Source organism: Albidovulum marisflavi (genome assembly GCF_025751435.1).
GTDB lineage: Bacteria > Pseudomonadota > Alphaproteobacteria > Rhodobacterales > Rhodobacteraceae > Albidovulum > Albidovulum marisflavi.
This window is the reverse complement of record NZ_JAOWKY010000004.1, coordinates 110,216-166,196: the sequence shown is the minus strand read 5'-3', so window position 1 is coordinate 166,196 and position 55,981 is coordinate 110,216. Positions and strand designations below refer to the sequence as shown.

Below are 55,981 nucleotides of genomic sequence, written 5' to 3'. Positions count from 1 at the left end.
TCGTCGACGTCGTGGAACAGGCCGGCGAGCGCTTGGACCTGATCATGATTCCGAAGGTCGGAACCGCCGCTGACGTCTACGCCGTGGACATGCTGGTTACGCAGATCGAGGACGCCAAGGGCTACAAGAAGCGGATCGGATTCGAGCACATCATCGAAACCGCGCTTGGCATGCAGAACGTCTCGGAGATCGCCGCGGCCTCGAAACGGAACGAAAGCCTGCACTTCGGCGTAGCCGACTACGCGGCTTCGACCCGCGCCCGCACCACGATCATCGGGGGCGTCAACCCCGACTATTCGGTTCTGACCGACCCCCTGGCGGATGGCACCCGCGCGGTCCACTGGGGCGACATGTGGCACTATGCACTGGCCCGGATGGTGGTCGCGGCGCGCGCCAACGGGCTGCGCCCGATCGACGGGCCATTCGGCGACTTTTCCGACCCAGATGGCTACCGTGCGGCGGCCAAGCGCGCGGCGGTTCTGGGTTGCGAAGGCAAGTGGGCCATCCACCCAAGCCAGATCGCGCTTGCAAACGACGTCATGAGCCCGTCCGAGGCAGAGGTGACCAAGGCGCAACGCATTCTGAAAGCGATGGAGGAGGCCGCCGCTGCCGGCAAGGGTGCGGTGTCTCTGGACGGCCGGCTGATCGACTACGCGTCGATCCGTCAGGCGGAAGTGCTGGTGCAGAAAGCGCGCCAGATTGCCGGAGCGTAACTGATGGACGGGTTGCGCGACAGGGCGAGGGCGCTTTTTTCGGTCGCCTGCACGGCGGCCGATCCGGCCCGCGCACTTGAAAAGGCCTTGCTGCGCAGCCCACCTGAAAAGCCCGGCAAGAACGGCCGGTATGTTGTTGTATCGATTGGGAAAGCCGCGGCTCCGATGGCAGAGCGCCTTTTGGCGCGGCTAGGCGGCGCTCCGGCGACGGCCCTGGTCGTTACCAACTACGAGAACGCCCGGGATGTTGCCAATGCGACTGTGATCGCCGCCGGCCATCCCGTTCCCGATGAAAACGGCAGGCACGGCGCCGACGAGGTGATCCGCAGGCTATCGGAGGCGACGGAGCAGGACAGCGTGATCGCACTGATCTCGGGCGGGGGCTCCGCGCTCCTGCCTGCACCGGTCGAAGGCATCAGCCTGTGCCACAAGGCCGAGGTGAACCGCATCCTCTTGGCCAACGGCTTCGAGATCGGAGACGTGAACCTTGTGCGCCAGCATCTTTCACGCCTGAAAGGTGGCGGAATGCTGCGATACGCGGAACCGGCCCCGGTCACCGCCTACATCCTGTCGGACGTGATCGGCGACGACCTTCGGGTCATCGCGTCTGGCCCTACCGTGGCGCCTGTAGGAAGCCGGGATGAGGCACGGGACCTTCTGCGCCGCCGCGGATTGTGGGACCGCCTGCCAGTGTCCGTGCAGACCCATCTTGTGGCCCCAGAGACACCGGCACCGCAGGTGCCGTCCGCGCGTAACCATTTGATCGGTTCGAACCGGATCAGCCTCGAGGCGGTGGCCGAGTCATCATCAGACCTGCATGGCGAGATCGTCAGCGACAGCCTGACAGGTGACGTTGCAGCGGCGGCTGCGCGCATTGTTTCGGCGGCCAAGAGCACTGAAGACACTGGTCGCAAGTGTCTGATATTTGGCGGAGAAACCGCTGTGACTCTCAAGGGTTCCGGTCGCGGCGGCCGAAATCAGGAACTTGCGCTTCGTGTCGCAATGACAATGCCCGACATCGGGCGTGACTGGGTGTTCCTGTCGGCGGGAACCGATGGTCGGGACGGCCCCACCGAGGCTGCGGGGGGCATTGTCGATGCCGGAACGGTGACGCGGATACGCAACGCCGGAGCAGACGCTGAGGCGCTGCTGGCGAACAATGACAGCAACGCAGCCCTCGCCGCCTCGGGCGATCTGCTGATCACCGGAGCGACGGGTACGAATGTCGCCGATGTTCAGATCCTGATTATTGGGACGCGCGCCTGACAGCTGTCCGTTGCGTCCGCCGTGCCCCTCGGGGCGGGCGATCCGCGATAACCTGGCTACCTGTCAGATTCTGGTGGGTCGTGAGAGACTCGAACTCCCGACATCCTCGGTGCAAAGAAGGCAGTCGGCGTCCAAGCCATTGATTCTTCGTCAACAGAGCGCTTTTTATAAAGGCCCTGTTTCCGGTTTGTCCAAGGCTTTCCGGTTCAGCCAGGTTCAGTGAACCGAAGCACTCCTCGTAAATGTTACAAGGAGACAGTCTTCGAATAGTCTGCCGTCCCTCTTTCCGTGGCCACTACGTACAGTCTACGAGTCTTACCTCTCGAAGCCTTCTAGTACCGGAATCGCACCCTGTTCCAAGGCGTTGGCAATCATCACTGAATTGCCAAACGGCCACATGATCGTTCTCTTTCGCCTCAGAAAGGCGAAAACCAAACCTCGTCGCATCGCGGACAGCACCGTGTCCGTGCCATTGCCGCCTCCCTTGAAGTCGAGCCCGAGCGATTAACGAGGAGCGCCAGCTTGAGATGGCCCTCGGCCGGTATTTGCGGGCGTAGATCAATGCGAACCCTGTGGCCGTCGGCGGCGAGGACAGCATCGCTGAGCTCTGCCTGCGCGAGGGGATCGCAACGAGCCTCTATCACAGCTGGTCGAAGGAGTTCCTGGAAGCCGGCAAGAAGCGGCTTGCGGGCAACACGGCGCGGCAGGTGTGAGGAGGATCAGGGAACGGTCCGGGGGATCGTTTTCCCGACGATCGCAGCCCCGAGGTCAAGGATCTGCGGCAGGAGGCCGCCGCGCTGAAGGAGGTGGTGGCCGATCTCACCCTGGAGAACCACCTGCTCAAAAAAAGCATGCTCGGGGATGGGGGAGACGAGGAATGAGGTATCCCGCAACTGAGAATCTCGAGATCATCCGGTTGGTGGAGCAGTCGCATCTGCCGGCGAAGCGGACCCTCGACATGATCGGCGTGCCGCGCACGACCTTTTATCGCTGGTATGACCGCTATCTGTCGCTCGGCGCCGCCGGGCTCGAGGACCGGCCGTCGCATCCGGGCCGCGTCTGGAACCGGATCCCCGACAAGGTGCGCAAGCAGATCGTCGATCTGGCCTTGGAGCAGCCAGAACTGTCGCCCCGGGAGCTTGCCGTCCGGTTCACCGACACCCGGCGCTACTTCGTCTCGGAAGCCAGCGTTTACAGGGTTCTGAAAGCGCAAGACCTGATCACCAGCCCGGCCTTCATCGTCATCAAGGCTGCGGATGAGGTCCACGAGAAGACAATTCGACCGAACCAACTCTGGCAGACCGACTTCACCTATCTGAAGGTCGTCGGCTGGGGTTGGTTCTATCTCTCGACGATCCTCGACGACTACGGCCGCTACGTCATCGCCTGGCGGCTCTGCGCGACGATGAAGGCGTCGGACGTGACCGCCACATTGGAGGATGCCCTGGTCGCCTCGGGCTGCGACCGAGCCACCGTCGTTCACCGGCCCAGGCTGCTCGGCGACAATGGCAGCAGCTACATCTCCGATGAGTTGGCCGACTGGCTTGCCGGCGTGGGCATGGATCACGTCCGTGGCGCTCCACGGCATCCTCAAACCCAGGGCAAGATCGAGCGCTGGCACCAGACCCTCAAGAACCGCATCCTGCTCGAGAACTATTACCTGCCCGGGGCACTTGAGGAAGCCGTGGGGACCTTCATCGAGCACTACAATCACCACCGCTATCACGAGAGCCTGGGCAACCTCACCCCCGCGGACGTCTACCTCGGCAAGGCCGAAACCATCCTCGAACGACGAAAGGAGATCAAAGCCAGAACCATCTCGAAACGCCGCTTGTTGCATCGTCAGACCGCAGCTTAAACTGCAACCTCAACGAGCCGAGCCCTCCGTTCGAGATCTGGCGCTCCTGTTCCAAATCATCTGACGACGGACATCATGCAGACCGAGCGGCCTCAACCCGATTAATGGGTCCCCCTAAAGTTCCGGGGAAAGGGCGAAGCTCGTCTCAACGACGACTTCTGCAACAATGCCGATTGGATCCCAATCGGCCATCATCTGGTTGACGAAAGGCGACAAATCGGTGTCGCATGGGCGACAAGCATCCCGTTCCGACAGAGCGAGTTCGAGTTGGTCTGACTTTTTGGAAAGATTGTTCGTAGGAGAATCCCTTGGGCGAGCACCGAGTTGAAGGTCCGGAAATCAAGAAACTGCTCAAGATTGCGCGTCGGCAGCCGCTCAATTTCGCGTTCAACCCAGCCAAGTCGGACGAGGATGGCTACTTCGCTTTGCACCGAAAGAAACCGGCGCCGATCCTTGCAAAGGAGGTGAGGAGCGAAGGCGAGGGAAACAAGTTCTCCTTCGGAACAGCCACGCTGGAAGGCAAGTTGCTCAAGCTTCAGGTCGAACGTGAGTTGCCGCAACTGGCAAAGAAGATGAAGCGTTTCCTGAAGGCGAACAAGGTGCTTCTAAACGTCCAGATACTGGATAGCGACGGCAACGTCCTCGACGCCGATATCGAAGACGACCTGCCCGACGATCCGGACTTCGACGGCGAGGAGGATGGCGCTCGGTCTGATGCCACGGCGGCAAATTCGATCGAACCCGAGGCCGACGCCGCATCGCCGTACGGCGCTCAGGACCTGGTGCAAAGGCTGGCCAGGGCTAAAGCGAAGCTGGCCGAATTGCCGGACGCAGCCCGAAAAAAGCTCGAGTCCGCCATTGGCCAGGTTGTGACCCTGATCAAGGCTGCGGATATGGAAGCGGCCGAGCGTGGGGTTGCCGCCATCGAGGCGGCCCTCGCAAAGCTTTCCGGGCCATCGGCTCCGCCACCACCACCGCCACCGCCGGGTCCCGACGGGCAGATGCAGAAACTCGTTCAGGTGCTCCGCACCCTGAAAGAGCGGGCCGACCAGATCGACGACGCCGGCATCAGGCAGTCCCTTCTGCAGGAGATCGCGGCCGCCGCAGCGCTCATAAAGGCCGGCGATGTGAATAGCACCGCCACGAAACTGGCGCAGATACGCGATGCCATTTCCGGTGTCGCCGGTTCTGCCTCGAAAGAAGCAGAGCCCGCTGACGGTCCGGCTGCCGAGCCCGGCGAAGTTGGCGCGGCCGGGAACGGTTGGCAACAGGCGCGGGATGCCTGGCTTGATGCTAACCTCAGCCTCGATAGCCAGCTGAACGCCCTTCGCGCGGCGATCCTCGCCGAGCAGGAGCATCCGGAGTTCGCCGACGCCCTCAAGACCGTCGCAGAGGTCGGACTCAACGCTCTGACCGGCGATCATCGGGTGAAACTGATGGGGGCCATCCAGATGCTTGGCCGGGGCGATGCCGTCAGCATGAAGAAGCACGGCGGAAAGGCCTTGGCGGCGATTTCTGCCTTACGCACCTTCCTCGACGGCAATGAACGGGTGGACGCATGCGAGGGCAACCCGTGGGATGTCGACGTCGCTATCCGCGACACGTTGTATCCGCCGCTGGATCAGATGATGGGCATCCTGCAAAAATCACAGGCGACCACCTGAAGAGCCAACCCGGGGAGGGCAACTGATGGGCAAGGACAAGTTTACAGTCGCCAGTTTTGTCAAGGTGATGACAGGCGGCAAGGTGGAGTTGGACGAAAGCAGCAAGGTCGCACGGTCGAACGCGGCAGCAGACCTCCAGGTGATCGACGGTATGATCGCAAAGCTGGCCAGCCTGGGAGTGTCAAGCACGCAGCTGGCCGAAGCCAGGCAATGGTATTCCATCCAGTTCAGCGCGGCCTCGACGATCACGAAAAAAGCGGATCAGGCCAAGGCCTTCAATACGCTAGCGAAGGCAATGGAGCTTCACGTCAAGGCTGCCAAAGGGCCCTTCCCGTCATGGCTTGCCCTTGCGCAGGAGCAGCAGCGACTCAAAAAGGCCATTGACCAGACGCTCAATGAAAAGCAAGGCCTTGTGGACAAGCTGCCGTTCGCCGCAGTGAAGACCGGGCTGACCAATCGGATTAAGGGCTGGCGCGGCAACATCGTGCTGGCGACCGACGTTGCCGGCGTACCCAGGGCCGTGGCGGAACTGAAGCGACTTCAAGTCGAACTGGGTGAAGGGGACATAGATCGGTATTTTGCCCTGGCCGCGCAACTCGATTCCCTCAAGAGCAGGTTGGCGAGTGAAATCTCCGCCGCCGAAGGCAAGGTCGATGCCGTGAAACCGCCGGAGCTGGCCAAGTTCGTGGCAAAGCGGCTTGCGGAGTTCAAATCACGCCAGGCGGCCCTGAATGCGCCCATCACTGACCTGTTCGACCTGGTGAACAAGTGCCAGGGTATTGGCGATCTTTGCGACGAGGTCGCCCAGACCGATTTTGCCGAGATCGGGAACATGGTGACACGCTACACCACAGTCGAGAAAGAGCTGCGCACACAGCTTCAGGTGGACGCGGCGAAGCTCAGCAAACTGCCCAATCTGCCCTTCGCGAAAGAGATACGCCAGAAGATAGTCGATTGCCTAAACAAGATCCAACCACAGAGCCAGATCACCGGACCCTCCGAACTTGCGACAGCACTGAAAGGTATCGAGAAACTAGTAGCTGACTACAAGGACGCCCCCGGGAGTGTCGACGCAAGCATTCGCGAAGCGAACGAATGCCAGGAGTGGTTCGACAAGATGCAGGCGGCCTACGTTGCCAAACGCAAGGAGGCGGAGGCCCTCCCGAAATCGCTCGTTCGCGACCAGATCCTGGGCAGCCTTTCGTCGCTTCTTAAGCAAGCCAAGCCCTTGGCGGGGATGCAGTCCATGGCTGAAGTCACCGCCGCCGCCTCGACAAACCAACTTTTTGCCAAGCAAATGGATGGCTTCGACATAGGCGGTTACGATTCCGTTGCGAAACCATACCAGGCGGCATTGAGCCGGTTTCTCGGGGCCCATGCCCAGAAAGCAAGAGAGGTCGAGAAACTGCCGGACGGGCCCACCAAGGACGCGTTGCGCAAGTCCCTTAAGTTGCTGGAAAACGACGCCGTGCCAGTTGACCAGGTCACGCAAGTCAACTTCTTTCCAGATCTCACGACGAAGGTGACAGAATTGGAGGAACGTGTTCGGTCAATCGATGTCGCAAAGGCCGCCAGAGACGTTGCGTCATATGACCAGGAACTCGCCGCACTAAAGGACAAGATGGACAAGAAGCTTGCCGAATTGGGCAAGGGTCTGAGCCCCGACGCACAGCAACTTCTGCGCGACGAGTTCGCCGACACGCTTACCCCGCTGACACAGCTCTCTTCCGCGCAGGACGCAGTGAGTAAGATTAAGCAGATTAGGGAAAAGGCGGCGGAGATCGAGCGACGAAAGGTCGAAATCGACACGGAACTGGGGTTGCGCCTCAAGAAGGCCGACGATCGGGTCGCGAGCACCCAGAAACAGATCGACAAGCTGCCGACGCCGGAATTGAAGAAGGCCGCGCAAACAGCACTCGACGACCTGAAGAAGAGGCTGAATCAGGTGAAAATCGGTTCCGTGCCCAAGGGAATGGCAGAACCCGTACTCGTCGGTGATCCCGGGAAATCCGGAGTCCTGTCGCTTTCTCCGAAGCCGAGTGAGCAAACGCGAGCGATCGACATGGCGATCAATGCCCTGGGCAGCGCGCTTGCGGACAAGTCAGGTACCGGCGTGAAAATGCTGGAGTTCCTGGGTGGCGAGGAGTTGGCTAACGGCTTTTGTAGCATGTATGCCACGATGACCCTTAGCGGTTCCAGCCATGCCGGTATTTCCCCCGCCGAGGCCCTCGCGGTGAACCGATACACCGGCAAGGATTACAAGGCCATGAACTTGAATCGCCGGGGGATCTCGGTGGAAAACAAGACCGAAGACGCTCGCCTGACCTTTCTCAACAAGACCTGTGACGAGGCGCTTGCGAAAATGCCGCCCTATCCAGCAGTCGCCAGGCCAACGTTTCGCATTGAGACGGCCTGGAGCCAGGAGGTTGTGGACAAACGGTACGGCCGTGGCCGGCAGTTCGTGTGCGGGGTTCTCTGGAGCACCGGGGCCCGTGGTGTCGCTGCCATCGGCCTTACAGGGTCTCCTATCTTTACCCACGTGATCTACGGCAACAAGGGGCGCGACGTTGCCGCGTTGTCGGCGAATTCGCATGAAGGCGCGACCCAGATTGAGGGGCATGATTTCAATCCGAGAGCTGGTCGGGGCGAGGTCCTGTTCCCTGCCGATACCTCTTTTGTCGTCAAAGATCGGGTCGATCCCGTCGATAGCACGACCAATGCGCCCAAGGTGCTGATCTACGACCCGAAGGGGTTCGGCGATCGTGTCACGACCACATTGAAGGAAGTCAGCAATGGTTGATGCGACTGGATCCTGGCAGCTGCACGACACTGCCGATCCTGAAGCGCTCGAGGGCAAGTTCGAGCGGAACAGGCATTTGCTTCCTGCATTCGCAGCCGATGCGCCCGAAGATGAATACCTGCCCGAACTGAACGAAGCGAAGGCGCTCGACCGGGCACAGGGATGCCTGCTCGGGCTCGCGGTGGGAGAGGCCATAGGATCCGCCGTCGAATACCTCCCTCGCGACGGCTTCGACGAAGTGACAGGCCCGGCGGGAGGTGGCCCGCTGGACATCACGGCAGGTGAATGGACCGATGGCATGGCGATGGCGCTATGCCTTGCTCGGACGATGATCGCCACCGGGACCGTCGAGCAGTATGACTTCATGCAGCGCCTTCAGGCTTGGCTCACAGCGGGAGAGAACACCGTACACGGCAAGTGCGTTGCCATAGGGGACACGACCCGGACCGCGATCGAGAGCTTCATCGAGACCGACGAGCCGTCCGCCGGGCTTCAGGACCCCGACAGCGCCGGAAACGGTTCGCTCATTCGCCTCGCCCCGCTTGCGATCCTTGCGGCGCGGCACGCAGAGATTGCGCGATTTCTTTCGAGCAAGCAGTCGCGAGCAACGCATGCGACGCACGAATGTCTGGATGCTTGCGAATTGTTCACCGCCCAGCTTGTCGACGCGCTGAACGGCGCCGACAAGGCAAAGGCGCTGCGGCCTCGCGTCATGCAACTCGCGCCGAATTCGCTGGCAATAAACGGCGGGGAATTCAAGGAAAAGTCCCGCGAGGATGTCCGTTCGAGCGCCTACGTGATCGACACCCTGGACGCCGCGCTTTGGGCGATCTGGACGACGGATACGTTTGACGAGGCCGTTTTGCGCGCGGCCAACCTGGGCGGAGATGCCGCCGGCGTTGCGGCGGTGGCGGGTCAGCTTGCCGGTGCTCTCTATGGGTTCCGGTCGATCCCGACCGAATGGCGGGACTGCGTTGCCATGGGCGACGACATCAAGGATTTGTCCGCCAAGCTTCTCACCATGAGCGCCACCGCGTTCTGATGGGCGATGACACGGGAGGGTGAGTCGGGTCGTGCCAAAAGAACTTGGCTTGCGGATGGGCGGGGGGCTGACCAGGTGTTCAGCCCGGGCATCTGGTGGATTGGGTCGGAATTGAATCGATCCGGCTCTGATGTCCAGATTTTGCAGATGCACTCGTAGCCGACATTGAAAGCTTGGGTGTTTGGGTCCCAACGGTGGTCTGCGTCGCCCCAACGGGTGCCCCAGTGGGTGCTCCGTGGCCCGAAGCAAAGGCCAAGGGGACCCAGAAGGTTTGAGGCTTTCATCCAAGTCGGCGTTGTTGCAGAAACGCTGCCTGAGGCGTGACCTCCCCTTTCCCCTTCAGGTTCAGGCCACGCGAACGATCTCGGCTGTGCCGAGGGCATTGAAGCGGTTCATGAGGGCTACGCGGATGTGAATTTCGGCGGTTTGGCGGTCAGGGTCTCTTGCCGCGATGCGCTCGCCGAAAGACTTGAGGCAGCGCATCTTGGCCTCGGCGCGGCTGCGGGCGTGGTATCCGGTCAAACGCTTCCAGAACGCGCGGCCGTAGTGGCGTGTGGCGCGGAGGGTTTCGTTGAGGGCTTGGGCGGCTGGGCAATCCTCCTTCCACGGTCGACCATTCTTGCGGATCGGGATGATTGCGGTGCCACCGCGCGCGATGATGGCGCTGTGGCAGCGTCGTGTATCGTAGGCGCCATCTGCGGTCACGGTGCCGATGTCTTCGTCGTCTGGGATCTGGTCCAGCAGGTCTGGCAGGACGGGGCTGTCGCCTCCCCGGCTGGGGGTGAACTCGACCGCGCGGATGTCGGATGTGGCGGTGTCCATGGCCAGATGGACCTTGCGCCATTGGCGTCTTCCCTGGACACCATGCTTGCGGGCCTGCCACTCGCCGTCGCCGAGGAACTTGATGCCGGTGCTATCCACCAGCAGGTTCAGCGGCCCGTCGGCACGGCGATAAGGGATCTGCACCTTCAGGGTCTTCTGTCTGCGGCACAGCGTCGAGTAGTCCGGAACGGGCCAGTCCAGCCCCGCCAGCCGCAGCAGGCTTGCGACCATCCCGGCGGTCTGTCTGAGCGGCAGCTTGAACAGTACCTTGATCGACAGGCAGAACTGGATCGCCGCGTTCGAGAAGACCGGCGGGCGCCCCGTACGGCCCTCATGCGGCGCGTGCCAGGCCATCTCCTTGTCCAGCCAGATCGACAGTGACCCGCGCTTCCTGAGCGCGGCGTTGTAGGCGGACCAGTTGGTGGTGCGGTAGCGGGCGGGCTTGGGCTTGCTCATGCTGCCCGTCTAACCGCATGGATTCACAATGTGAATCCTACACGGCGAGAGTTCTGCAACAACGCCCACGGTGCCCATCAACAATACCCTGCGTGCGGCCCTGGTCTCTGCCCGGGAAGCGGCCCTCTCCGAATATGTCGTCGAATGGGCCGGACATCGCGTCCAGTCGATCCGTCGAGGCTTCATGACGGCGGTCCACAATTCGGGATTGAAGAAGGTCACGCAGCACACGCTCCGTCACACCGCCGCTGTCCACATGGCCGAGGCCGGGGTCGACATGGAGCTCATCGCCCAGTACCTGGGCCACTCCAACACCCAGATCACCCGCTCGGTCTATGCCCGGTTCTCGCCCGATTACATGGCCAAGGCCGCTGCTGCCCTGGAGTTCGGTTCAGTGAGTCAGGTTCAATGAACCCACGCACTCCTCGTAAAAACCAGCTAAGTCCCTGAAAACATTGGTGGGTCGTGAGAGACTCGAACTCCCGACATCCTCGGTGTAAACGAGGCGCTCTACCAACTGAGCTAACGACCCTGCGGATGCCGACATAGCGCGCCTTTTGCGGCTGGGCAAGAGGTCACCGAAGCTGACGAAACGGCGCCGAGGCGCAGTCGGCGTAGAGGTTTTTGCTGGACTCCGGCCAGACCAGCGGACCGCTAAAGCACGAAGGCGCGCCGTGCGGGGCGCGCCTTCGGTAATGATGGTGGGTGATAACGGATTTGAACCGCTGACATCTTCGATGTGAACGAAGCGCTCTACCGCTGAGCTAATCACCCGATGGGCCGGGTAGGTAACGCTATTCGCCCTGCGCCGCAAGGGGGCCCTTGACGGTTTTTTCAGCCCCGGCGCGACGCAGTTTCAACGTCAGGACCTCACCCTTCGGGGTGTCCTTGCGTTTTGCCAGTGTCAGCTTTCCAAGTGGCGGCAGATTCAGGGTTTCCTCCTGTCCCAACCGTTCCGCAATAAAGGCGAGCGCGGCCTCGACCACCTTCTTGACGTCGCCGGGTTTGGAACCTGATGACGCAGCGACGCGATCGATCAGGTCCTTCTTGCGCAACTGATCGCCCCCCCCGGATTCCGGGACCTGCTTGTCGGCGCGCATTTTCATTTCGGGTTTTGGTTTGGGCATGATGATCCGCCAGAGTGCTTCACGCCCGTGATAGCCCGGTGCACAAGACCACGCCATGGAAAACTGGGGACGGCCGGGCAAGGTCCCCGGCCGCCGCCATCTTGCATCAGTGCGCGACCGCGCCCGTCGAGTCGTTCTTGTCCGAAATCGACTTGGCAGCCGCCGCCTCTTCTGCCGCTTCGTCCCACTCCACCGGTTCAGGCTTGCGAACCAGCGCGAGCTTCAGGACCTCCCGTACGTGGGACACCGGGATGATCTCAAGTCCCGATTTCACGTTGTCCGGGATTTCGGGCAGATCCTTGGCGTTCTCCTCGGGGATCAGCACGGTCTTGATGCCCCCCCTCAGAGCCGCGAGCAGCTTTTCCTTCAAGCCACCGATGGCCAGCACGTTGCCGCGCAGCGTCACCTCGCCCGTCATCGCGATGTCCTTGCGGACGGGGATGCCGGTCAGGACGGAAACGATCGACGTCACCATGGCGACGCCTGCCGAAGGTCCGTCCTTCGGCGTGGCGCCCTCGGGGACGTGCACGTGGATGTCGACCTTTTCGAACTTCGGAGGCTTCACGCCGATTTCCGGGCTGATCGACCGCACGAAGCTTGATGCCGCGTCGATCGACTCCTTCATCACGTCGCCCAACTTGCCCGTGGTCTTCATTCGCCCTTTGCCGGGCAGCTTAAGCGCCTCGATCGACAGCAGATCGCCACCAACCGACGTCCAGGCAAGACCGGTCACGACTCCGACCTGGTCTTCCTTTTCGGCCAGACCGTAGCGGAACCGCTTCACGCCCAGGAATTCCTCAAGGTTTTCCGGCGTGACCTCGACCCTGTCGGCATCCTTGCGCACGATCCTGGTCAGCGCCTTGCGCGTCAGCTTGGCGATCTCGCGTTCAAGGTTCCGCACACCCGCCTCTCGGGTGTAGGTGCGGATCATTTCCTGCAGTGCCGCGTCGCTCAGGGCGAACTCCTTCCTCTTCAGGCCGTGGTTCTTGACCTGCTTCGGAATGAGATGCTGCTTGGCGATCTCGCGCTTCTCGTCCTCGGTATAGCCGGCAAGCGGGATGATCTCCATCCGGTCCAGAAGCGGCCCAGGCATGTTGTAGCTGTTGGCCGTGGTCAGGAACATCACGTTCGAAAGGTCGTACTCCACCTCAAGATAGTGGTCCATGAACGTGTTGTTCTGTTCCGGGTCCAGGACCTCAAGCATCGCCGAGGCCGGGTCGCCGCGGAAATCCTGCCCCATCTTGTCGATTTCATCGAGCAGGATCAGCGGGTTCGTGGTCTTCGCCTTCTTCAGCGCCTGGATGATCTTGCCGGGCATCGAGCCGATATAGGTCCGGCGGTGGCCGCGGATCTCGGATTCGTCACGCACGCCGCCCAGCGAGATGCGGATGAACTCCCGCCCCGTGGCCCTTGCCACCGATTTGCCAAGCGAGGTCTTGCCGACGCCCGGAGGCCCGACGAGGCAGAGGATCGGCCCCTTCATCTTGACCGAGCGCTGCTGCACGGCCAGGTATTCGACGATCCGCTCCTTGACCTTCTCAAGCCCGTAGTGGTCGGCGTCCAGCACCTCCTGCGCCTTGCGCAGGTCCTTCTTGACGCGGCTCTTCACACCCCAGGGCAGACTCAGCAGCCAATCCAGGTAGTTGCGCACCACCGTCGCCTCGGCCGACATGGGAGACATGGACTTGAGCTTCTTCAGCTCACCTTCCGCCTTGTCACGCGCCTCCTTCGAAAACTTGGTGGCATGGATCTTTTCCGCCAGCTCGTTGAGCTCGTTCTGGCCATCTTCGCCGTCGCCAAGCTCGCGCTGAATGGCCTTCATCTGCTCATTCAGGTAGTATTCGCGCTGCGTGCGCTCCATCTGGCTTTTCACGCGGGACTTGATCTTTTTCTCGACCTGCAGAACCGACATTTCGCCCTGCATCAGGCCGTAGACCTTCTCGAGCCGCTCCGCGACTTCAAGCGTTTCCAGCAGATCCTGCTTCTGCGCCACCTCAATGCCGAGGTGCCCGGAAACCAGGTCGGCAAGCTTGGCGGGGTCGCGGCTTTCCGCGACTGTCGCCAGCGCCTCTTCTGGGATGTTCTTCTTGATCTTGGCGTATTTCTCGAACTCCTCGGCGACCGAGCGCACAAGCGCCTCGATAGTGGCCGCATCGCCATCGGATTCCGCAAGGGTTTCTGCCTCGGCCTCGAAGAAGGCTTCGTTCTCGATGAAGCTCGTGATGCGCACGCGCGCCTTGCCCTCAACCAGCACCTTCACGGTGCCGTCGGGCAGCTTCAGAAGCTGCAGAACGTTGGCCAAGACCCCGAAACGATAGATCCCCTCTGTCGTCGGCTCATCGACCGACGGGTCGATCTGTGACGACAGCAGGATCTGCTTGTCATCAGCCATGACCTCTTCCAGCGCGCGGACGGATTTTTCCCGCCCGACAAACAAGGGCACGATCATGTGCGGGAAGACCACGATGTCACGCAGTGGCAGCACCGGATAGGTCTGGGTCATTTGCTCGCTCATTAACTTTCCTTTCCTGCAGAATGGCGCCGGCCCCATCGTGGCAGCTCCGGCCATCCCCTGTTCCGGACCATTAGATGGGGCCGGAAAGGTCCTGCTTCAACTCTGTCCGGGACTGTCCTGCTTTCGAAAGGCGAAGGCAAGAGGATGGCGTATGAAACGCGCGCCATTGCGACCGATCGCAGGACCGATTCCCCGGTTTCGACCCCGCTTGGACACAATTCGGGCCTATTGCCCTGCCTTTCTGCATGAAAGGGGGCGGCTGCAGATGATCTCAAGCTTCGAACACACGCTGCGACGGATCTACCGGGAACGCCGGAGGTTGGGTGTGGTTTCACTTCTGGTCTTCGCGGCGGGCTACCTGCTTTACGCCCGTTACGGCGGAATTCGGGTCTGGGGGCTGCCTGCGCCGCTATTCGCAGCCCTGCTCTACACCTTCGCCATCGGCGCGACCACGCTTGCGATGGCGCTGTTCCTGCCGCGCCTGCGCTTCACGATCGAGGCGATGGCCGTCGCCCGCCTGATGTTCGCAGGCGTCGCGGCGATGACCGCGCCCGGCGTCCTGCCAGATGCCCGTTCGCCGGCACTGCAGGCGACACTGGTCATCGCGCTTGCAGTCATCCTGGTCCGGTTGTTCTTTGGCGCCTGGGCCGCGCGCAGCTTTCCTGTGCATGGCCACGTCGCGCAGGCAACCCGGCTGAGCCTCGAAAGCTGCGAAACCCTTCTTCGCGCGTTCAACGCAAGCGGAACCGGCTACGGGGCCCACGACTGGACCGGCAGCCTGCGCGGCCTTGGCAGCCCTGACCGCGTTCTTGACCGCATCATCGAAGGCGCAGCCGATCCCGCAACGATCGCCCGAACCGAAGATCTGGCGGATCGCGACGGGTGCCGGATCCTCTACCGCGACGATCGGGGTCCCGCGCCGTTGTGGAAGGAAGTGATCGTCAGCGACCATGGCACCTACCGGCGCGTGACGCTGAGGGTCGCACATGGCCCGCTTCCGCTTTCGGCGGTCGTGACCGCTTGGCTTGACGACAGCTACGGACGCCTGTGCGACAACCTGATCGCCCGCGCCCATCGCCCGGTGCAGACAGAGGTTCCCTCAGGCGCACCGGCGAAGGCGGCCGCCGCCTGATCGGGATCAGATCGGCTCGATATCGCCCTCGGCCCTCAAGGCGTGGAAGTCACGCACGAAGTCCCTCAGGCGCGCGCCGGCGATGGCGTCGCGCAGACCCTGCATCAATTCCTGGTAGTAGTGCAGGTTGTGCCAGGTCAGCAGCATTCCCGAAATCATCTCTCCAGCGCGGAAGACGTGGTGCAGGTATGCGCGCGAATAGCTGCGGCAGGCCGGACAGGTGCAGTGTTCGTCCAGCGGGCGCGGATCGTCCATGTGGCGGGCGTTCTTGATGTTGACCTGCCCGCGGCGCGTCCAGGCCTGCCCCGTCCGCCCCGAACGCGAGGGAAGGACACAGTCCATCATGTCGATGCCGCGTTCGACCGCGCCAACGATGTCGTCGGGCTTGCCCACGCCCATAAGGTAGCGCGGCTTGTCCGCGGGAAGCATGTCCGGGGCGTAGTCAAGGACACCGAACATCGCCTCCTGCCCCTCTCCCACGGCAAGGCCGCCGACGGCATATCCGTCAAACCCGATCGCGCGCAGCGCCTCGGCGCTTTCGGCACGAAGGTCCTGCGTCACGCCACCCTGCTGGATCCCGAACAGCGCGTGCCCCGGCCGGTCGCCGAACGCCGCCTTCGAACGTTCCGCCCACCGCATCGACAGCCGCATGCTATCCGCCACCGTCTCGATCGAAGCGGGTAGCGCGGGGCATTCGTCGAAGCACATCACGATGTCCGAGCCAAGAAGCCGCTGTATTTCCATCGACCGTTCGGGGCTGAGCATGTGCTTGGACCCGTCGATATGGGAGGAAAAGCGCACGCCCTCTTCGGTCAGCTTCCTGAGCGCGGCAAGGCTCATCACCTGGAACCCGCCGGAATCAGTCAGGATCGGGCGATCCCAGTTCATGAACTTGTGCAGGCCGCCCAGACGCGCGATGCGTTCCGCCGTGGGGCGCAGCATCAGGTGGTAGGTGTTACCAAGCAGGATGTCGGCCCCGGTCGCACGCACACTTTCGGGCAGCATGGCCTTGACGGTGCCGGCCGTTCCCACGGGCATGAAGGCGGGTGTCCGGATCTCGCCGCGCGGGGTTCGGATGATGCCGGTGCGGGCCTTGCCGTCCGTGGCTTCCATGGTCAAGGAAAAGGTCTGGGTCATGGCCCGCGCCTATAGCGCAAGCCACTCGCCTTGCCTATTCACCTTTGCAAAAATCGCCACGCCTCAGGCCGCTCGACCGTAAAATCCGATCTGCTCTTCTGCCGTGAAGCGCGCGCCGGGGCGTTCGTAGTAGGTCAGGACCGCGATGATCCGGTCCTTGCCCCCCTGGACAGGCGTGACGCGATGCGCCGTGTTCTTGCCGCGAAAGACGTTCAGGGTGCCCGCGCTCAGCGACAGGCGGCGTAATTCGGGGTCCGCGCCGTTCAGCAGCCGCGCCACGCCGTCATAGTTCGGATCGTCGTCGGTTCGAAGATCGCTTCGGTATTCGAAGTCTCCGCCCGCATCAGGCGCCTGCAGCAGCAGCGTTACGGTGAACTCGGACCGGTCGAAATGCCAGTTCAGCCCCTCGCCCGCCTGGTAGCACATGACGTTGTGCGCAGCGAGCGGATCGACCATAGGGTAGAGCGCCGGCTTGTCCATGGTCGCGGCAAGGAAGGCTGCGAAGGCGGGCCATTCGTACAGCGCCTTGATCGCGCCGCCGACCTGATCTGCGCACAGCGTGCGATTGATCGTTTCGACCTCTCGCAGCGCCGGATGATCGGGGGCAAGACCTTCGATCGTCTTGCGAAAATAGATGTTGTGACGGCGCTTATGGGTGAAAGCCTCGGCCGCGAACTTCGGCGAAAGCTCGGCAACCGCGTCGCGCAACATGTCGGGACGGACGAAACCATCCAGGTTGAACATGCCTTCGCGCGCCAGATCGGCCTTCGCGCGATCCACGAGGGCCAGCCACTCTGGGCTTTCCTGATGGTCAAGGGGATAGCGATGAAGATCGACGATGGATTGCATGGCGTCCTCTCTGTTTGATCCAGCATTTGTTCCGTGACAGCCAGTTTGCAACCGTATTTAATTTCGATGTCCAAAAGAAAATATGCGGTCAATCCCATGCGCACTCTTCCTCCCCTCAACGCGTTGCGCACGTTCGAAGCTGCGGCCCGACACCTGAGCTTCGTTCAGGCTGGCGCCGAGCTGGGCGTGACCTCGGCCGCAGTCAGCCAACAGGTGCGCAATCTGGAGGATTTCCTTGGCAAGCGGCTGTTCGTGCGGCAAGGCAACCAGCTTTTCCTGACCGACGCGGGACGAGAGATCTATCCGCGGCTTGAACAGGCGCTTTCCGATGTCGCGGCACTGGCCGAGCAGGTCCGCGAAGGCAACACGCGCCCGCGTCTGGTTCTTTCGGTCCTGCCCTCGGTGGCGGAAAACTGGCTGGCCCCGGCGCTTGAGGGGTACCGAACGCCGGGCGGGCTCGACATCCGCATCGAGGAAGATCCGGTCGCCTTTGCACGCGACGGGGCCGACCTTCGCCTGACCTACGGCGCCGCCTACTATCCGGGCCATCACATTGAAGAACTGTTCACCGACGCGATCATCGCCGTGGCGGCCCCGACCCGCGCAATCCAGGCGATCGAGGACCTGGAAGAGTCGGATTTCATCCACACCCACTGGGGCCCAAACTACGTGACGCAGCCTTCGTGGGCCAGGTTCTTCGCGCACGCCGGCATCCCGCGTATCGCCAACCCGGCGCACGGCACCCGCGTCGGTCAGTCCGGCATGGCGCTTGCCGTCGCCCGCGCGGGCCTGGGCGTCGCGCTGATCCAATACCGGATGGCGGCACCGGACATCGAAAACGGCAAACTCACGCAGATTCACCCGTCACAAATGCCGATGCAAATGCCCTATGTCGTGGTGCTGCCGCACGGTCGTGCGCGCCGCGTGGACATGCAGAACTTGATCGCGCATCTGCGGCACAAGGCCACCACGCCGTGACCCCGGCCTTTCGCCTCTGGACCTGATCCGCTCCATTCCTTATATATTTGCTCAGGAACCGAGCGAGAGACCATGACAGTCGAACCGAAAGAGCCCATCGAAGGCGCGCCCCTGATCAAGCCCTCGACCACCGACCACCCGCTTTACGACAGCGTGGTTGAGGCTTGCCGGACCGTTTACGACCCCGAAATCCCGGTCAACATCTTCGATCTTGGCCTGATCTACACGATCGAGATTTCGCCCGAGAACGAGGTCAGCATTGTCATGACACTGACGGCGCCGGGATGCCCCGTGGCGGGCGAGATGCCGGGCTGGGTTGCCGACGCGGTCGAACCGCTGGACGGCGTCAAGCAGGTTGATGTCGAAATGACCTTCGAACCGCAGTGGGGCATGGACATGATGTCGGACGAGGCGCGTCTGGAACTCGGGTTCATGTAGGCATCCAACCGGACCGCATCATCAGCCAGGCAAGGTGAAGCTCGCTGCGCCCGAATCTGTGAACGGGATCACATGATCGGTGCGCCCTACCCCGCTTGAGATCGGTCGTCCCGGCCATTAGATTGGTTCAAGAGGAAATGGAGACGGACATGTTTGGCATTCCCGGCAAGCCCCCGGTCACGCTCACGCCCCGCGCGGTCGCCCAGATCACGCGGCTGATGGCGCGCGACAATTCCTTCGGGCTCAAGCTGGGCGTCAAGAAGGGCGGCTGCGCGGGCATGGAATACACCATGGAGTTTGCGGCGGAAGCCGGCCCCATGGATGAGGTCGTGGAACAGGAAGGTGCGCGGGTGATGATCGCCCCGATGGCGCAGATGTTCCTGTTCGGCACCGAGATCGACTATGAGTCATCGTTGCTGGAAAGCGGTTTCCGGTTCAACAACCCCAACGTTGCCGAGGCCTGCGGTTGCGGCGAATCCATCAAGTTCAAGGACGCGCCGGGCAGCGCCGACGCATGAGCGTTTCGGACGCCGACATCGCCTTCGCGCTTGACCTTTTCCACCAAATCGGTCCCCTGACGACACGCAAGATGATGGGTGGGCTCTGCCTTTACAGGGGCGGCGTGATCTTCGCCCTGCTCCACTCGGACGGCTCGCTGTGGCTCAAGGCCGCCGGACCCTTCTCGGATCGGTTGACCGCCGAAGGGTGGGAGCGCTGGTCATATCAGCGTCCGGGCCGCAAGCCGGTCGACATGCCTTATTTCCGTTTGCCCGATGCGGCGCTTGACGACCCGGCGCTGGCCTGCAATCTGGCGACCGAAGCTTTGAACCATCTGGAGTAAGGGGCAGCGGATGCGGCGGAAACTGGCGGCGGGGAACTGGAAGATGAACGGCACAAAGGGCAACCTTGCCCAGATCGAAGCCTTGGCGTCTGCCTTTCCCGACCCTGCCTGCGACGTCCTGATCTGTCCGCCCGCGACCCTTGTCGCTGCTGCGGCGGCGCTTCCGGACAGGCGCTCGGTCCGGATCGGAGGTCAGGATTGCCACACCGGCGTTGCGGGCGCGCACACCGGGGACGTGTCCGCCGCGATGTTGGCTGACGCGGGTGCGACTCATGTGATCCTCGGTCACTCCGAACGCCGCGCCGATCACGGAGAAACCGACGCGCTCGTTCGCGCAAAGACCGACGCCGCGCACGCAGCCGGATTGATCGCCGTCGTCTGCGTAGGTGAGACCGAGGCTGACCGTGACGCGGGCCGCACGCTTGATGTCGTCGCCGTGCAGGTCACCGGATCGGTGCCCGATACCGCGACCGCAGCCAACACGGTGATCGCCTACGAGCCGGTCTGGGCCATTGGCACGGGCCGCACGCCAACTTTGGAACAGATCGCAGAGGTTCACGATTTCCTGCGCGCGCAACTGGTCGCGCGGTTCGATCAGGGCAGCGATATCAGCCTGCTGTACGGCGGGTCCGTCAAACCCGGAAACGCGGCAGAGATCTTCGCGGTTTCGAATGTGGACGGCGCGCTGGTTGGCGGCGCAAGCCTGAAAGCCGAGGACTTCGGCCCGATCGTCGCGGCGCTTTCGGCGGCTTCAGCCTGACATTTGCGTCACGCACGCGTCGTGAACGGACGCGCCCGTGACAGGCAAAGGCGGGACCATCCCCGGGCCTTTTCCGGAACCCGAGGGCCCGACCCAAATGCTCGCAAGCCATCCACGACCCACGGCACCCGGAGTCCAGGGCAACGTGATTGCCGCCGGTTCCATGCTGATCTGGGCCGCCGGGTTTCCCGCAGGCGACGTTCTGCTGGAACAGGTTGCCCCGCTGCACCTTGCAACGCTCCGGATGTTGCTTGCTGCTGCCTTCCTTCTTCCGCTTTGGCTCGCGTTTGAGGGGCGCAGGGATTTTCCGCGCATCCACTGGCGCAGGGTCGCCCTGATCGGCGCCGTCGGCTTCGGTGCGACCAGTTTCCTGCTGACCTTTGCGCAAAGCCGCACCGACGGCGTGACCGTCGCGATCGTATCGGCCACGACACCGGTGATCGGCATCGCGCTTGAATGTCTGCTTGACGGCCGGCGCCTGACCCGACGGCTTGTGGCGGGCCTTGTTCTGACGCTGACGGGCGGAACCGCGGCCTACGCGGCGGGGCTTGGCAGCCTTAACCTGGGTCTTGGCGCGCTTGCCATGCTGGCGTCCGTCATCATCTATTGCTGGGGATCGCGGGCGGCCGTCGTGGATCTTGCGCCGCTTTCACCGCTCGGACGCGCGGCCTTGCCCTTCGTCGCGGCAGGCCTGACCATGACCGTGATCAGCAGCGCCGCCGACGGATTTGGCGCGGCAGCGGGCGTTCTGCTGACCGATCCTGATGCGCTGACGATCGCGCTTTTCTACGGCATGGGATCGATCGGCCTGTCGCACCTGCTGTGGCTGATGGGGGTCGAACGGCTTGGGATTGGCATCGCCTCGATGCACTTCAACGCAGCCCCCTTCTACGTGATGATGATCGCGTGGGCCCTGGGCGGCGGCTTCAACTGGGCACAGGCCCTGGGGGCGCTGGTCGTGCTTGCCGGCGTGCTGATCGCCCAAGGGCGCGCCGCCCGGTCAAACCGGGCGGCGGCAGAGGTTACCTGACCACGGTTTCCGGCCCCATCACCTCGGTCGGAAGCCAGGTGGACAGGATCGGGACATAGGTCACGATGATCAGGAAGATGAAAAGGATGCCAAGGAACGGCAGTGCTGCCTTGACCACCCGCATCATCGACATGCCCGCAACACCCGAGGTCACGAACAGGTTCAGGCCCACGGGCGGCGTGATCATCCCGATTTCCATGTTCACCACCATGATGATGCCCAGGTGGATCGGATCGACGCCAAGGTTGATGGCGATCGGAAAGACCAGGGGCGCCACAATCAGGATCAGCCCCGAGGGTTCCATGAACTGCCCGCCGATCAGAAGGATGACGTTCACGATCACCAGGAACATGATCTTGCCGAACCCCGCGTCCAGCATTGCCGCCGCGATCTTTTGCGGGATCTGTTCGTCCGTCAGAACGTGCTTGAGGATCAGCGCGTTGGCGATGATGAACATGAGCGTGATGGTCAGCTTTCCCGCCTCGAACAGCGTGTTCTTGGTGTCGGGATGGACCAGGGCGGTGATCAGCGCCTGCGGTTTTCTCCACAGGCTGATGTTGCCGCCTTCTTTCGACAGCGGCCCCATGTCGCGATAGACAAATGTCGCGACGATGAAGGCCCAGATCGAGGCGACGGCCGCGGCCTCTGTCGGCGTGAAGATCGCTCCGGTTATGCCCGGAATGCCGTAAAGCCCAACCATGATGATGACGATCAACATCAAGCCCCAGAACGCCTCGGCGAAGCTTTCGGCGACTTCGCCCCAGCCCTGCCATTCGCCCTTGGGCAGCTTCTTCCATATCGCGATGCCAAGGATTGCTACCATCAGCATGCCGCCAGCCAGAAGCCCTGGGAACACCCCCGCCAGAAACATGCGCCCGACCGAAACATCGGTGGCCGAGGCATAGACGACCATGACGATCGACGGCGGTATCAGGATGCCAAGCGTGCCTGCGTTGCAGATCACTCCGGCGGCGAAGTCCTTGGAGTATCCGACCTGCCGCATGGCTGCGATGACTATGGAACCGATGGCGACCACAGTCGCGGGGCTGGACCCCGACAGCGCGGCGAACAGCATGCAGGCAAAGACCCCGGCGATTGCCAGCCCGCCCGGAAGATGCCCAACGCAGGCGATCGAAAAGCGGATGATCCGCTTGGCCACGCCGCCCGTGGACATGAAGCTGGATGCGAGGATGAAGAACGGGATCGCCAGAAGGGTCGCGTGCCCCTCCATCGCCTGGTAAAGCGTCTGCGCGATGGACGCCAGCGAGGTGTCGGAAAACCACAGCAGGAACAACGTCGAGGCAAGGCCAAGCGAGACGGCGATCGGCACGCCGACCAGCATGAACCCGACGACCATCACGAAAAGAAGAACAACTTCCATATCTTATTCCTCGTAATTCATGTGGCGGACGTCTTCGATCGCGTCCTCGGCCTCGTGGCTCACGATCAGGCTGCTGCGGGTGCCGCGAACGATTTCCACGGTTGCCTGAACCAGACGGAACAAGAGCAGAGCACAGCCGATGGGAAGAATGGCGTAGGGGATGAAGCGGGGCAGCTTTTCATAGACTTCGCCCTGGTTGAACACCGGCTCGATGAAGCGCAGCCAGTCCAGCATCGGGATCGTTTCGGTCACGTACCAGGCTTGATCCCGCGTCTTTATGAAGCCCGTCGGGAACCAGCGCCCGCCGGTCTGCTGGTATCCGCCAAAGGGCGCCCAGTAATCCCACGCACCCTTCAGCAGAAGGAGGGCGTAGGCCAGGCAAAGCGCCGCCGACACCAGTGCAAGCACGCGCCGGCCGCGATGGGGAAGGATGTTGATGATCGCGTCGACACCCAGATGGGCCGTGACCTTCACGGCATAGGACATCCCGAAAAGCACCAGCCAGGCGAAAAGGATGGAGGTCGCCTCAAGTCCCCAGATCAGGGACGAATTGAATACGTAGCGCAGCACGACGTTGACGAAGGTGATCAGCGTCATCGCACCAAGGATTATCGCGATGAAGGTTTCCTCGAAGCCGTGCACGAACCGGCCAAGCCGCGATTGCGGCACATATCGGGTGGTCATCCCCGTCTCCTCCCCCGGAAACGCCGGGCCCGGCCTGATGCCGGACCCGGATTGAGTTCACTGTGCGGCCTTCGGATCAGCTTCCGCCGTTGAAGGACTGCGCGACGTCGATGTTATCCTGGCCCACGCCCTCGGCGAACTGGTTCCAGACGGGCTTCATGGCGTCGACCCAGGCCTGACGCTGTTCGTCCGTCAGTTCGCGGATCACGCCGCCGGCGTCGAGGATCGACTGGCGTGCCTCGGCGTCGACCTGGTTGACGGCCGCGTTACGCTCGACCGTCACTTCGTTCAGGATCGTCGAGAGCTGGGTCCGCACGTCTTCGGGCAGGCTGTCCATCCAGTCGACCGAGGTCACGACGAGGTAGTCAAGAACGCCGTGGTTGGTCTCGGTCGTGCCATCCTGCACCTCGTAGAACTTCTGGCCGTAGATGTTCGACCAGGTGTTTTCCTGGCCATCGACAACTCCGGTCTGAAGCGCGCCGTAGACCTCGGCAAAGGCCATCGGCTGGGGCGAGGCGCCAAGCGCTTCCATCTGCGCCACGATCACGTCCGAGGGCTGAACGCGGATCTTTAGGCCCTGCATGTCCTCGGGAAGCGTGAGCGGCTTGTTGGCCGACATCTGCTTCAGGCCGTTGTGCCAGAATTCCATCCCCAGAAGCCCGCGGCGGACCATCGATTCCTTCATCTTCTGGCCGGTTTCCGAATTCTGGAATCCGTCGACCGCCTCGATGTCCCTGAACATGAAGGGAAGGTCGAAGATCTGGAACTGCTTGGTGAAGGTCTCGAACTTGGACAGCGACGGCGCGGCGAACTGGACGTCGCCCTGCAGCATCGCCTCAAGCACCTGATCGTCGTCATAAAGCGTGGAGTTCGGGTAGACCTCCATGCAGGCCTTGCCGTCCATCTCGTTGTTCACGCGGTCCGCGAAAAGCGAGGCGGCGATGCCCTTGGGATGCTTGTCGGTGTTCGTCACGTGGGCGAACTTGATCACGATCTCGCCGTCGTCGCAGCCGGACGAGGCCAGAGCCGCGCCAGCAGACAGGGCGACGGCCATGGCGGTCATGGTGGTCAGGGTCTTAATCATCGGTTCCTCCCGTATGTATTCCATTGCCCCACGGAGCGATCCGTGGACCCAAGCCAAGGATGCGCGTGAGGGCGATGCAATCAACGATTTCGATAAAGCGGCTGTGAATTGCATTTTTATTATTTATTTACAACACACTAGGGACAGAACCGCGACTTCACGCCTTGCGTGGTTGGCGAAACTTCACACAGAGCATGGTGCCCAATGTGCGGATTTCCGCACACTAACTGCGATAGTCCTCAGGCCGAATCGAGTGCCGGGCAAGCTTGTCGTAGAAGGTCTTGCGCGGAAGCCTTAGCTCGGCGGCGGCTTCTGTCGCGTGGCCGCCGTGGCGACGCAAGGCGTCGATGAGAAGCGATTGCTCGACCTGCGCCATCTGTTCGGCAAGCCCCAGCACGGGCTTGCCCTCGGGCGCTTGTTCGACCCCCATCGCAAAGCGCATCGCCGCCCCCATCAAAGCCCGCGCATTGCCCGGCCAGTCCTGCGCCATAAGCCGGGCGATGACAGCGGGTGTGATTTCGGGCGGCACCAAGCCCGATTGTTCGCAGGCGAGCGAAACGTAGTGACGGAACAGCACCGGAATGTCCTCTGGCCGCTCTTTCAGAGCGGGGATGCGCACCCGCACCACATCCAGCTTCCAATAGAGGTCGGGGTTGAAACGGCCCTCCTGGGCCTCGGCGGCAAGATTCCGATAGGTGCCCGCGATGACGCGGGTTCCCGCGTGACCATCCAGCAGATCCAGCAGCGCGAACTGCGCAGCCGCCGGCAAGGCCGCGACCTCATCCAGAAAGATCGTTCCGCCATCGGCCTTTTCGAAGGCCGCCGTCAGCAACTCGGCCGTCAAATTCACCGCCGCCAGCTTCAGGAACGGCCGCATCGCGGCGGCGGAAAGCAGGTGGATCACCTCGGCCACCTTCGAAGTACCCGCTCCCGCCGGGCCCGAGATCAGCACCTCGGCCGAGGTGCGCGCAGCGGCCCGGGCGGCATCCCGCATCTGCTCGGCAAGGGCCGAAGTTCCCACCAGCATCCGGGCGGCGGCATCGCCGCGTCTGAGCTCGCGTTTCAGCGCGCGGTTTTCCATCACCAGCGCGCGGGTCCTGAGCGCTTTTTCGACGATGGACAGCAATGCCTTCGGATCGCAAGGCTTTTCAAGGAAGTCAAAGGCTCCGGCTGCCATCGCCCGGACAGCCATGGGAATATCGCCTTCACCCGTCAGCAGAATGACGGGAAGCTCGGGGTCCACTTCGCGGGCGTGGTCCAGAAGGGCAAACCCATCCTTGCCGGGCATCCTGATGTCGGTCACGACGATGCCGTCGAAATCCGGCCCGATATGGTCCTTGGCCTCGATGTAGCTGCCCGCAAGCGTCGGCCTCAGATCCGCCAGCTCCAAGGTCTGCCCAAGCGCCTCGCGCACCGCGCGATCGTCATCCACCAGAAGCACGCGCCCTGCCCGGTTCACCGTCATGCCGCCACCTCGACCTCTGCCGCGTCCAGCTCGACCGTAAACTCCGCCCCGCCTTCGGCCCGGTTGCGCCCGGCTATCGCGCCGCCAAAGCTATGCACGATGCCGTAAGAGATCGACAGCCCCAACCCCATACCCTCGCTGTGCCCGACCTCCTTGGTCGAATAGAACGGGTCGAAGATGCGTTCCGGTTCGACGATACCGGGACCGTTATCGGCCACGCTCAGCCTGATCCGTCCGCCATCTCGAACGATGCCGATCGAGATCACACCATCCGGTTGTCCCTGCAAGGCGTCGGCCGCGTTGGAAAGCAGGTTCACTGCGACCTGCTGCAACCTCACTTCGCCGCCACGCACCATCACCGATTGCGCCGGCGGCTGCCAGTGCAGCGCGACACCAGCCCCCCTGAGCTTCGCTTCCGTGAGTTCAAGCGCCGCATCAACGACACCGACCAGGTCGACGTTGCCGATCGCCTCGCTTTCCTGCCGTGCGAAGGCGCGCAGGTTCTTGATGATGCGCCCCATCCTGCGCGCAAGCTCCGAGATCCGCGCAAGGTTGTCGGCCGCCCGGGCCGGCTCTTCTCGCTGAAGGAAAAGCCCCGCGTTTTCGGCGTAGGATCGGATCGCCATCAGTGGCTGGTTCAGTTCGTGGCTGATCCCGGCGGACATCTGCCCCAGGGCCGAAAGCTTGCCGGCCTGGACCAGCTCGGCCTGTGTCTGGCGCAGTTGCTGGTTGGCCTCGCTCAGCGCGCGGGTCCGCTCTTCCACCCGCGCCTCCAGCTTGGCATTGGCCTCGGCCTCGGCGGCCAGCTTCAGGGCTAGCGCGCGCCGCCGCTCGACAAGAGCGAACACCACCGCGCCCAGACCCAGGGCAACCGCCCCGGCAACGAACGAAAGCAGCGTCGCCTGCCGCCAGGCGGGCGCCGTGTCGATCAGCGCCTCGGCCACGAGTTCCACCACGGGGAACGGCCGCGCAAGGTGAATCGCCTCAGCCGGCAGATAGGGTCCTCCCTGGAGGTTCCAGATCTCGTAACCGGCGACAACGCGGGTCTCATGCGGGATGAAGTCGCGCAACGCCCCTTCCGGATAGCCGGGGGGCGAGCCCCCACCGGCAGTTCGGCGGCGCAGGACCAGCTCTTCGCGGCTGGCCACGAAAACAACGTTCTCGTCATCAGTGAAGAAGACCGTCAGCGGATCGCCGCGCCATGTCGCCTCGACCCGCTCGGTTCCGATCCTGACGACCACCGCCGCCGGGATCCTGCCCTCGGCATGGACCGGCGCGGCATAGGCAAAGGCGCGCCGCCCCTGCCCCGCGTCCACCGCGTGCGAAAACCCGAGCGCCCCCTGAAACGCCCGCCCGACGTAAGGCGCGCGGTAGGCCGCCACCCCGGTCGAGGCTGCAAGCACCCGCCCCCCTGGCGCGACAAGCGAAATGTCCATGGCCCCGGTCTTGTCGGCCGACCGCAGGAACAGCGCCTCCACCGCATCCTGATCGCCTTCGCCCTCGGCCCGTGCAAGGATCGCGGGATGATCGGCCAGCAATACGGCCAGTTCGCGGTAGCGGCGCAATTCTCCGGTCAGCCGGTCGCCGGCCAGCACAAGGTCAGCCTGCCCGCGGTCCGCCAGACGCGAAAGCTCGCCCGCATAGGCATGAAGCCACACGCCATAGGCCAGCAGCGCGCTTGCCAGCACATAGGCCGGTATGAGCATCAGGCGACGGTTCATTGTTCCTCCCGGTCACACAGGTTAGAAAGACGGGCTTGCCTTGGCCAGTGGCATTCGCCTTGCTGCGCCTTCACAGAGGTGATCGATGCAACACCTGTCCCAATCTCCCACCGATCCCGGCTTCATACAGGACCCGTATCCATTCTACGAAAAGGCGCGCGCCGGCGGCTCTTTGTTCTTCTGGAAGGACTACGGGCTCATATGCGCCACTTCCGCTGCCGTGGTCGGCGCGATCCTGCGCGACCGGCGCTTCGGACGCGAGGTACCATCCGAGTCGCGCGCGCCGGTCGCCCAACACCTGGCCCCCTTCTATGCGGTCGAGGCGCATTCGATGCTGGAGCTTGAGCCGCCGCGCCACACGCGGTTGCGCTCTCTTGTCCTGCGCGCCTTCACTTCGCGCCGCATCGCGAGCCTCGCCCAAGAGATCGAGACCCTCTGCCATGATCTGATCGACAGGTTTCCTGCGGGCGACTTCGACCTGATCCAAGCCTTTGCGCAAACACTCCCGGTGACGATCGTCTGCCGCCTGCTCGGCGTCCCCGAAGCGGACGGCAGCCGTATGCTGGCCTGGTCGAACGCGATGGTGGGCATGTACCAGGCCCGCCGCACCCGCGCGACCGAGGACGCCGCCGTCGCCGCGACGCAAGCATTCGCGGCCTATTTGCGCGCCTATGTCGACAATCGCCGCGACAAGCCCGCCGACGACCTCATCACCCAACTCATCGCGGCCGAAAGCGATGGCGAACGGCTTTCGACAGATGAGCTGATCGCCACCTGTATCCTTCTTCTGAATGCGGGGCACGAGGCGACGGTCCACACGATCGGCAACGGCGTGAAGGCGCTTGTGGAAAGCCGGCATGGCAGCGCCGTGCTCACCCCCGATCGAGTCGAGTCGACGGTGGAGGAGATCCTGCGCCACGATCCGCCGCTTCACCTCTTCACCCGCTGGGCCTACGAGGACGTCGAGCTTGCCGGCCACACTTTTCGCAGGGGCGATCAGGTCGGCTGCCTCCTGGCCGCGGCGAACCGCGATCCGGCCGCTTGGGACGAACCCGGCCGCTTCAACCCCGCCCGACCGGTCAGGGCCAACCTCAGCTTCGGCGCGGGCCTGCACTTCTGCGTGGGCGCCCCCCTTGCCCGCATGGAACTGCAGATCGCGCTGCCGATCCTGTTCGACCGCTGCCCCGGACTCACGTTTGCCGCGCCACCGCGCTACGCAAACCTCTACCACTTCCATGGACTGGAAAGCCTGGTTGTCCGGGTCCGCTGACGTCTTCTTCTCTCAAGTATCCTCGGGGGTCAGGGGGGCAGACAGCCCCCCGGCCCTCCGCTGATCACAACGGCAGCAGCGTCGTCGACTTGATCTCTTCCATCGACAGAAGCGCAGTGACGTTGTGGATCTTCACCTCGGAAATCAGTGCCTGGTAGAAGATGTCATAGGCCCGCGCGTTCTTCACCCGCACCTTGAGGATGTAGTCGATGTCGCCGGCCAGACGGTGCGCCTCCAGAACCTCGGGCCGGTCCTTCAGCGCCTTGAGGAACCTGCGCTGCCACTCCGCCTCGTGCTCCGACGTGCGGATCAGGACGAAGAAGCAAGCCTCCAGCCCAAGTGCCTCCGGGTCCAGAATCGCCGTCTGCCTTCCGATCACGCCCGCTTCTCTCAACTTGCGGATGCGGTTCCAGACCGGCGTCTTCGAGGAACCGACCTTTTTCGCGATCTCGTCAAGCGACTGGCCTGCATCCTCTTGCAGCTCAGCCAGAATTTTTCGATCCATGTCATCAAGGCGGACAGACATTCGGATTTTTCTCCGGTTTGAAGACAAAGGTTTCGCACGGCGCGCCATTTGGAACGATCGTCCTTATTCGCGCGGGGTGATAGCGGAGATATGGGAAATTTTCCTATATTGGAAGCACAATTTCCATCACTCGACGAGTTCACAATGGCCCGCAGCTTCACCCCCAAGGTCGTCACCGCCAACGCGCTTGTCGAGGGCGACGTCGTCTATCTGACCCAGGACGATCGCTGGTCGCGCCGTCACGAGGATGCGGAGCTGATCGAGGACGAGGCGCACGCCCAACTGCGCCTGCTTCACGCCCAGGCGCAGAAGGGTACCATCGTCGGCGCCTACCTGGCGGATGCAACACGGGGGCCAAACGGTCCCGAACCCATCCATTTCCGCGAGGCGTTCCGCACGCGCGGACCCTCGAACTACGCCCACGGCAAGCAGGAGGCCGGTCATGTATAAGTATTCCGACTTCGATGCGGCCTTTGTCGCGCAGCGCAACGCGCAATTCCGCGCCCAGGTCGAGCGCCGCATCGACGGCTCGCTGACCGAGGACGAATTCCGCCCGCTGCGCCTGATGAACGGGCTTTACCTGCAGCTGCACGCCTACATGCTGCGCGTGGCCATCCCTTATGGCACGCTCTCGTCGGCGCAGATGCGGCAACTCGCCCATATTTCCGAACGCTGGGACAAGGGCTACGGCCATTTCACCACGCGCCAGAACATCCAGTACAACTGGCCGAAGCTGACCGACGTGCCCGACATGCTTGACGCGCTGGCCGAGGTGCAGATGCACGCGATCCAGACCTCGGGCAACACCATCCGCAACGTGACGGCCGATCATTTTGCCGGCGCCGCGGCGGACGAGGTCGAGGATCCGCGCCCGACAGCCGAGCTGATCCGCCAGTGGTCCACCGATCACCCGGAATTCCAGTTCCTGCCCCGCAAGTTCAAGATCGGCATCACCGGCTCCCCCAATGACCGCGCCGTGATCAAGTCGCACGACATCGGCCTGCGCATCGTGCGCGGCGGTTCGGGCGCCTTGGGCTACGAGGTCATCGTGGGCGGTGGACTTGGCCGCACGCCGATGATCGGCCAGGTGATCCGTCCCTTCCTCAGGAAAGAGGATCTTCTGCCGTACCTCGAAGCGATCGTTTCGGTCTACAACCTGATGGGTCGGCGCGACAACAAGTACAAGGCGCGCATCAAGATCACCGTGTTCGAGAACGGGATGGAAGCCTTCCGCGACGCGGTGGAAGAGCGTTTCAAGGTCACGCGGGCAGAGTTTTCCGGCGTCGATCAGGATGTGCTGAGGGAAATCGAGGCGCAGTTTGCAGCGCCCGCTTTCCGCAACGCACCCGATGACGCCTATGAAGCCGCACGCAAGGCGGATCCGGTTTTCCGGTCCTGGAGCGACACCAACCTGGCCCAGCATCGCGCGCCGGGGTATGCGATCGTCACCGTCTCGCTCAAAGCCCACGGCGAAACGCCAGGCGATGCGACGGCCGCGCAGATGCGGCTGCTGGCCGACCTAGCCGACCGTTACGGCCACGGCGAGCTGCGCATCAGCCACGAACAGAACGTGATCCTGCCGCATGTCCACAAGTCGGACCTGCCCGCGCTCCATGCAGCGCTGAAGTCCGAAGGGCTTGCGACGGCCAACATCGGGCTGGTGTCGGACATCATCGCCTGCCCCGGCATGGATTACTGCGCGCTGGCGACGGCCCGTTCGATCCCGGTGGCGCAACAGATTGCAACGCACTTCAAGGCCATCGGCCTGGAAGAGGAAATCGGGGCGCTCAAGATCAAGATCTCGGGCTGCATCAACGCCTGCGGGCACCACCATGTCGGCCATATCGGCATCCTGGGCCTGGATCGCGCGGGGGTGGAAAACTACCAGATCACCCTGGGCGGCGACGCGACCGAGAACGCGCGCATCGGTGAACGCGCGGGTCCGGGCTTTGCCTACGATCAGGTCGTCCCCGCGATCGAACGGCTTCTGCGGGCCTATCTGGACCTTCGCACCGAGCCGACGGAAACCTTCGCAGCGGCCTTCCAGCGCCTGGGGGCCGAGCCTTTCAAGGCTGCGCTTTATCCCGCAGAGGCCGCCCGAGATGCCGCTTGACGACCACGCCCCGACGCTTGCGCAGAAGGCTGCCGCGCTGAACGAACGCTATCGCCATCACTCGGCGACAGCGGTGCTGGAGCGTGCGCTGAAGGACCCGGAGGTGGGTGATCTTGCGCTCGTCTCCTCCTTCGGGGCGGAATCGGTCGTGCTTTTGCATCTGGTCTCGGTCATCGCGCCGGGGACGCCGGTTCTGTTCATAGACACGCGTATGCTCTTTGCGGAAACGCTGGCCTACCAGCAGGAACTGGCGGCCACGCTGAACCTGACGGACATCCGCACGATCCGCGCCGACCTGACGCTGGTGAACCGCGACGACCCCGACGGGACGCTGAACCAGTTCTCGACCGACGCCTGCTGCGCGATCCGAAAGGTCGCGCCGCTGGAACAGGCACTTAAGGGTTTCGACGGGTGGATCACCGGTCGCAAGCGGTTCCAGAATGCGGACCGCGCCGCGATCGATTTCTTCGAGGTCGAGGGCGACCGGAGGCTCAAGGTCAATCCGCTGGCTCATTGGGACCGGTCCGACCTTGAAGAGTACATGGTCAACAATCGACTGCCGCGGCATCCCCTGGTGTCCAAGGGCTATCCGTCGATCGGCTGCGCGCCCTGCACGACGCCGGTCAACCCCGGCGAGGATCCCCGCGCGGGCCGCTGGCGCGGCTCGGCCAAGGTCGAGTGCGGGATCCATTTCATCAACGGCCGCATGGTGCGCGGCCCCCTGCCCGCCGAAGAGGCTCAGGCAGCAAGCGAAGACAAGGAGAACGCGGCATGAGCGTTATCGTACGCGACGACGGCTTTCACGCCGATGATTTCACCGGCGATGCGGCGATCGACATCGCCCCGGACACCAAGCCGGAGGCCCTTCCCTCGGCTTTCGACGGCATTGCGCTTATCCGCGTGGCGTTTCCCGCCTTCAGCGATGGGCGCGGACTGACGCTGGCGCGGCACCTGCGCGCGCGCGGCTACCGGGGGCGGCTGAGAGCCAAGGGACATGTCATCGCCGACCAGTACGCGATGGCGCGACGGGCCGGCTTCGACGAGGTCGAGATCGACGATGACCTGGCCAGGCGGCAGCCTGCGGACCAGTGGATCTTCCGTGCCGACTGGCGCGACCATGACTATAGGTCGCGGCTGAAAGGCTGAGACGGGGCTTCCCCGAATTCCGAAACCTGAATAGAAGGGAGGCGTGCAACGCGCGCGCCATGCTCATGAACGATCTGAAAACCGTGAACGACATCAAAGCCACCCCCGTCCGCACGCTACCCGATGCGCAGACCGTGACCTCGGTCCGGCACTGGACCGACCGACTGTTCTCGTTCCGCGTGACGCGGCCGCAATCCTTGCGGTTCCGGTCTGGCGAGTTCGTGATGATCGGCCTGATGGACGAACGCGGCAAGCCGCTTCTGCGCGCCTATTCCATCGCCTCGCCCTCCTGGGACGAAGAGCTTGAGTTCTACTCGATCAAGGTTCCCGACGGACCACTGACCTCGAGGCTTCAGCACATCGAGCCGGGCGACCAGATCATCCTGCGCCCCAAGCCGGTGGGCACGCTGGTCCTTGACGCGCTGCTGCCAGGCAATCGGCTTTGGTTCCTGGCCACCGGCACCGGGATCGCGCCCTTCGCCAGTCTCATGCGCGACCCCGAGACCTATGAGAAATACGAACAGGTCGTGATGATGCACACCTGCCGGACTGTCGCGGAACTGGATTACGGCCGTGAACTGGTGGAAGGTCTGAAGGATGACCCGCTGATCGGCGAGATTGTCGGTGACAAGCTGAAGTATTACCCGACAACCACGCGCGAAGACTTCCACCACATGGGCCGGATCACCGACAACCTGACCTCGGGCAAGGTTTTCGAGGACCTTGGCATCCCGCCCATGGACAAGGAGCATGACCGCGCCATGGTTTGCGGCTCGCTGGCCTTCAACCATGACGTCAAGGCTGTCCTGGAAGAGTTCGGCCTGCGCGAGGGCGCGAATTCGGAGCCTCAGGAATACGTCGTCGAAAAGGCGTTCGTCGGCGACGGGATCTGAGACAATCCAAGGCAATCGCAGGAACTGGTCAGGGAAGCGGCATCCGCGGCTTCCCTGAAACAGTTTGATGACACTTTTGCTTTGAACGCGCACGAGCCCAACCTAAAACATCTGACACGGGACCGCTAATTGGACCCTTTCGATCAGAGTTTTCAAAATGAGCACTTTTGCCCAAGCGCCCGATACGGGAGTCACCAAAGGCTCTCCCGCGACACCAATTCGTCTGTCGATAACCACAAGACAGGTCGCCCTCGTGCTTCTGACCTGTATCGCCGGGTTGGTCCTCATGGACATCTTCTCGATCTATCTCAAGACGCAAGGCGAGACGCTTTCGTGGAAGATGGGTGTGCTCGCCGATCGTTTTCAGATGGATGAGGAAGCGTCGGTACCGACCTGGGCAGCCAGCGTTCTGCTTGCCTTCAATGCGATGCTTCTGCTTCTGACTGCCTTCGCAAGCCGCCATGCAGGCGATGGTCGGGCGCTGCACTGGGCAGGTCTGGCAGCGATCATCGCGCTATTGTCAATCGAGGAAGTGGCGCAGTTTCACGAAGCCCTCGGCGCGGCGCTGCGCCACCGCTTCGACACGAAAGGAGTTCTTCACTTCGCCTGGACCATTCCGGGCAGCATTTTTGCACTTCTGGTCTTGCTGACCTATGCGCGCTTCCTGTTGCGCCTGCCCGGACGCTACTCCCTGCGGATCATGATCTCTGGCGGCATCTATGTCCTGGGAGCAATCATCGCCGAGATGGCAGGTTCGTATATCGTGTCCGCCCGGATCGCCGACGGGACGTCAATATCCGAAACGCAGTATCTTTTCGTCGTGCTTCTTGAAGAGACGCTTGAAACCGCGGGCCAAGCGCTGTTCGCATGGACGCTGGTTGACTATCTCTCAGTTCGCGGGCTGCAAATCGACTTTGGGTGCAGGCGCGCCTGATAGCCACGGACGGTCCCCTACAGGACAACTTGCGGCTGGAATAGGAAAGGCCGCGCCCGTCGTCGCAGGCGCGGCCCTGACGTCATCAATCCGGTTACATGCCGAGCGCGGACTTGACCTGTTCGACGACGGCCTGGATCTGCTCGGGGCTGTCGGCAGCGCCGTCAACCGCGGCTTTCAAAGTGGCCTTGGTCGCATCATCAAGCGCGGATTCGTCGATGGCGGCCTTGACTTTCTCGGCGTCGAAGTTTTCGGGATCGAGCGCGGCACCCAGATCACCCGCGACCTCGCCTGCGGCATCGGCGGCTTCGGTCGCAGCTTCGGTCGCAGCTTCGGTCGCGGCCTCGGCGGCGTCCGCTGCGGCTTCGGCGGCTTCGGTCGCGGCCTCGGTTGCGGCTTCAACGGCGCCTTCAGCGGCGTCGGTCGCCTGCTCCGCTGCGGACTCGGCTGCCTGAGCAGCCTCTTCAGCGGCCTTTGCCGCGGCTTCCTCGGCGGCTTTTGCGGCTTCTTCGGCGGCCTTGGCTTCCTCGGCCGCCTTCGCGGCGGCTTCCTCTTCGGCCCGCTTCGCGGCTGCGGCTGCTTCTTCTTCAGCGGCCTTCTGGACGGCAGCGGCTTCTTCCGCCGCTTTCTGGGCCGAGTAGTAGTAATAGCCGCCGCCCGCGAGGACGACGATCAAGAGGGCGATAAGAACATTGCGGTTCATGGCACAATCCTTTCGATTGCGGCAGGTTATTTGGTGCGTGCCGCTATGGCATATCCTTTAAAGATAGGCAAAGGCTCTGCTCAAACAAAGGAATCCGGGTTGTATCGGACCTGTCCCGCGTCTATTTTGCGCGCCGAAACATACGGCCACCATAGAAGGAACGCCACCATAGCCCGCAGACCGCATAACGCCCCGCCGCAACGCGATACGGGACCCCGCGTCAACGAACGAATCCGCGCCCCTGAAATTCGCCTGATCGGCGCGGACGGGGAAAACGTAGGTGTCGTGACACCGGCACGTGCAATGGTGCTGGCTGAAGAGGCCGGGCTTGACCTTGTGGAGATCTCGCCCAACGCGGTTCCGCCGGTCTGCAAGATCATGGACTTCGGCAAGTTCAAGTACGAACAGCAGAAGAAAGAGGCCGAGGCGCGCAAGAAGCAGAAGGTCATCGAGATCAAGGAGATCAAGTTCCGTCCCGGCACCGACACGCACGACTACGACGTGAAGATGCGCTCGGTTCTCAAGTTCCTGTCCGAGGGCGACAAGGTCAAGATCACGCTGCGCTTCCGCGGCCGCGAGATGGCGCACCAGGAACTGGGCCTTGAGCTGCTCAAGCGCGTTGCCGCAGACGTCGAGGAAGTGGCCAAGATCGAAAACATGCCGAAGCTGGAAGGCCGGCAGATGGTGATGATGATCGCGCCCAAGTAAAAGCCAACATCCAGGCGAACGGCCCTCCCCGATGGGAGGGCCTTTTGATTCAGGGGTGCGCCGCGACGAGCTTCGCGGACGCCACGATGCGAATCCGGACGGAAAAAGGCCAATCGTTGCCCCCGCGCTACTCGCCACGCCGGGGGGCACGGACGTAGCGTCAGGCAAGCCGCATTTCGACACACAAGGCGCTGGAAGGAAGGATCGGCATGCATCCCGAACTGGTGGTCACGCTCAGAAGCTATTCCCGCGCGCTGTTCCTTTCCGACCTTGTTGCCGGGATAACGGTCGCGATGGTCGCATTGCCGCTCAGCCTTGCGATCGCGATCGCGTCGGGCGCCACGCCAGCGCAGGGATTGGTCACGGCGATCATCGGCGGCTTCCTGATCTCGGCGCTTGGCGGAAGCCGCGTTCAGATCGGAGGACCGACGGGCGCGTTCATCGTCGTGGTCTACGCCGTCATCGCGCAACATGGCTACGACGGGCTGGTTCTGGCCACCCTGATGGCCGGGGTCCTGCTACTGGCCGCGGCGGCCCTTCGACTTGGAAGCCTGATCGAATACATCCCCGAAGCCGTCGTGAACGGCTTTACCATGGGCATCGCGGCGATCATCGCGACAAGCCAGCTCAAGGATTTTCTGGGCCTCACGACGGGCGCCGTTCCCGCGGACTTTCTTGAAAAGCTTCCGGTCCTTTGGGATGCCCGCGCCAGCCTGTCCGTGTCCGCTGTCGGGCTTGGCCTTGCGACAGTCGTGCTGATCGTCGTGTTCCGCCGCGCGGCGCCCCGCGCACCTGGACTGATCGTCGCGGTTGCGCTGACCTCGGGCGTGGCGGCCTATTTCGATCTTCCGGTCGAAACGATCGGCAACCGTTTCGGCGCCCTGCCGCAGTCCCTGCCCATCCCCGAGATTCCGCACATCTCGGTTGAGCGCATCGCGTCGCTGCTGCCTTCGGCCTTCGTCATCGCATTCCTGGCCGGGGTAGAATCGCTGCTGTCGGCCATGGTGGCGGACAGGATGACCAACGCACGCCACCGCCCGAACGCCGAGGTCCTTGCACAGGGCGCGGCCAATATCGGGTCGGCCCTGATGGGCGGCCTGCCCGCCACCGGCGCGATCGCACGCACCGCGACGAACGTGCGCGCGGGGGGCAGAACCCCCGTGGCGGGCATCATACACGCCGCGACCCTACTGGCGTTCATGTATCTGGCCGCCCCGCTGGCATCCTACCTTGCCATGCCCGCGCTCGCCGCGCTGCTGATGCTGACCGCCTGGAACATGAGCGAACCACAGCACTGGGGCCGCTACATGCGCGCGCGCCGGTCCGACCGGATCATGCTGCTGCTGACGCTGGTGCTGACGCTGGTGGCCGATCTGACCGTGGCGATCGGGGTTGGCGTTGCAGTCGGCCTTGCTCTCAGGCTAAGGCGCAGGAACGTGCCGCCGGCGGACTGGGAAACGCCAGAGCGGTAGCTTGCCGCGGGGGGCCGGATGCTATCCTACCAGCACATCTACCATGCCGGGAACCTGGCCGACGTGCACAAGCACGCGCTGTTGGCCGTGATGCTTGACTACCTGACCCGCAAGGACAAGCCGCTGAGCTACCTTGAAACCCACGCCGGGCGCGGGCTTTACCGGCTGGACGCGCCCGAAGCGCAGAAGACAGGCGAGGCGGAACAGGGCATCGGACGACTGGCGGCCGCGTTTCCGCCAGATCACCCCTATGCGCGCATCCTTGCGCGCGTTCAGGCCGACCACGGGCCCTCGGCCTACGCCGGCTCTCCGCTTGTCGCGGCACTGTCCCTGCGCGCCATCGACCGGATGCACCTTGCCGAGCTTCACCCGAGGGAACATGCCGCACTGGCCGAAGCGATGTCCCCGTTCGGCGCGGACATTCGTCACCAGGACGGGGTAGAGATGGCCCTTGCGCTGACCCCCCCTGAGCCGCGCCGCGGCATCATGCTGATCGACCCCAGCTACGAGGTGAAGACCGACTACACCTCGATGGCGCGGCTGGTTGCGCAAGTGGCGCGCAAGTGGAACGTGGGCGTCATCGCGCTGTGGTATCCGATCCTGACGTCACGCGCCCACGAAGGAATGCTTGCGACGCTTGAGAGTCAGGATCTTCCCGGCGCGCTTCGCCATGAGGTGCGCTTCCCGCCCGCCCGCGACGGCCACGGAATGACCGGCAGCGGCCTGTTCATCGTGAACGCCCCCTTCGGCACGGCAGAGGAATGCGCGCGGCTGGACGCCATCTTTGCTGGGCTGAAACACTAGGAAAGGTGCAGCAAGGCTGGGACGGACCCCATCGGAACGATCCGCACCATCTTTCCGGCGGACTTGGTGGCCGGTCGTCGTTCCATAGTGATCCGCGTCAAGGCGACGCATTTGCGTGGCGTTTATCGTCCTGTCCCAAGGAGGACTGCGTCAATGAGCCTGAAATCCAAGCGACAGGAGCTTCAGGGCCTTAATGGCGCGGTGGGACTGGCCGTAGGGCTGGGTGGGTTTATCGGCCACCTTTTCTCTTCCTCGATCGCGCTGTTTCTGATGCTGGCGATCTGGATCGTCGGCGCGACTCTGATCAACCTGCTGACGGATCCGCCGAACAAGGGCTAGCGGCGACCGCGATGACGCGGCCCAGGGGCCTGCGCCGTTCGGGGGCCTGTGCCGTCCGGGGCCCTGCGCCCGCCCCCCCAAAAAAAACGCTGCGGGGGGAGGCCCGCAGCGTTGTCAGGACTGACAGCCGGAAGGGATGGCTGTACTGGAGAACGCGCGGCGTTCGACGCCTGCCAGGGAGAGACGCGTTCTCTGACGTCCAAACTACCGATTCCGGGCCGCTGCTCATTGACCTGTATCAAACCGGTCTTCGAATTTGTGGTGGCGCGACCGGCCGGTTTCCGATCCGTCGTCCGGGGCGTCGCTGCCTTTCCGCCCTCGATACGGCTGTCCATTGGCGATGGATCGTTCGCCGCGACTCTTGGTCGGATGCGACGTAAACCGCAGGGCCACACGATCGCCTGCTTTCCACTTGAGGGACAGATCGCACCGTATGGCCAGTTTGGCATTCAATTCGAAACTATAAACCACTGTTTTGCCATCTTTTGACCTGCAGAGCGCCAGACTTCTTGCGCGCCCCGACAAGCGAATGAACAATGGTCGTGGGTAATTTCCGCTTGGGCGGGTGATTGGATGCAGGACGACAGGCTTCGAGACAGCGATCCTCGGTCGCTGACCGATACTGAATGGTTTCAACGCCTTGAAGCCATCGGTGAGGAAGCGGGGTATTTCGCCCCGCTGGGCCCGATGCATTCGGCCATGTTTCTGGACGACTCCACAACCCTGCTGGTCACGTTCGACACCGTCAAAGGCATCCGTCAGTCTCAGGGGACGCAACTGCCCTTGGGCCACCTGATCGCGAAAAGCCGCCGCTGGTCGCATCTGGGACTGATCGCCCATCACGACACCTGGTTCCGGGATCGGTCCGTCTTCGGCTTCTTTGACCGGCTCATCGAGGACGCGTTCTTTGAGGATTTCGACCAGGTCGTGTTTTACGGCGCCGGAATGTGTGGCTATGCCGCCGCCGCCTTCTCGGTCGCGGCGCCGGGCGCCACGGTGATCCTGATCCAACCGCAGGCGACGCTGGACCCGCGCATCGCGGGGTGGGATCCGCGCTTCACCGAAATGCGTCGGACCTCTTTCGCGGACCGCTACGGTTTCGCGCCAGACATGACCGAGGGCGCAGGGCCGGTGTATGTGATCTACGACCCCGAACAGGCGCTGGACGCGATGCACGCGGCGCTGTTCGCCCGGCCCTATACCACGCTGTTGCCCTGCCAGCACCTTGGCCGCGACATCGCAACAGCGCTGGATGGGATGCGCATCCTGCCGTCGATCCTGACCGCCGCGGGCACCGGGGCCTTCGATGCGCGGCTTTTCTGGACGTTCTATAGGTCGCGGCGCAATTACCTGCCGTATTTGCGCGCTTTGATGGGGCGGCTTGACCGGGATGCGCGCCCCTATCTGAACGCGCTGTTGTGCAACAACGTGGCACAGCGTCTGGAAGCGCCCGACTTCGCGCGCCGACTGGCTGAAGTCGAGGCCGAGCTTGTGCGCGCAGGATTGCCCTTTCCGCCGGTCTCCTCGACCTGAAACCTAGCAGCTGTAGGCCTTGGCGTGCAGCTTGTAGACATCAGTGCCGGGGGTGGCCTGTTCGAAGACGACGGTGTTCGCGCCGGAATCAAGCGCATCCGCCATGATCGTGTTGCGCGCGTATTTCAGCGCCTCCTGCCCCAGGACAGGCCCGTAAAGCGACGGACGCATGGAAATATCGCTGATGTAGCGGCAACTGGCCACTTCGCCTGGTGTTGCCTCTCGCACACCACTCACGCCTCTGAATCCGGGATCGCTCGTGCAAGCCGCAAGCGACACCGCACAGATCACCAATGCCGATTTCCGCACGTTCTGCCCTTTCCTCGAATGGATGGCGGTTCTTGCCGCCTTGGCGGCAGTGTGGCGGCACGCCCCTTGACGCGCAAGACGCCACGCGTGCGTCATGGTTCGGATCGGCGGAATGCGTCCTACGCCGGCCGCACCGCCTTGCGGTATAGATGCCAGGTTGCGTGGCCAAGCACCGGCAGCGCGATGGCAAGACCAAGGAACAGCGGTATTGTGCCAAGCGCCAGGAACGCAGCCACGATCGCGCCCCAGGCAAGCACCGGCCCAGGAGCCGCACGCGTGACCCGCAATGAGGTCACGATGGCCGCGGGAATTCCGACGTCGCGATCAAGAAGCAATGGGAATGACACCACGGCACTGGAAAGCACGACCGCCGCAAAGACCGCGCCCGCAGGAATGCCTATGGCCATCATCGCCCAGCCCGCAGGCGTGGTCAGGACCTCGCGCAGGAAGTCCATCGCGCTTGCCGGGATCTCGGGGCCCATCGTGGCCAAGAAGATGAAATAGGCGGTCAGCAACCAGCAGAAGAAGACCGCGGCCAGCATCATTGCCCCCGCGAAGACCACGCCGAAAGCGGGCGAGGCAAGCACCCTGAACCCGTCAAGCCAATTGGTCTTCTGTCCGGCCTCGCGCCGCCGGCTCATCTCGTAAAATCCGATCGCGGCTGCGGGGCCTACCAGAGCGAAACCAGAGGCTATGGGAAAGATCAGCGGCAACAAGGCACCGTTCCAGGCCGCCCACACCAGAACCGCGCCCGCAATCGGGTAAAGCAGCGCGGCGGCAATGACATCGGTTCTAAGAGCCCCGAAATCCTGCACCCCCAGCCTGAGGGCTTCCCTGAGGTCGGCGTAGGTCAAGGTGCGGACGCGGGGCATGTCGCCCGTCCCGCCGATCCGGCGCGTCACATCGCCGATGTCGTGTCCCGCCGCTCTTAGCTGCTTCAACCCCCAGCTGATGGGGTTGCCGATCGTTTGGACCATCTCTGACCTCCGTTCCCAAAAGTTGAACGGCAGGCTTGAAGCACACGAGTAGGCGCGCCCTCAGCCCCCCACCTTGATCCCACCCTACCACAGCTGGCCCCGTTTGACTTGCACGATTGCGCGACCGCCCGCGACCGTGTAGGGGGCAGACATGACCCAGACGCTCACGCTTCGCCGCCCCGACGACATGCACCTGCATCTGCGCGACGGCGCGATGCTGGCAGCGGTCCTTCCCGAAACCGCACGTCATTTCGCCCGTGCGATCATCATGCCGAACCTCGTGCCACCAGTCGTGACCGGCGCACAGGCCGCCGCCTACCGCGACCGCATTCTGGCCGCCTTGCCTGATGGCATGTCATTCGAACCGCTGATGACGCTCTACCTGACCGAAGCGACCGATCCGGCGGACGTGGCCGCGGCCCATGCCTCGGGCCTCGTGAAGGCGGTGAAGCTCTACCCGGCCGGTGCCACCACCAATTCCCAGTCCGGCGTCCGCGACTTCGACAAGGTGCGCGGCGTGCTGGAAAAGATGGCAGAGATCGGCCTGCCGCTTTGCGTTCATGGCGAGGTCACGGACCCCAGCGTCGACATCTTCGATCGCGAAGCCGTCTTCATAGACCGCGTACTGGACCCGGTTCGCAGGGCCACCCCCGGCCTGCGCGTCGTGATGGAACACATCACCACCAAGGACGGCGTGGACTATGCCCGCGCGCAGGGCACGGATCTGGGCGCGACGATCACCACGCACCACCTGATCATCAACCGCAGCCACATCCTCGCGGGCGGGATCAAGCCACATTACTACTGCCTGCCCGTTGCCAAGCGCGAACTGCACAGGCTCGCGCTGCGCGAAGCGGCGACCAGCGGCGAGGCGCGCTTTTTCCTGGGCACCGATAGCGCGCCGCACCCCGACCACCTGAAGGAACACGCATGCGGCTGCGCCGGGTGCTTTACCGCAACCAACACGATGTCACTTCTCGCGCACGTGTTCGAGGAAGAAGGCGCGCTTCAGCGGCTTGAGGTCTTTGCCTCGCTCAACGGGGCGGCGTTTTACCAGCTGCCCCCGAACGAAGGCACGCTGACCTTGGTCAAGGGCGACGCCGTGGACTTTCCGGCGAAGATCGAAAGCGGAGCGGGCCCCGTGACTGTCTTCGATCCGGGCTTCCCGGTTCACTGGAAAGTCCAGGATTGACCTTTTCAACCGCTCAAAATACTTCCGCCCGACCTGAACGGCGGCGGTAACTCCGCCAGATCGAACGCCCCAGCGAGGAACGCCCGATGATCCCAACGTCCTTCCCGCCGAAAGAGGAAATCGCCCGTCTGACGGCGCGGATGCTTCTTGAGATCAAGGCGGTGCACTTCAACGCGGCCGAACCGTTCACACTGGCCTCCGGCCTGCCTTCGCCCACCTACATCGACTGCCGCAAGCTGATCTCGTACCCGCGCATCCGGTCAACCCTGATGGACTTCATGGCTGTCACGGTGATGCGCGAAGCGGGCTTCGAGGCCTTCGACAACATCGCGGGCGGCGAAACCGCAGGCATTCCCTTTGCCGCGATGGTCGCGGAACGGCTTGCGCTGCCCATGACCTATGTCCGCAAGAAGCCCAAGGGCTACGGCCGCAACGCCCGGATCGAAGGCGCGATGCGCGAAGGAGAGCGGGTGCTTCTGGTCGAAGACCTGACAACGGACGGCGGTTCGAAACTGTCCTTCGTGGACGCGATCCGCGACACGGGCGCAAGCTGTGCCCACACTGCGGTGATCTTCTACTACGGCATCTTCCCGGAAACGGTCAAAACGCTGTCAGATCATGGTGTGGCGCTTCACTACCTGTGCACGTGGTGGGACGTTCTGGCGGAAGCGCGCGATTCGGGTGCATTCGACGCCGAGACTCTCGCCGAGGTAGAAGCGTTCCTTACCGATCCGCGCCCCTGGCAGGAAGCCCGGAAGAAGTCTTGATCGGACGCTCGGCGGACAAGGCAAGTTAGCGCGTCGGCCGCCCCAGATGTTGACAGGTTGCGAAACCTGCCCGCAACATGCGGGATCGAGTGTTATCCACAGCCTCATCCACAAGATTATACAGTTTGCGCGGCCCGCGCGGATGGCGCATAGCGCTTGGCGATGACGGGGGACAGAATGAACGACGTGGCGAAGATTCGGGAAGTTGACCAGTCGCCCGAACCGGAAACGCTTCCACACAACATCGAGGCCGAGCAGCAGCTTCTCGGTGCGATCCTTACCAACAACGACATATACGACCGGATCGCATCGCTGGTGAAGGCAGAGCATTTCTTCGAGCCGGTTCACCGACGGATCTTCGAGATCGCGGTGGCACGGATCCAGAAGAACGCGCTTGCCTCGCCGGTCACCCTCAAGGGGTTTCTTGAGGATGACGAGGGGCTGAAGGCGTTGGGCGGGCCGGCGTATCTGGCGCGGCTCGCCGGCGCCGCCATTTCCGCATTCGCGGCGCGCGACTACGCGCAGATGATCTATGAACTTGCGGTGCGGCGCGAACTGATCCGGCTTGGCCAGGACATCTCGGACCGCGCCCGCACGATTGAGGTCGAAAACGACCCCAAGGACCAGATCACCGAGGCCGAGCAGCGCCTTTATACGCTGGCAGAGCAGGGCACAGCCGAACGCGGCTTCGTCTCCTTCCTGAAGGCCACGACCGAAGCCGTGCAATCGGCGCTCGCCGCCTATCAGCGCGAGGGCTCTCTGTCGGGCATCTCGACCGGACTGGTCGATCTGGACAAGAAGTTGGGGGGCCTGCACCCATCCGACCTTCTGATCCTTGCCGGCCGCCCGTCGATGGGCAAGACCTCGCTTGCGACGAACATCGCCTTCAACGTCGCCAAGGCCTACCGCAAGGGTCAGCGGCATGACGGCAGCGAGGGCGCGGTCGAGGGCGGCGTCGTCGGCTTCTTCTCGCTTGAAATGTCGGCCGAACAGCTCGCAGCGCGGATCCTGTCCGAGGCGTCCGAAGTCCCCTCGGAACAGATCCGCCGCGGCGACATGAGCGAGGCCGAATTCCGCCGCTTCGTCGAAGCTGCCAAGGCGCTGGAGGCCTGTCCGCTTTACATCGACGACACGCCCGCGCTGCCCATCAGCCAGGTGACGGCGCGCTGCCGCAGGCTCAAGCGCACCCATGGGCTGGATGTAGTTTTCGTCGACTACCTACAGCTTCTGCGCGGCACCGGGCGGGGCGACAACCGGGTGCAGGAAATCGCCGAAATCTCCATGGGTCTCAAGGCCTTGGCAAAGGAACTTAGCATTCCTGTCATCGCTCTCTCGCAGCTGTCGCGTCAGGTCGAAAGCCGTGACGACAAGCGCCCGCAGCTTTCGGACCTGCGTGAATCCGGCTCGATCGAGCAGGACGCGGACGTCGTGATGTTCGTGTTCCGCGAGGAATACTACAAGGAGCGCGAGAAGCCCGGCGATCACGATCTTGAAGCCATGGCGAAATGGCAAGAGATCATGGAGCAGGTCCATGGAAAGGCCGAGGTCATCATCGGCAAGCAGCGCCACGGTCCGATCGGCACGGTCGAACTCAGCTTCGAAGGCCGCTTCACCCGCTTCGGCAACCTTGCCAAGGCGTGGCAGGGCGACGGCGGGTTCTGATCCATCGCATTTGTGACTGGACAGGCGTCCCCGTAGGCGCAACGCTTGGTCATGCGACCTTGCGCCCTTCTTGCTGCCGCGCTCATTGCCATCACCCTTGGCGGGACGCCCTCCAAGGCCGAACAGGTCGACCTCGAACTGCTGCTTCTGGTCGATGTGTCCCGCTCGATGTCGTCGGATGAGCTGAAAATCCAGCGCGAGGGCTATGCCCGCGCCTTGACCAGCGATTCCGTCGCTGCGGCTCTGGGCCGGACGCTTACGGGGCGCATCGCGCTGGCCTATGTGGAGTGGGCGGGGGAAAACCGCCACACCGTTCTGCACGACTGGACCCGGATCGACGGGCGCGCGGATCTGGAACGCTTTGCGGCGACACTTCTGCAAAGCCGCAGCATCACCCAAAGCCGCACATCCATAACCTCGGCGCTGCGGTTCGGTGCCTTCATGCTGGACACGAACGAATTTGACGGGCTCCGGCGCGTGATCGACATTTCTGGCGATGGCCCAAATAACCAGGGCGGCCTTGTCACCGAGGCGCGGGACGAGGCGTTGGCTGAGGGCATCATCATCAACGGGCTGCCGCTGATGACCCGCGACATCTGGGGAGAGCGCTGGCGCCTTGAGGATCTGGACGTGTACTACACCCGATGCGTCATCGGCGGGCCAGGGTCGTTCGTGGTGCCCGTGAGGGAGTGGCGCGACTTCACCGCGGCCGTGACCCGCAAGCTGGTGCTCGAGATCGCGGGCGGACCGACGGAACGGCTTTACGCCGTGCAGGCCGCCGCCCCTTACGACTGCGAGGTCGGGGAAAAGATGTGGCGGCGCAACCGGCCTTTCGATGACCTGCCTTGAGCGCGGCAAAGCGCTTGCCAGCGGCGGGCGCGCCTGCGAAAAGACCGGCCATGACACAGGCATCCCTGACCATCGATCTTGACGCCATCGCAGCCAACTGGGGCGCACTTGCCCGCCTGTCCGGCAGCGCCGAAGCCGGCGCCGTGGTCAAGGCAGACGCCTATGGGCTTGGCGACGAAAAGGTCGCCACCCGCCTTATGGCGGAAGGCGCGTTCAGCTTTTTCGTAGCCGAGACGCAAGAGGGCGTCAGATTGCGGCAGGCGCTTGGCCCCACCCCCGAAATCTATGTCTTCACCGGCCACATGGCAGGCGACGCCGATGCGATAAAAGGGGCAAGGCTGATCCCGCTCCTGAATTCGCCCGAGCAGGTCATACGCCATCGCGCCGCCTTGCCCGACCATCCGTTCGGTGTGCAACTTGATACCGGGATGAATCGGTTAGGCATGGAAGAGGATGACTGGAAGACGCTCGCGCCAGAGCTTCTTCCACACTCGCCCCAGCTTCTTATGTCGCACCTCGCGTGTTCGGATGAGCCGGACCACCCGATGAACGCGCATCAGCTGGCGGTCTTTCACCGGATGACGGACGGCACGGGCGTGCGTCGGTCGCTGTCAGCCACGGGTGGCATCCTTCTGGGCCCCGACTACCATTTCGATCTGACGCGCCCGGGCATCGGCAGCTACGGCGGACAGCCATTTTCCGAGGCACAGCCCGTGGTTCATCTGTCGCTGCCGGTGGTTCAGACGCGAACGGTCGAGGCCGGGGAAACCGTGGGCTACGGCAACAGCTGGACCGCGCCGCGCACGTCACGTGTCGCGACCGTGGCCGCAGGTTATGCGGACGGGCTATTGCGATCGCTGACGGGGCGCGGAAGGCTTTACGCCGGCGACAGGCCCTGCCCGCTTGTCGGGCGGGTTTCGATGGACTTGATGGGCGTCGATGTCACCGACCTGCCCGAAGCGCCCGAAACGCTGGACATCCTGTGCCCGGCGCAGGGCGTCGACGAACTTGCCGACGCGGCCGGAACCATCGGATACGAAATCCTGACCTCGCTCGGCGGCCGTTACGCCCGCCGTTACACCGGTACCGGCGCATGACATTCTTGCTTGCACCCTTCAGAGGGACAGGACGGACCACGCTTGGGGCGCTTGCCGCCATCGGGCGGATCGCGCTCTTTGCCGCATCGGCCATCAGCCACATGCTTCGCCCCCCCTTCTACCCCAAGGAATTTCTGCACGCCTTCATGCAGATCGGCTACTTCAGCCTTCCGGTCGTGGGCATGACCGCGCTTTTCACCGGCGGCGCGCTGGCCCTGCAGATCTATTCCGGCGGCGCGCGGTTCTCGGCGGAAACGGTGGTGCCTTCGATCGTCGCGATCGGCATGGTGCGGGAACTTGGACCTGTTCTGGGCGGACTGATGGTTGCGGCACGCGTAGCCTCCTCCATCGCGGCCGAAATCGGCACCATGAAGGTGACCGAGCAGATCGACGCGCTGGTGACGTTGTCCACGCATCCGATGAAGTATCTTGCGGTGCCGCGCGTGCTGGCGGCGACTCTGGCCGTCCCGATCCTGGTCGGCGTTGGCGACAGCATCGGCATCTTCGGGGGCTACCTGGTGGGGGTGAACCGTCTGGGCTTCAATCCGGCGAACTACCTCAATAACACCCGCGACTTCCTTGAGATCTGGGACGTCGTATCGGGCCTGTGGAAGGGCGCGGCGTTTGGGTTCATCGTCGCCGTGGCGGGTTGCTACTACGGCATGAACTCGGGCCGCGGCGCGCAAGGCGTGGGCCGCGCGACCAAGGCCGCCGTTGTGGCGGCTTCGGTCCTGATCCTTGCCACCAACTACCTGCTGACCGAGGTCTTCTTTTCTGCATGATCACGCTTTCCGGCATCCACAAGGCATTCGGCGCGAACAAGGTCCTTCGTGGGGTGGACCTGACAGTTCCGACCGGGCAGAGCATGGTCATCATCGGCGGGTCAGGGACCGGGAAATCCGTGCTTCTCAAGTGCATCCTGGGCCTTGTTCAACTTGACGGGGGTGCAATCACGGTGGACGGCCAGGACGCCGGCACAGCGGCGCGGGACGCCTTTCTGGCTCGTTTCGGGATGCTGTTCCAGGGCGGCGCGCTGTTCGATTCCTTGCCCGTCTGGCAGAATGTGGCGTTCCGGCTGCTGCGCGGTTCGCTCAAGCGCACCAAGGAAGAGGCACGTGAAATAGCGATCGAAAAGCTGCGCCGCGTCGGGCTGAAGCCCGCAACCGCGGACATGTTCCCGGCCGAGCTGTCGGGCGGCATGCAGAAGCGCGTGGGCCTGGCCCGCGCCATCGCAGCTGAACCCGAGATCATATTCTTCGACGAACCCACGACCGGGCTCGACCCGATCATGGCAGGGGTCATCAACGAGCTGATCCGCGAGATCGTGACCGAGATGGGGGCGACGGCCATGACCATCACCCATGACATGTCCTCGGTCCGCGCCATTGCCGACCGCGTCGCCATGCTGCACGCCGGCGTCATCCAGTGGACCGGCCCGATCGCTGAAATGGACACGACGACGGACCCTTATGTCCAGCAATTCATCCATGGCCGCGCCGAAGGCCCCATCGAAGCCGTTCGCTGAGGCCGATGATGCTGCGATATCTGAACCTTGCACTTCTGGTCCTGTTCCCGGTCGCATGGTTCGCGCCGATGATGCGGGCGGGGCTTCTGCCCTTCTTTTCGCTTGATGAGATTTCGGTCATGACGGGCCTTCAGGCAATCTGGGAAAAGGACATACCGCTGGCTCTTCTGGTGACTTTCCTGGCGCTTTTCGCGCCCTACACCAAGGTTCTGGGACTGGCGCTGGTTCAGTTCGAACTGGCCTCGCCCCGGATTGTTCCCGTGCTGCACGCCCTGGGCCGCCTGGCCATGGCAGACGTTTTCCTGATTGCCATCTACATCGTGGTCGCCAAGGGTGTGGGCGTCGGGCGACTTGAAACCGCCTGGGGTCTGTATCTATTCACCGGCTGCGTCATCGGCAGCTTCCTGATCGCCAAGGCGGACGGCAACCGCTAGGCGCCTAACGACGCTTGTCAGTCAACGCGCCTTGCGGCAGGAAGTGGCATGGCCAAGGATCAATCTCGCTTTGTCTGCAGCGCCTGTGGCGCGGTGCACCGAAAATGGGCGGGCCGCTGCGACGCCTGCGGCGCCTGGAACTCGATCGCGGAAGAGACACCCCTGTCCGCTGGGCCCGGCGCACGCGCGCTTGGCGCCGCGCGCGGCCGGACGGTCGATCTGACGACCCTGGCCGCCAAGGAACCGCCGCTGCCGCGCCGCGAAAGCGGGGTGGTGGAATTCGACCGGGTTCTGGGCGGCGGGCTGGTGCCTGCGTCAGCCATCCTCGTGGGTGGCGACCCCGGAATCGGCAAGTCGACCTTGTTGCTTCAGGCAACGGCGAGCTTTTCGCAAAACGGTCTGAAAACGCTTTACATATCCGGGGAAGAGGCAAGCGCGCAGGTGCGGATGCGCGCCCAGAGGCTTGGCTTGGCGCAAGCGCCGGTGAGGCTTGGCGCCGAAACCAACCTTCGCGACATCCTGACCACGCTTGATGCCGAGCGGCCCGACCTTGCGATCATCGATTCGGTTCAGACCATGTGGCTGGACACGGTTGAAAGCGCGCCCGGCTCTGTCGCGCAGGTACGGGCTGCGGCACACGAGCTTGTCACCTTCGCCAAAACCCGTGGAACGGCCGTCATCCTGGTCGGCCACGTTACCAAAGAGGGCCAGATCGCGGGTCCACGTGTGGTCGAACACATGGTCGACACGGTGCTTTACTTCGAAGGCGAGCGTGGCCACCAGTTCCGCATCCTTCGCGCCGTCAAGAACCGCTTTGGCCCGGCCGACGAAATCGGCGTGTTCGAAATGACCGGCTCCGGCCTCGCGGAGGTCGCGAATCCCTCGGCGCTTTTCCTGTCTGAACGCGGCGAGCCCGCCCCCGGCTCAGCCGTCTTCGCGGGAATCGAGGGCACGCGCCCGGTCCTGACCGAGGTTCAGGCCCTGGTCGCGCCATCCCCGCTTGGCACGCCGCGCCGCACCGTCGTCGGGGTGGATTCGGGCCGGCTTTCCACGATCCTTGCGGTGCTTGAGGCCCGCTGCGGCATCCCGTTTGCGGGGCTTGATGTGTTCCTGAACGTCGCGGGCGGCATGCGCATCTCGGAACCCGCGGCGGATCTGGCCATCGCGGCCGCTCTGCTTTCCGCGCGCGAGGACGTCGCATTGCCCCCCGACATGGTGGTTTTCGGGGAAATCAGCTTGTCAGGGGCGCTCAGACCCGTCTCTCAGACGGAAAACAGGTTGAAAGAGGCGCAAAAACTTGGTTTCTCAACGGCAGTCGCCCCGGAAAAGTCAAAATCCGAGGTCAACAATAGCGGGATGAGGGTGCGAAAGATGCCCGATCTCGTGACCTTTGTCGGCGAGTTGTTCGGCGCGGGTTAGGACAGGAGAACGAGCATGGAAGGCTTCACCATCGTAGACGCCGGGGTCGGTGTCATCATTCTGCTGTCGGCGGTACTTGCCTACAGCCGCGGTTTCGTGCGCGAAGCGCTGGCGATAGGCGGCTGGGTGGCTGCGGCGATCGCAGCCTTCATCTTCGCGCCCCAGGCGCAACCGCTGGTCCAGCAGATCCCCGTCCTTGACCGGTTTCTGGGCGATAGCTGCGAATTGTCGATGATCGCCTCGTTTGCGGTCGTTCTTGCCTTGACCCTTGTCGTCGCCTCGATCTTCATCCCGCTTTTCGCCTCGGCCGTTCAACGTTCCGCGATCGGCGGCATTGATCAGGCACTGGGGTTCCTATTCGGCGCGCTCAGGGGGATCATTCTGATCGCGGTCGCCTTCCTGGTCTATGAGCGCGCGCTGGCGGGATCCGCGATCCCGGTTGTTGAAAACTCCCGTTCGGCTCAGGTTTTCAAGGACTTCGAGGCGCGTCTTGACGAACAGATGCCGACCGATGCTCCGGGATGGGTCGTCCAGAAGTACGAGGAACTGGTCCAAAGCTGCCCCGCCGCCGAGGCGCCCGCGACCACACCCGAGGCCGACACAGGCACCGATACCGGCGCCAAAACAGTGACGCCGCCGTCGAATGACGGGTGAGAGTTTCAAGAAATTCAGGTCGGAGGGCGTGACAGCGCCCTTGCGCCGCACTAAATGAGGGGCCGTTCGGAACTCGGAATTGGAGTCCTTCCCGATGAGCCGCTTCTTTGCCCACCCCTTCGATGACGACAAGCTCAAGGAGGAGTGCGGCGTTTTTGGCGTGATCGGCGTGCCCGACGCGGCGAACTTCGTCGCGCTTGGCCTGCACGCGCTTCAACACCGCGGACAGGAAGCCGGCGGCATCGTCGCCTATGACGAGGCGGAGGGTTTCAACAACGCCCGCCGCTTCGGCTACATCCGCGACAACTTCACCAAGGCCGACGTGATGGAGATGCTGCCGGGCAGTCTGGCCATCGGACACGTCCGCTACTCCACCGCAGGCTCCAAGGGAAACACCGCAATCCGCGATGTGCAGCCGTTCTTCGGCGAGTTTTCGATGGGCGGCGCCGCGATCGCGCACAACGGGAACCTGACGAATGCCGCCGCCTTGCGGCGCGACCTGATCGAACGGGGCGCCATCTTCCAATCGTCGTCTGACAGCGAGTGCATCATCCATCTGATGGCGCATTCAATCCACAAGTCGCTGGCCGAACGCATCAAGGACGCGCTGCGCGCGGTTGAGGGTGCGTTTTCGGTCATCGCGATGACCCGCACCAAGCTTATCGGAGTGCGTGACCCCCTAGGCGTGCGCCCGCTTGTGCTGGGGCGTCTGGGTGAGGATGGATTCGTTCTTGCCTCAGAGACCTGCGCGCTGGACATCATTGGCGCCGAGTTCGTTCGGGAGATCGAACCGGGCGAGATGGTGGTGATCTCGAAGGGCAAGGTCGACAGTTCCCGCCCGTTCCATCCGGCGAAGTCTCGATTCTGCATCTTCGAGCATGTCTATTTCTCGCGGCCAGATTCGATTCACGGCGGACGCTCAGTCTACGAGACACGCCGCCAGATCGGTGTGGAACTGGCCCGAGAAAGCCCGGTTGAGGCCGACCTGGTCTGCCCCGTGCCGGATTCGGGTACTCCGGCCGCCATTGGCTTCAGCCAGGAGTCGGGTATCCCCTACGCAATGGGGATCGTGCGCAACCAGTACATGGGCCGGACCTTCATCGAGCCGACAGAGCAGATCCGCAACATGGGCGTGCGCCTGAAGCTGAACGTCAACCGCGCGCTTATCAAGGGCAAGCGGGTCATCCTGGTGGACGACTCCGTTGTGCGCGGCACCACCAGCCGCAAGATCAAGGACATGATCCTGGATGCCGGCGCGGCCGAGGTGCACTTCCGCATCGCCTCGCCCCCCACCGCCTGGCCCTGCTTTTACGGCGTCGACACGCCCGACCGCGAAAAGCTTTTGGCCGCGACGATGAGCGAGGACGAGATGCGCGACTGGATCGGCGTCGACAGCCTGAAGTTCATCTCTCTCGACGGGCTCTATCGTGCGGTCGGCGAAGCAAAGGGGCGCGATGCGAAATGTCCGCAGTATTGCGATGCCTGCTTCTCTGGCGAGTATCCGATCGCCCCTTCGGATCAGATCGCCAGGGGTTTTGAGATGAAGGCGGCAGAGTGAGCGGGCGGCCCGTTCGCTACCGTCCCCATCATTTCCTTTGCTCGCTCGGGTTCGAGGGCAAGGGCTATTCCGACGCCTTCACCGCCAACATGACGGCGATCATCATGGGCCGCCTGCGGGCGGACGGTGGAGACGCGACCCTGATAGAAGTCACGGGGGCGGCGGATGACATCTGCGCCCCCTGCCCCAAGCGGCGCGGCAACCTTTGCACGAGCCAGGACAAGATCAAGGTTCTGGATCGCGCACACGCCGCCGCACTGGCGCTTTCGCCGCGCGAACGGTTGACCTGGGGAGAGGCGAAGGCCCGCATCCGGCAGAATGTCCCACCCGGCAGCCTGAAGACACTGTGCCAAGGCTGCGAGTGGGAACCCTATGGAATGTGCGAAAGGGCGTTGCAGCGCCTTCACGACGGCAGCTGAAACGCACTTCGGCCAGAAACGAAAACGCCGCCCATCGGGCGGCGTTTGTCGTTTGGGGTTGACGCCCGGGATCAGGCGTTCTTGCCCTTAAGCGCGGCCCAGCCACCGGTCACGATCAGCGCGGCCATCACTGCCTTGATCGCATCGCCAATCAGGAACGGCGCCATGTAGTATTGCCAGATCGAGCTGAAGCTGTCTGCGGCCCACTTGGACGCGTCAAGTCCGAAGACGCTGTCGGCCAGCATCGCCCAGGCCACGCCGGGAACGTAGAGCAGGGCCGAGGCGAGGATCGCCACCAGCGCGGTCGGAACCAGGCCCTTGACACCGCGGTCGGTCGCAAGGCCTGCAATCCACGCCATGCCGACGAAGCCCACCAGGAAGCCTGCGGTCGGGCCGAAGAAGGCCGCGCCGTTCATGCCCTGAGCGAAGACCGGCAGGCCCATCGCGCCTTCGGCAAGGTAGGCGACCAGCGTCGCCGCGCCCATGCGCGCGCCAAAGGTAAGGCCCACGATCAGCACGGCCAGCGTCTGAAGTGTCATGGGCACAGGGAACCCGACGGAAACCTGCGCGGCCACGGCGATGAACAGCGATCCGCCCAGAACCATAAGCACACGGGTGAGCAGCGACTGCGACGGCACGAGGGCCTTGGAGAGGGTCATTGCGGCATCCTTCCTGAAGATGATTTGGCGGGCAATTTCGCTGCACCGCCGCGTCGTGTCAATCAATTCTGTTGCACCCGCCCGGCCGGAATGTCAAAGGGGCGCACATGACCGATATCGCATCAGACCCCGCCACCGCACGCGTGGCCCTTGTGACCGGCGCCTCGCGCGGGCTTGGCTTCGCGCTTGCTGCGGCCCTCGCCCACGCTGGCTGGCATGTCATCGCTGTCGCCCGCACCGTGGGCGGGCTGGAAGAACTTGACGATCGAATCCAGGCCGCGGGCGGACAGGCGACGCTTGCGCCGATGGATGTCACCGACGACAAGGCGATGACGCACCTGGCGCAGTCCATCGCGGGTCGCTGGGGCGGCCTGGGGCTTTGGGTCCACGCAGCGATCCATGCCGCGCCGCTTGCGCCCGCCGGAAGCCTTGATCTCAAGGACCTGGACAAGTCTCTGGCCACAAACGTCCGCGCAACCGCCGGCCTGATCCCGCTGATCGAGCCTCTGCTGCGGGTTCAAGGCGGAACGGCACTGTTTCTTGACGACCCGCGCAGCGGCGAAAAGTTCTTTGGCGCCTACGGTGCGACCAAGGCGGCCCAGATCGCGCTGGCCCAAAGCTGGCAGGCCGAGACCGCGCGCGTCGGCCCCCGCGTCCTGATCGAAACGCCCCAGCCCATGGCCACCGCGACCCGCGCGCGTTTCTTCCCCGGCGAGGATCGCACGCCCTTGGCCGACATCCACGGTGAGGCCGCGCGACTGCTGGCGAAGCTCTGACCCGGTATCGGCGCAGGAAAAGGCGCAGTTCGACCCCCTGTTGATGCGCGCCGGGCACGTCCGGAACTGGCGCTGGCGCCTTCGGGCATCGCGCCTTTACCTGCCCGCGGCTTCCGTCTAAGCAGGGAAAAACACCGGGGCGGACATGCGCATTCTCATCACCAACGACGACGGCATCAACGCGCCGGGCCTTGAGGTCCTGCACGAAATCGCGACCGAAATCGCGGGTCAGTCCGGCGAAGTGTGGACCGTCGCGCCCGCATTCGAACAGTCGGGCGTCGGGCACTGCATTTCCTACACGCATCCGATGATGATCGCGAAGCTCGGCCCGCGAAGATACGCCGCCGAAGGCAGCCCGGCCGACTGCGTGCTGGCGGGCATCTACGATGTGTTTCAGGGCGGACGCCCCGACCTGGTCCTTTCTGGCGTCAACCGCGGCAACAACGCGGGCGAAAACGTGCTGTATTCCGGCACCGTCGGCGGCGCGATGGAGGCGGCGCTGCAAGGCGTTCCCGCGATCGCGCTTTCGCAGTTCATGGGCCCGGCCACGAACGAACTGGACGACCCGTTCGAGGCGGCGCGCGCCCACGGCGTTAAGGTGGTGCGCGACCTGCTGGAAAAGGGGCACTGGGATCCGCACGACTACCGTGTCTTCTACAACGTGAACTTCCCACCCGTGGGCGCGGCTGCGGTCAAGGGCACGCGCGTCGCGGCCCAGGGCTATCGGCGCGAAACCTTCTTCGGGGTCGAGCCCCACATTTCGCCGTCGGGTCGCAAGTTCCTTTGGATCACGGGCGGGCCGCAGCATGAACCAACCGCGCCCGGCACTGATGTGGCGGTCAACCTCGAGGGCTATATCGCGGTCACGCCGATGCGGGCGGACCTGACCGCCCACGACCGTTTGCAGGATCTGGAGGCACGGCTGGCATGACCGAACTGGCCGAGCGGAAGATGCGCTTTCTCTACGCTCTCCGCTCAAAAGGCGTCACCGATCCTCGGGTGCTTTCGGCGATGGAGCGGATAGACCGCGGCCATTTCGTGAAGGGCCTGTTCGCGGAACGCGCCTATGAAGACACGCCCTTGCCGATCGCGTGCGGGCAGACGATCAGCCAGCCTTCGGTCGTCGGCCTGATGACCCAGGCGCTGGACGTTGGCCCAAGGGACAAGGTGCTGGAGATAGGCACCGGCTCTGGATACCAGGCCGCGATTCTGTCGCAGCTTGCCCGCCGCGTCTACACGGTCGAACGTCACAGACGCCTGGTCCGCGAGGCGCAAGAGGTCTTCGACTCGCTTGCTTTCACCAATATCACGGCCCTTTCCGCGGACGGCAGCCGCGGCCTGCCCGAACAGGCGCCATTTGACCGGATAATCGTGACCGCAGCGGCCGAAGACCCGCCAGGGCCCCTATTGGCTCAGTTGCGCGAAGGCGGTATCATGGTTCTGCCGGTAGGCCAGTCGGACGCGGTACAAAGCCTGATCA

Annotated in this window: 55 protein-coding genes, 2 tRNA genes and 1 pseudogene (2 of these 58 cut by a window edge); 41 read left to right on the top strand and 17 right to left on the bottom strand. The window is 63.5% G+C overall.

Features of this window, described 5'->3' with window-relative positions; genetic code table 11:
- The 6 genes and pseudogenes from OEW28_RS14665 to OEW28_RS14640 form a co-directional block, all read left to right on the top strand.
- A protein-coding gene (locus tag OEW28_RS14665; RefSeq protein ID WP_263735770.1) for an HpcH/HpaI aldolase/citrate lyase family protein crosses the window boundary here: on the top strand, positions 1-713 show its 3' portion. 265 nt of this gene lie to the left of the window's left edge; only the last 713 of its 978 coding nucleotides appear in the window; its start codon lies off the left edge, out of view; its stop codon occupies positions 711-713.
- Between the two features lie 3 nt (positions 714-716).
- Positions 717-1,979: a glycerate kinase type-2 family protein gene (locus OEW28_RS14660; protein ID WP_263735545.1), complete on the top strand. Its 1,263-nt coding sequence runs from the start codon at positions 717-719 to the stop codon at positions 1,977-1,979.
- A 584-nt stretch (positions 1,980-2,563) separates the two neighbouring features.
- Positions 2,564-3,837 (top strand): annotated as a pseudogene (locus OEW28_RS14655) (IS3 family transposase); the annotation flags it as partial.
- Positions 3,838-4,145: 308 nt separating this feature from the next.
- On the top strand, positions 4,146-5,501 hold the full coding sequence (locus OEW28_RS14650; RefSeq protein ID WP_263735544.1) for a hypothetical protein: 1,356 nt from the start codon (positions 4,146-4,148) through the stop codon (positions 5,499-5,501).
- A gap of 25 nt (positions 5,502-5,526) precedes the next feature.
- Complete coding sequence (locus OEW28_RS14645) at positions 5,527-8,301, top strand: hypothetical protein (RefSeq protein ID WP_263735543.1); 2,775 nt, start codon at positions 5,527-5,529, stop codon at positions 8,299-8,301.
- Positions 8,294-9,343, top strand: coding sequence for an ADP-ribosylglycohydrolase family protein (locus OEW28_RS14640; RefSeq protein WP_263735542.1), 1,050 nt, complete (start codon positions 8,294-8,296; stop codon positions 9,341-9,343). Before OEW28_RS14645 ends, OEW28_RS14640 begins: the two co-directional genes overlap by 8 nt.
- 345 nt (positions 9,344-9,688) lie before the next feature.
- On the opposite strand, the gene OEW28_RS14635 is transcribed toward OEW28_RS14640, so the two are convergent.
- The gene (locus OEW28_RS14635; RefSeq protein ID WP_263735541.1) at positions 9,689-10,621 is read right to left on the bottom strand and encodes an IS5 family transposase; all 933 of its coding nucleotides are present in this window, start codon (positions 10,619-10,621) and stop codon (positions 9,689-9,691) included.
- Between the two features lie 70 nt (positions 10,622-10,691).
- On the opposite strand from OEW28_RS14635, the gene OEW28_RS14630 reads away from it, so the two are divergent.
- Positions 10,692-11,033, top strand: coding sequence for a tyrosine-type recombinase/integrase (locus tag OEW28_RS14630; protein ID WP_263735540.1), 342 nt, complete (start codon positions 10,692-10,694; stop codon positions 11,031-11,033).
- Between the two features lie 44 nt (positions 11,034-11,077).
- Here the strand turns inward: OEW28_RS14630 and OEW28_RS14625 are convergent.
- The 4 genes from OEW28_RS14625 to lon form a co-directional block, all read right to left on the bottom strand.
- Positions 11,078-11,153 (bottom strand) — tRNA-Val (locus OEW28_RS14625).
- 167 nt (positions 11,154-11,320) lie between these two features.
- Positions 11,321-11,395, bottom strand: a tRNA-Val gene (locus tag OEW28_RS14620).
- A 20-nt stretch (positions 11,396-11,415) separates the two neighbouring features.
- Positions 11,416-11,676: an HU family DNA-binding protein gene (locus OEW28_RS14615; protein ID WP_263735539.1), complete on the bottom strand. Its 261-nt coding sequence runs from the start codon at positions 11,674-11,676 to the stop codon at positions 11,416-11,418.
- A 178-nt stretch (positions 11,677-11,854) separates the two neighbouring features.
- The gene (lon, locus tag OEW28_RS14610; protein WP_263735538.1) at positions 11,855-14,263 is read right to left on the bottom strand and encodes an endopeptidase La; all 2,409 of its coding nucleotides are present in this window, start codon (positions 14,261-14,263) and stop codon (positions 11,855-11,857) included.
- 265 nt (positions 14,264-14,528) lie between these two features.
- Between lon and OEW28_RS14605 the strand changes: the two genes are divergently transcribed.
- Positions 14,529-15,395: a hypothetical protein gene (locus OEW28_RS14605; RefSeq protein WP_263735537.1), complete on the top strand. Its 867-nt coding sequence runs from the start codon at positions 14,529-14,531 to the stop codon at positions 15,393-15,395.
- A gap of 6 nt (positions 15,396-15,401) precedes the next feature.
- On the opposite strand, the gene tgt is transcribed toward OEW28_RS14605, so the two are convergent.
- Positions 15,402-16,532, bottom strand: coding sequence for a tRNA guanosine(34) transglycosylase Tgt (gene tgt / locus OEW28_RS14600; protein WP_263735536.1), 1,131 nt, complete (start codon positions 16,530-16,532; stop codon positions 15,402-15,404).
- A gap of 63 nt (positions 16,533-16,595) precedes the next feature.
- Entirely contained in the window at positions 16,596-17,381 is a 786-nt protein-coding gene (locus OEW28_RS14595) for a HalD/BesD family halogenase (RefSeq protein WP_263735535.1), read from the bottom strand.
- A 96-nt stretch (positions 17,382-17,477) separates the two neighbouring features.
- Between OEW28_RS14595 and OEW28_RS14590 the strand changes: the two genes are divergently transcribed.
- The 6 genes from OEW28_RS14590 (at position 17,478) to OEW28_RS14565 (ending at position 21,428) form a co-directional block, all read left to right on the top strand.
- Positions 17,478-18,359, top strand: coding sequence for a LysR substrate-binding domain-containing protein (locus OEW28_RS14590; RefSeq protein ID WP_263735534.1), 882 nt, complete (start codon positions 17,478-17,480; stop codon positions 18,357-18,359).
- Between the two features lie 72 nt (positions 18,360-18,431).
- Complete coding sequence (locus tag OEW28_RS14585) at positions 18,432-18,797, top strand: SUF system Fe-S cluster assembly protein (RefSeq protein ID WP_263735533.1); 366 nt, start codon at positions 18,432-18,434, stop codon at positions 18,795-18,797.
- A 149-nt stretch (positions 18,798-18,946) separates the two neighbouring features.
- Complete coding sequence (locus OEW28_RS14580) at positions 18,947-19,315, top strand: HesB/IscA family protein (RefSeq protein ID WP_263735532.1); 369 nt, start codon at positions 18,947-18,949, stop codon at positions 19,313-19,315.
- The gene (locus OEW28_RS14575) at positions 19,312-19,638 is read left to right on the top strand and encodes a TfoX/Sxy family protein (protein ID WP_263735531.1); all 327 of its coding nucleotides are present in this window, start codon (positions 19,312-19,314) and stop codon (positions 19,636-19,638) included. The genes OEW28_RS14580 and OEW28_RS14575 overlap by 4 nt, the downstream gene beginning before the upstream one ends.
- A 10-nt stretch (positions 19,639-19,648) precedes the next feature.
- Positions 19,649-20,398 (top strand): triose-phosphate isomerase, encoded by a 750-nt coding sequence (gene tpiA, locus OEW28_RS14570; RefSeq protein WP_263735530.1) that lies wholly within the window; start codon positions 19,649-19,651, stop codon positions 20,396-20,398.
- A 97-nt stretch (positions 20,399-20,495) separates the two neighbouring features.
- Positions 20,496-21,428, top strand: a complete 933-nt coding sequence (locus OEW28_RS14565) for a DMT family transporter (protein ID WP_263735529.1) — start codon at positions 20,496-20,498, stop codon at positions 21,426-21,428.
- On the opposite strand, the gene OEW28_RS14560 is transcribed toward OEW28_RS14565, so the two are convergent.
- From OEW28_RS14560 to OEW28_RS14540, 5 genes are all read right to left on the bottom strand, one after another.
- A complete protein-coding gene (locus tag OEW28_RS14560; RefSeq protein WP_263735528.1) occupies positions 21,421-22,809 on the bottom strand; it encodes a TRAP transporter large permease in 1,389 nt (462 codons plus the stop codon). The two genes, OEW28_RS14565 and OEW28_RS14560, sit on opposite strands and share 8 nt — an antisense overlap.
- Before the next feature lie 3 nt (positions 22,810-22,812).
- On the bottom strand, positions 22,813-23,493 hold the full coding sequence (locus OEW28_RS14555; RefSeq protein ID WP_263735527.1) for a TRAP transporter small permease: 681 nt from the start codon (positions 23,491-23,493) through the stop codon (positions 22,813-22,815).
- 76 nt (positions 23,494-23,569) lie between these two features.
- On the bottom strand, positions 23,570-24,577 hold the full coding sequence (locus OEW28_RS14550) for a TRAP transporter substrate-binding protein (protein WP_263735526.1): 1,008 nt from the start codon (positions 24,575-24,577) through the stop codon (positions 23,570-23,572).
- Positions 24,578-24,800: 223 nt separating this feature from the next.
- A complete protein-coding gene (locus OEW28_RS14545) occupies positions 24,801-26,042 on the bottom strand; it encodes a sigma-54-dependent transcriptional regulator (RefSeq protein WP_263735525.1) in 1,242 nt (413 codons plus the stop codon).
- Positions 26,039-27,763, bottom strand: coding sequence for a sensor histidine kinase (locus OEW28_RS14540; RefSeq protein ID WP_263735524.1), 1,725 nt, complete (start codon positions 27,761-27,763; stop codon positions 26,039-26,041). The genes OEW28_RS14545 and OEW28_RS14540 overlap by 4 nt, the downstream gene beginning before the upstream one ends.
- An 85-nt stretch (positions 27,764-27,848) precedes the next feature.
- Here OEW28_RS14540 and OEW28_RS14535 point away from each other — a divergent pair, with 85 nt between their 5' ends.
- Positions 27,849-29,033 carry a cytochrome P450 gene (locus OEW28_RS14535; protein WP_263735523.1) on the top strand — a complete coding sequence of 395 codons (1,185 nt, stop codon included), beginning with the start codon at positions 27,849-27,851 and terminating at the stop codon, positions 29,031-29,033.
- A gap of 64 nt (positions 29,034-29,097) precedes the next feature.
- On the opposite strand, the gene OEW28_RS14530 is transcribed toward OEW28_RS14535, so the two are convergent.
- Complete coding sequence (locus OEW28_RS14530; RefSeq protein WP_263735522.1) at positions 29,098-29,559, bottom strand: Lrp/AsnC family transcriptional regulator; 462 nt, start codon at positions 29,557-29,559, stop codon at positions 29,098-29,100.
- A gap of 144 nt (positions 29,560-29,703) precedes the next feature.
- Here OEW28_RS14530 and OEW28_RS14525 point away from each other — a divergent pair, with 144 nt between their 5' ends.
- The 6 genes from OEW28_RS14525 to OEW28_RS14500 all read left to right on the top strand — a co-directional run bounded on the left by OEW28_RS14525 (position 29,704) and on the right by OEW28_RS14500 (position 34,645).
- Entirely contained in the window at positions 29,704-30,009 is a 306-nt protein-coding gene (locus OEW28_RS14525; RefSeq protein ID WP_263735521.1) for a DUF2849 domain-containing protein, read from the top strand.
- Complete coding sequence (locus OEW28_RS14520) at positions 30,002-31,672, top strand: nitrite/sulfite reductase (protein WP_263735520.1); 1,671 nt, start codon at positions 30,002-30,004, stop codon at positions 31,670-31,672. Before OEW28_RS14525 ends, OEW28_RS14520 begins: the two co-directional genes overlap by 8 nt.
- The gene (locus tag OEW28_RS14515) at positions 31,662-32,447 is read left to right on the top strand and encodes a phosphoadenylyl-sulfate reductase (RefSeq protein ID WP_263735519.1); all 786 of its coding nucleotides are present in this window, start codon (positions 31,662-31,664) and stop codon (positions 32,445-32,447) included. Before OEW28_RS14520 ends, OEW28_RS14515 begins: the two co-directional genes overlap by 11 nt.
- On the top strand, positions 32,444-32,818 hold the full coding sequence (locus tag OEW28_RS14510; protein WP_263735518.1) for a DUF934 domain-containing protein: 375 nt from the start codon (positions 32,444-32,446) through the stop codon (positions 32,816-32,818). Before OEW28_RS14515 ends, OEW28_RS14510 begins: the two co-directional genes overlap by 4 nt.
- 65 nt (positions 32,819-32,883) lie before the next feature.
- Complete coding sequence (locus OEW28_RS14505) at positions 32,884-33,711, top strand: ferredoxin--NADP reductase (RefSeq protein WP_263735517.1); 828 nt, start codon at positions 32,884-32,886, stop codon at positions 33,709-33,711.
- Positions 33,712-33,868: 157 nt separating this feature from the next.
- Positions 33,869-34,645, top strand: coding sequence for a hypothetical protein (locus OEW28_RS14500; protein ID WP_263735516.1), 777 nt, complete (start codon positions 33,869-33,871; stop codon positions 34,643-34,645).
- Between the two features lie 94 nt (positions 34,646-34,739).
- Here OEW28_RS14500 and OEW28_RS14495 read toward each other — a convergent pair whose 3' ends face one another.
- Positions 34,740-35,348 carry a hypothetical protein gene (locus OEW28_RS14495; protein WP_263735515.1) on the bottom strand — a complete coding sequence of 203 codons (609 nt, stop codon included), beginning with the start codon at positions 35,346-35,348 and terminating at the stop codon, positions 34,740-34,742.
- A 45-nt stretch (positions 35,349-35,393) separates the two neighbouring features.
- On the opposite strand from OEW28_RS14495, the gene infC reads away from it, so the two are divergent.
- The 5 genes from infC to OEW28_RS14470 all read left to right on the top strand — a co-directional run bounded on the left by infC (position 35,394) and on the right by OEW28_RS14470 (position 40,204).
- The gene (infC, locus tag OEW28_RS14490; RefSeq protein WP_459542699.1) at positions 35,394-36,056 is read left to right on the top strand and encodes a translation initiation factor IF-3; all 663 of its coding nucleotides are present in this window, start codon (positions 35,394-35,396) and stop codon (positions 36,054-36,056) included.
- A 209-nt stretch (positions 36,057-36,265) separates the two neighbouring features.
- On the top strand, positions 36,266-37,528 hold the full coding sequence (locus OEW28_RS14485; RefSeq protein ID WP_263735514.1) for a SulP family inorganic anion transporter: 1,263 nt from the start codon (positions 36,266-36,268) through the stop codon (positions 37,526-37,528).
- A gap of 18 nt (positions 37,529-37,546) precedes the next feature.
- The gene (locus tag OEW28_RS14480; protein ID WP_263735513.1) at positions 37,547-38,332 is read left to right on the top strand and encodes a 23S rRNA (adenine(2030)-N(6))-methyltransferase RlmJ; all 786 of its coding nucleotides are present in this window, start codon (positions 37,547-37,549) and stop codon (positions 38,330-38,332) included.
- A 153-nt stretch (positions 38,333-38,485) separates the two neighbouring features.
- Positions 38,486-38,671 (top strand): hypothetical protein, encoded by a 186-nt coding sequence (locus OEW28_RS14475; RefSeq protein WP_263735512.1) that lies wholly within the window; start codon positions 38,486-38,488, stop codon positions 38,669-38,671.
- A 573-nt stretch (positions 38,672-39,244) separates the two neighbouring features.
- On the top strand, positions 39,245-40,204 hold the full coding sequence (locus tag OEW28_RS14470) for a phosphoadenosine phosphosulfate reductase (RefSeq protein WP_263735511.1): 960 nt from the start codon (positions 39,245-39,247) through the stop codon (positions 40,202-40,204).
- Positions 40,205-40,207: 3 nt separating this feature from the next.
- Here OEW28_RS14470 and OEW28_RS14465 read toward each other — a convergent pair whose 3' ends face one another.
- Both OEW28_RS14465 and OEW28_RS14460 read right to left on the bottom strand, forming a co-directional pair.
- The gene (locus OEW28_RS14465) at positions 40,208-40,441 is read right to left on the bottom strand and encodes a hypothetical protein (RefSeq protein WP_263735510.1); all 234 of its coding nucleotides are present in this window, start codon (positions 40,439-40,441) and stop codon (positions 40,208-40,210) included.
- Between the two features lie 191 nt (positions 40,442-40,632).
- Positions 40,633-41,490 carry a DUF2189 domain-containing protein gene (locus OEW28_RS14460; protein ID WP_263735509.1) on the bottom strand — a complete coding sequence of 286 codons (858 nt, stop codon included), beginning with the start codon at positions 41,488-41,490 and terminating at the stop codon, positions 40,633-40,635.
- 151 nt (positions 41,491-41,641) lie between these two features.
- Here OEW28_RS14460 and pyrC point away from each other — a divergent pair, with 151 nt between their 5' ends.
- The 12 genes from pyrC to OEW28_RS14400 all read left to right on the top strand — a co-directional run bounded on the left by pyrC (position 41,642) and on the right by OEW28_RS14400 (position 53,066).
- Positions 41,642-42,682: a dihydroorotase gene (pyrC, locus tag OEW28_RS14455; RefSeq protein WP_263735508.1), complete on the top strand. Its 1,041-nt coding sequence runs from the start codon at positions 41,642-41,644 to the stop codon at positions 42,680-42,682.
- An 86-nt stretch (positions 42,683-42,768) separates the two neighbouring features.
- On the top strand, positions 42,769-43,449 hold the full coding sequence (locus tag OEW28_RS14450) for an orotate phosphoribosyltransferase (protein ID WP_263735507.1): 681 nt from the start codon (positions 42,769-42,771) through the stop codon (positions 43,447-43,449).
- Positions 43,450-43,626: 177 nt separating this feature from the next.
- A complete protein-coding gene (locus OEW28_RS14445) occupies positions 43,627-45,111 on the top strand; it encodes a replicative DNA helicase (protein WP_263735506.1) in 1,485 nt (494 codons plus the stop codon).
- Between the two features lie 51 nt (positions 45,112-45,162).
- Positions 45,163-45,960: a DUF1194 domain-containing protein gene (locus OEW28_RS14440; protein WP_263735505.1), complete on the top strand. Its 798-nt coding sequence runs from the start codon at positions 45,163-45,165 to the stop codon at positions 45,958-45,960.
- A gap of 50 nt (positions 45,961-46,010) precedes the next feature.
- Positions 46,011-47,057, top strand: a complete 1,047-nt coding sequence (gene alr / locus OEW28_RS14435) for an alanine racemase (RefSeq protein WP_263735504.1) — start codon at positions 46,011-46,013, stop codon at positions 47,055-47,057.
- Entirely contained in the window at positions 47,054-47,839 is a 786-nt protein-coding gene (locus tag OEW28_RS14430) for an MlaE family ABC transporter permease (protein ID WP_263735503.1), read from the top strand. Before alr ends, OEW28_RS14430 begins: the two co-directional genes overlap by 4 nt.
- The gene (locus OEW28_RS14425; protein ID WP_263735502.1) at positions 47,836-48,582 is read left to right on the top strand and encodes an ABC transporter ATP-binding protein; all 747 of its coding nucleotides are present in this window, start codon (positions 47,836-47,838) and stop codon (positions 48,580-48,582) included. The genes OEW28_RS14430 and OEW28_RS14425 overlap by 4 nt, the downstream gene beginning before the upstream one ends.
- Before the next feature lie 8 nt (positions 48,583-48,590).
- Positions 48,591-49,016, top strand: a complete 426-nt coding sequence (locus tag OEW28_RS14420; RefSeq protein ID WP_263735501.1) for a paraquat-inducible protein A — start codon at positions 48,591-48,593, stop codon at positions 49,014-49,016.
- Between the two features lie 48 nt (positions 49,017-49,064).
- On the top strand, positions 49,065-50,435 hold the full coding sequence (gene radA / locus OEW28_RS14415; RefSeq protein ID WP_263735500.1) for a DNA repair protein RadA: 1,371 nt from the start codon (positions 49,065-49,067) through the stop codon (positions 50,433-50,435).
- Between the two features lie 15 nt (positions 50,436-50,450).
- Positions 50,451-51,089 carry a CvpA family protein gene (locus OEW28_RS14410; protein WP_263735499.1) on the top strand — a complete coding sequence of 213 codons (639 nt, stop codon included), beginning with the start codon at positions 50,451-50,453 and terminating at the stop codon, positions 51,087-51,089.
- A 94-nt stretch (positions 51,090-51,183) separates the two neighbouring features.
- The gene (purF, locus tag OEW28_RS14405; RefSeq protein WP_263735498.1) at positions 51,184-52,647 is read left to right on the top strand and encodes an amidophosphoribosyltransferase; all 1,464 of its coding nucleotides are present in this window, start codon (positions 51,184-51,186) and stop codon (positions 52,645-52,647) included.
- Positions 52,644-53,066 carry a DUF1284 domain-containing protein gene (locus tag OEW28_RS14400; RefSeq protein WP_263735497.1) on the top strand — a complete coding sequence of 141 codons (423 nt, stop codon included), beginning with the start codon at positions 52,644-52,646 and terminating at the stop codon, positions 53,064-53,066. The genes purF and OEW28_RS14400 overlap by 4 nt, the downstream gene beginning before the upstream one ends.
- Before the next feature lie 71 nt (positions 53,067-53,137).
- Here the strand turns inward: OEW28_RS14400 and OEW28_RS14395 are convergent, their stop codons facing one another.
- The gene (locus OEW28_RS14395) at positions 53,138-53,725 is read right to left on the bottom strand and encodes a biotin transporter BioY (RefSeq protein WP_263735496.1); all 588 of its coding nucleotides are present in this window, start codon (positions 53,723-53,725) and stop codon (positions 53,138-53,140) included.
- Positions 53,726-53,832: 107 nt separating this feature from the next.
- On the opposite strand from OEW28_RS14395, the gene OEW28_RS14390 reads away from it, so the two are divergent.
- The 3 genes from OEW28_RS14390 to OEW28_RS14380 form a co-directional block, all read left to right on the top strand.
- On the top strand, positions 53,833-54,501 hold the full coding sequence (locus OEW28_RS14390) for an SDR family NAD(P)-dependent oxidoreductase (RefSeq protein WP_263735495.1): 669 nt from the start codon (positions 53,833-53,835) through the stop codon (positions 54,499-54,501).
- Between the two features lie 145 nt (positions 54,502-54,646).
- On the top strand, positions 54,647-55,432 hold the full coding sequence (gene surE, locus OEW28_RS14385; protein ID WP_263735494.1) for a 5'/3'-nucleotidase SurE: 786 nt from the start codon (positions 54,647-54,649) through the stop codon (positions 55,430-55,432).
- Positions 55,429-55,981, top strand: partial view of a protein-L-isoaspartate(D-aspartate) O-methyltransferase gene (locus OEW28_RS14380; protein WP_263735493.1) — the 5' portion only. 89 nt of this gene lie beyond the right edge of the window; 553 of the gene's 642 nt are visible here — the first part of the coding sequence; its start codon is at positions 55,429-55,431; its stop codon lies off the right edge, out of view. Before surE ends, OEW28_RS14380 begins: the two co-directional genes overlap by 4 nt.

Bases quoted from the DNA above. Each gene is read 5' to 3' on its own strand.
- alr (WP_263735504.1), top strand. From the start codon at position 46,011: ATGACACAGGCATCCCTGACCATCGATCTTGACGCCATCGCAGCCAAC.
- OEW28_RS14555 (WP_263735527.1), bottom strand. From the start codon at position 23,493: ATGACCACCCGATATGTGCCGCAATCGCGGCTTGGCCGGTTCGTGCAC.
- OEW28_RS14480 (WP_263735513.1), top strand. From the start codon at position 37,547: ATGCTATCCTACCAGCACATCTACCATGCCGGGAACCTGGCCGACGTG.
- pyrC (WP_263735508.1), top strand. From the start codon at position 41,642: ATGACCCAGACGCTCACGCTTCGCCGCCCCGACGACATGCACCTGCAT.
- OEW28_RS14560 (WP_263735528.1), bottom strand. From the start codon at position 22,809: ATGGAAGTTGTTCTTCTTTTCGTGATGGTCGTCGGGTTCATGCTGGTC.
- tpiA (WP_263735530.1), top strand. From the start codon at position 19,649: ATGCGGCGGAAACTGGCGGCGGGGAACTGGAAGATGAACGGCACAAAG.
- tgt (WP_263735536.1), bottom strand. From the start codon at position 16,532: ATGACCCAGACCTTTTCCTTGACCATGGAAGCCACGGACGGCAAGGCC.
- OEW28_RS14635 (WP_263735541.1), bottom strand. From the start codon at position 10,621: ATGAGCAAGCCCAAGCCCGCCCGCTACCGCACCACCAACTGGTCCGCC.
- OEW28_RS14420 (WP_263735501.1), top strand. From the start codon at position 48,591: ATGCTGCGATATCTGAACCTTGCACTTCTGGTCCTGTTCCCGGTCGCA.
- OEW28_RS14450 (WP_263735507.1), top strand. From the start codon at position 42,769: ATGATCCCAACGTCCTTCCCGCCGAAAGAGGAAATCGCCCGTCTGACG.
- OEW28_RS14605 (WP_263735537.1), top strand. From the start codon at position 14,529: ATGATCTCAAGCTTCGAACACACGCTGCGACGGATCTACCGGGAACGC.
- OEW28_RS14485 (WP_263735514.1), top strand. From the start codon at position 36,266: ATGCATCCCGAACTGGTGGTCACGCTCAGAAGCTATTCCCGCGCGCTG.
- OEW28_RS14540 (WP_263735524.1), bottom strand. From the start codon at position 27,763: ATGAACCGTCGCCTGATGCTCATACCGGCCTATGTGCTGGCAAGCGCG.
- OEW28_RS14445 (WP_263735506.1), top strand. From the start codon at position 43,627: ATGAACGACGTGGCGAAGATTCGGGAAGTTGACCAGTCGCCCGAACCG.
- OEW28_RS14645 (WP_263735543.1), top strand. From the start codon at position 5,527: ATGGGCAAGGACAAGTTTACAGTCGCCAGTTTTGTCAAGGTGATGACA.
- OEW28_RS14495 (WP_263735515.1), bottom strand. From the start codon at position 35,348: ATGAACCGCAATGTTCTTATCGCCCTCTTGATCGTCGTCCTCGCGGGC.
- OEW28_RS14575 (WP_263735531.1), top strand. From the start codon at position 19,312: ATGAGCGTTTCGGACGCCGACATCGCCTTCGCGCTTGACCTTTTCCAC.
- OEW28_RS14530 (WP_263735522.1), bottom strand. From the start codon at position 29,559: ATGTCTGTCCGCCTTGATGACATGGATCGAAAAATTCTGGCTGAGCTG.
- surE (WP_263735494.1), top strand. From the start codon at position 54,647: ATGCGCATTCTCATCACCAACGACGACGGCATCAACGCGCCGGGCCTT.
- OEW28_RS14580 (WP_263735532.1), top strand. From the start codon at position 18,947: ATGTTTGGCATTCCCGGCAAGCCCCCGGTCACGCTCACGCCCCGCGCG.
- radA (WP_263735500.1), top strand. From the start codon at position 49,065: ATGGCCAAGGATCAATCTCGCTTTGTCTGCAGCGCCTGTGGCGCGGTG.
- OEW28_RS14515 (WP_263735519.1), top strand. From the start codon at position 31,662: ATGCCGCTTGACGACCACGCCCCGACGCTTGCGCAGAAGGCTGCCGCG.
- OEW28_RS14585 (WP_263735533.1), top strand. From the start codon at position 18,432: ATGACAGTCGAACCGAAAGAGCCCATCGAAGGCGCGCCCCTGATCAAG.
- OEW28_RS14660 (WP_263735545.1), top strand. From the start codon at position 717: ATGGACGGGTTGCGCGACAGGGCGAGGGCGCTTTTTTCGGTCGCCTGC.
- OEW28_RS14460 (WP_263735509.1), bottom strand. From the start codon at position 41,490: ATGGTCCAAACGATCGGCAACCCCATCAGCTGGGGGTTGAAGCAGCTA.
- purF (WP_263735498.1), top strand. From the start codon at position 51,184: ATGAGCCGCTTCTTTGCCCACCCCTTCGATGACGACAAGCTCAAGGAG.
- lon (WP_263735538.1), bottom strand. From the start codon at position 14,263: ATGAGCGAGCAAATGACCCAGACCTATCCGGTGCTGCCACTGCGTGAC.
- OEW28_RS14525 (WP_263735521.1), top strand. From the start codon at position 29,704: ATGGCCCGCAGCTTCACCCCCAAGGTCGTCACCGCCAACGCGCTTGTC.
- OEW28_RS14395 (WP_263735496.1), bottom strand. From the start codon at position 53,725: ATGACCCTCTCCAAGGCCCTCGTGCCGTCGCAGTCGCTGCTCACCCGT.
- OEW28_RS14440 (WP_263735505.1), top strand. From the start codon at position 45,163: ATGCGACCTTGCGCCCTTCTTGCTGCCGCGCTCATTGCCATCACCCTT.
- OEW28_RS14475 (WP_263735512.1), top strand. From the start codon at position 38,486: ATGAGCCTGAAATCCAAGCGACAGGAGCTTCAGGGCCTTAATGGCGCG.
- OEW28_RS14500 (WP_263735516.1), top strand. From the start codon at position 33,869: ATGAGCACTTTTGCCCAAGCGCCCGATACGGGAGTCACCAAAGGCTCT.
- OEW28_RS14550 (WP_263735526.1), bottom strand. From the start codon at position 24,577: ATGATTAAGACCCTGACCACCATGACCGCCATGGCCGTCGCCCTGTCT.
- OEW28_RS14470 (WP_263735511.1), top strand. From the start codon at position 39,245: ATGCAGGACGACAGGCTTCGAGACAGCGATCCTCGGTCGCTGACCGAT.
- infC (WP_459542699.1), top strand. From the start codon at position 35,394: ATGGCATATCCTTTAAAGATAGGCAAAGGCTCTGCTCAAACAAAGGAA.
- OEW28_RS14590 (WP_263735534.1), top strand. From the start codon at position 17,478: ATGCGCACTCTTCCTCCCCTCAACGCGTTGCGCACGTTCGAAGCTGCG.
- OEW28_RS14410 (WP_263735499.1), top strand. From the start codon at position 50,451: ATGGAAGGCTTCACCATCGTAGACGCCGGGGTCGGTGTCATCATTCTG.
- OEW28_RS14390 (WP_263735495.1), top strand. From the start codon at position 53,833: ATGACCGATATCGCATCAGACCCCGCCACCGCACGCGTGGCCCTTGTG.
- OEW28_RS14425 (WP_263735502.1), top strand. From the start codon at position 47,836: ATGATCACGCTTTCCGGCATCCACAAGGCATTCGGCGCGAACAAGGTC.
- OEW28_RS14430 (WP_263735503.1), top strand. From the start codon at position 47,054: ATGACATTCTTGCTTGCACCCTTCAGAGGGACAGGACGGACCACGCTT.
- OEW28_RS14565 (WP_263735529.1), top strand. From the start codon at position 20,496: ATGCTCGCAAGCCATCCACGACCCACGGCACCCGGAGTCCAGGGCAAC.
- OEW28_RS14595 (WP_263735535.1), bottom strand. From the start codon at position 17,381: ATGCAATCCATCGTCGATCTTCATCGCTATCCCCTTGACCATCAGGAA.
- OEW28_RS14520 (WP_263735520.1), top strand. From the start codon at position 30,002: ATGTATAAGTATTCCGACTTCGATGCGGCCTTTGTCGCGCAGCGCAAC.
- OEW28_RS14545 (WP_263735525.1), bottom strand. From the start codon at position 26,042: ATGACGGTGAACCGGGCAGGGCGCGTGCTTCTGGTGGATGACGATCGC.
- OEW28_RS14510 (WP_263735518.1), top strand. From the start codon at position 32,444: ATGAGCGTTATCGTACGCGACGACGGCTTTCACGCCGATGATTTCACC.
- OEW28_RS14640 (WP_263735542.1), top strand. From the start codon at position 8,294: ATGGTTGATGCGACTGGATCCTGGCAGCTGCACGACACTGCCGATCCT.
- OEW28_RS14505 (WP_263735517.1), top strand. From the start codon at position 32,884: ATGAACGATCTGAAAACCGTGAACGACATCAAAGCCACCCCCGTCCGC.
- OEW28_RS14535 (WP_263735523.1), top strand. From the start codon at position 27,849: ATGCAACACCTGTCCCAATCTCCCACCGATCCCGGCTTCATACAGGAC.